Raw genomic sequence first — 56,043 nt, 5'->3', positions numbered from 1 at the left:
CTTGCGACGACGTGCTACCAGCAAACCGGCTGCCACCACCATCAGGCTCAGCAGGCCAGTCGCGAGGATTTCCACGCGGTGCGCTTCCTGGAACAGCATGATCGTCAGAGCCGCGACGATGAAGATGATCACCGCGTAGGTCAGGCCGGGGAACAGCCACATGCTGAAGACGATTTTCTCGCCGCGCGCCATGCGTTGTTTACGCATGCGCAGTTGCGAGAAAGCGATCACCAGGTACACCAGCAGTGCGATCGCGCCGGAGCTGGCCAGCAGGAATTCGAACACCGCCGCCGGGGCCACGTAGTTGGCGAAGGTGCACAGGAACGCTGCGCCAGTCGACAGCATCACCGCCCAGTAAGGCGTACCGCTTTTGTTGGTGCGGGTCGCCATGGCCGGTGCATCGCCACGCTTGCCGAGGGAGAAGAGCATGCGCGACGAGGTATACAGCGCCGAGTTCAGGCAGCTGGTCACCGCAACCAGAACCACAATGTCGACGATCATCTTGGCGTTAGGAATGCCCATGCGCTCAAGCACGGTCTGGTAGGAACCGAGGTTGGCCAGCGTAGGATCGTTCCAAGGCACCAAGGCCACAACGATGAAGATCGATACGAGGTAGAACAGGCCGATCCGCCAGATCACCGAATTGGTGGCCTTGGAGATCTGCTTGCCCGGGTTCTTCGATTCCGCGGCCGCGATGGTCACGATCTCGGTACCCATGAAGGAGAACATGGTAGTCAGGATTGCGCCCAATACCGCGCCCATGCCGTTAGGCAGGAAGCCGCCGCTGTCGAACAGGTGCGAAACGCCACTGACCTGGCTGTTCGGCAGGAAGCCGAAGATCGCCGCCAGACCGAGGATGATGAAGCCAATGATCGCCAGCACTTTGATCAGGGCAAACCAGAATTCGAATTCACCATAGTTCTTCACGCTGAACAGGTTGGTGATAGTCAGCAGCATGGTGATGATCAGCGCGAACGCCCAGATGCCAACATCAGGGAACCAGGCGTGCAGGATGGTTGCCGCGGCGTTGGCTTCCAGTGGAATCACCAAAACCCAGAACCACCAGTACAACCAGCCGATGGTGAAACCGGCCCAGTGCCCGATGGCACGGTCGGCGTAAGTCGAGAACGAACCGGTGTCCGGCGAGGCAACGGCCATTTCGCCGAGCATGCGCATCACCAACACCACCAGGGTACCGGCGGCGGCGTAAGCCAGCAGCACGGCAGGGCCGGCGGCAGCGATGGCGTGGCCGGAGCCAACGAACAGACCGGCGCCGATTACACCGGCGATCGACAACATGGTCACATGACGCGGTTTGAGCCCCTGTTCGAGGCCATTGGAGCTTGGGGTACTGCTCATCGAAACTACCTTTGCGAGGAAAGCGATTGCGTCCGGCCCGTCTGGAATTTTCTTTCTCGTAAAAAGAAACCAACGAGGCGTTCCGGATTCTGCACGCAATAAATGCGCCAAAATGTTTCAAACTCTTCTGGGCTGCGGTTTTGCGCGAGACCGGACAGTCATCGCAAGTCCTTGAGATTAATGGCTATTCGCCAGAGCGTTACCCTGCGACTCACTTTCAGGACGAATTCGCGCACCAGAAACACACTGAAAAAGTGTGGGATGCACAATAAAAGGGCGAATCAGGAACGATCGGCCGGATAGCGCTTCCAACACCCCGCCAAAGCTGGCAACATCGCGCCTTTTTTTACGCGACACCCGCGGGTTTGCACGATCAAACACCCGTTCGGTTGTTGATGGGGCGACAGTCTGCTGTGCCGATGCGACAACCTGCCACATGCCACCCGTTAACCGCTCGAAGCGCTGTTGGCTGCCATTGAAACGCTATGCTAGCTTGGCCGCCTCGCCAGGACGGCCATCCAACAGCTGGAGCGCAACATATATGAGGAACGCACATGGCTGAGGCCACGCCCGCGCTTGAAATCCGCAACTTGCACAAACGCTACGGACAGCTTGAGGTGCTTAAAGGCATCTCGCTGACCGCCCGCGACGGCGATGTGATCTCGATCCTCGGTTCCTCCGGTTCCGGCAAGTCCACGTTCCTGCGTTGCATCAACCTGCTGGAAAACCCGCACCAGGGCCAGATTCTCGTAGCCGGTGAAGAACTCAAGCTCAAGGCCGCCAAAAATGGCGAACTGGTTGCCGCCGATGGCAAGCAGATCAACCGCTTGCGCTCCGAGATTGGTTTTGTGTTTCAAAACTTTAATCTGTGGCCGCACATGAGCATCCTCGACAACATCATCGAGGCACCGCGCCGCGTGCTCGGCCAGAGCAAAGCCGAAGCCATCGAAGTCGCCGAAGCGCTGCTGGCCAAGGTCGGCATCGCCGACAAGCGCCACGCCTACCCGGCGCAATTGTCCGGTGGTCAACAACAGCGCGCGGCAATCGCCCGTACGCTGGCGATGCAACCGAAGGTTATCCTGTTCGACGAGCCCACCTCGGCGCTTGACCCGGAAATGGTTCAGGAAGTACTTAGTGTCATCCGCGCATTGGCCGAAGAAGGCCGCACCATGCTGCTCGTGACCCACGAAATGGGCTTCGCCCGTCAGGTCTCCAGCGAAGTGGTGTTCCTTCATCAGGGCCTGATAGAAGAGCAAGGATCGCCTCAGCAGGTGTTCGAAAACCCGCTTTCGGCGCGCTGCAAACAATTCATGTCCAGCAACCGCTAACGGAGCAACATGCATGCAGAATTTCAAGAAGGTCTTCCTGGCCGCCGCCGTCACCCTCGCGTTCAGCGCCGGGGCCATGGCTGAAACCCTGAAGATGGGCATCGAAGCGGCCTACCCGCCGTTCAACAACAAAGATGCCAGCGGCAACGTGGTCGGCTTCGACAAAGACATCGGCGACGCTCTGTGCGCGAAGATGAAAGTCGAGTGCACCGTAGTCACTTCCGACTGGGACGGCATCATCCCGGCCCTGAACGCGAAGAAGTTCGACTTCCTGATCTCCTCGCTGTCGATCACCGAAGAGCGCAAAGGCGCGGTCGACTTCACCGACCCGTACTACTCGAACAAGCTGCAGTTCATCGCCCCGAAAAACGTCGACTTCAAAACCGACAAGGACTCGCTGAAAGGCAAGACCATCGGTACTCAGCGCGCCACTCTGGCCGGTACCTGGCTGGAAGACACCTACGCCGATGACATCAAAGTCAGCCTCTACGACACCCAGGAAAACGCCTACCTCGACCTGACTTCCGGTCGTGTCGACGCGATCCTCGCCGACAAGTACGCCAACTATGACTGGCTGAAAAGCGACGCTGGCAAGAACTACGAGTTCAAAGGTGACCCGGTCGTAGAAAGCGACAAGATCGGCATCGCTGTGCGCAAAGGCGACCCCCTGCGTGAGAAGTTGAACGCTGCTCTGAAGGAAATCGTCGCCGACGGTACCTACAAGAAGATCAACGACAAGTACTTCCCGTTCAGCATCTACTGATCCTGACCTGTGGGACTGGCGCCGTGATGCAACGGCGCCGGCTCCCGACTTTGCCTGCCGCAATTTGAACAGAAACCCATGATTATCGACCTCTACGGATTCGGCCCGGCGCTCGCTGCCGGCGCGCTGATGACCGTCCAACTGGCCCTCACCGCCCTATGCCTGGGTCTGGTGCTCGGCCTGCTCGGCGCCTTGGCCAAGACTTCCCCGTACAAGCCGCTGCAATGGCTTGGCGGCACCTATTCGACCCTTGTGCGCGGCGTCCCGGAATTGCTCTGGGTGCTGTTGATCTACTTCGGTACGGTCAACCTGATGCGCGCCCTCGGTGAGTACTTCGGCAACCCCGACCTGCAACTCAACGCCTTCGCCGCCGGCGTAATTGCCCTCGGCCTGTGCTTCGGCGCCTACGCCACGGAAGTGTTTCGCGGCGCGATCCTCGCCATTCCCAAAGGCCACCGTGAGGCCGGCCAGGCCCTGGGCCTGTCGAAATGGCGGATCTTCACCCGGCTGATCATGCCGCAGATGTGGCGCATCGCCCTGCCCGGCCTGGGCAATCTGTTCATGATCCTGATGAAAGACACTGCGCTGGTCTCGGTGATCGGTCTGGAAGAAATCATGCGTCACGCGCAAATCGGCGTGACCGTGTCGAAACAACCGTTCACCTTCTATATGGTCGCCGCGATCATGTACCTGGGCCTTACGGTGCTGGCGATGACCGGCATGCACTTCCTGGAAAAACGCGCCGCTCGCGGCTTTGCGAGGAGCGCTTCATGAACTGGGAAGTGATCATCAAGTGGCTGCCGAAACTGGCGCAGGGCGCGACCCTGACCCTGGAGCTGGTGGCCATCGCCGTGATTGCCGGTCTGTTGTTGGCAATTCCGCTGGGCATCGCCCGCTCTTCGAAGCTGTGGTACGTGCGCTCGCTGCCTTACGCCTACATCTTCTTTTTCCGTGGCACGCCGTTGCTGGTTCAGCTGTTCCTGGTTTATTACGGACTGGCGCAGTTCGACGCGGTGCGTGAAAGCGCGTTGTGGCCGTACCTGCGCGATCCGTTCTGGTGCGCGACAGTGACCATGACGCTGCACACCGCTGCGTATATCGCCGAGATTTTGCGCGGGGCGATTCAAGCAATTCCGACGGGCGAAATCGAAGCGGCACGAGCCTTGGGCATGTCCAAGCCGAAAGCGATGTTCTACATCATCCTCCCGCGTGCCGCGCGCATCGGCCTTCCGGCCTACAGCAACGAAGTGATCCTGATGCTTAAGGCCAGCGCGCTGGCCAGCACCGTGACTTTGCTGGAACTGACCGGCATGGCGCGCACGATCATTGCCCGCACCTATCTGCCGGTGGAGATCTTCTTCGCGGCGGGCGTGTTCTATCTGTTGATGGCTTACGTGCTGGTACGCGGCTTCAAGCTGCTGGAGCGCTGGCTGCGCGTCGATGCCTGCCAAGGGCGTTGATACTTCCTACGTGCTGACGGGCGAGGACTTACTCGCCCGCTTCACGGCGCTGGATGCTTTTTTGATTGAGCATCAGGCACTGTGGAAACCTCGACCGTTCACTCATCTTTCGCTTGCTTGGGAAGCGTCCTACCCGGAACTGGCCTTGTGGCTACGCGGGCGGTCGCTGGAAGAGGCGGAAAACGCTCACAACCAACCTGCTGATCTTGTTGATGCGCCGGAGCCGTTTGCTACATTGGCGGCATTGTCGGCTGAACTGAGTGCTGTTGGTGAGTTGCCGGGGCATGCGCTGGAAGCTGCGGGGCATCGGTTGAATGTCGATGTGCCGGGACGCAAGTGGCGGCAGATCGAGGCATTTGCCAGTCGTTTGTCCTTTGCCTCGCAGCCGACGCATTGGCTGGATTGGTGTTCGGGCAAGGGGCATTTGGGTCGGCGCTTATTGGGCACGGGACAGCAACTGACTTGCGTTGAATACGACCCTCTGTTGGTCGCCAGCGGTCAGACCTTGAGTCAGCGTCATCACTTACATGCACTGCATGTCGAACAGGATGTGCTTGCGGCGGACGCCCCAGCCGTATTGAACGCCACCCATACACCCGTCGCTCTCCACGCCTGCGGGGATCTGCATGTACGTTTGATGCAACTGGCCAGCGCTGCAGGTTGCCAGCAAATGGCGATCGCGCCCTGCTGCTACAACCGCATCAGTCGCAGCGAATATCAGGCATTGTCCTGCGAAGGATCGGTATCGCTCCTACAGCTCTCGGTAGAAGATCTGGCGCTGCCGATGAGCGAAACCGTCACCGCCGGGGCACGCGTCCGACGCCAGCGTGACACCTCGATGGCCCGTCGTCTGGCCTTCGACCTGCTGCAACGGCAAGTGCGTGGCGTCGACGAATACCTGCCAACGCCCTCTCTGCCCAGCGCCTGGTTGGACAAAACCTTCGCCGATTACTGCCGCGATCTGGCAGCGCTGAAAGAGTTATCCACAATCGGCTCGCCAGATTGGTCCGCACTCGAAGCGGTCGGTTGGCAGCGGTTGGCCGAAGTTCGCAACCTCGAATTGCTTCGCGGATTGTTCCGACGGCCGCTGGAGCTTTGGCTGAATCTGGATCGGGCGCTTTTCCTTGAACAACAGGGCTACACCGTCCGCCTCGGCACCTTCTGCGACACCCCGCTGACTCCGCGTAATTTGCTGGTACTGGCCGAACGCGTTTAAAACATCACAGCCTGTGGATAACTCTGTTGATGGTTTTCCCATGGATCCAATATCTGCGCCTGTTTCGCTGCGTTAACAGCGCTGGTCATTTTTTGTTCACATAAATAAAAAACCTGTAAAACAGGGATTTGCGAACAAAATGAGAATGGGTTCACAAAACCTCGCCTGAGTATGACTTCGTGCCTCTCAGTTGTGCATAAGCTGCCAATCAAAACGACATAACCGCCGAATAATGGGCTCGCCGAGCGAATAATTTCGCCCTCGCGAAAGCCGAAACTCCACTGCCTGACCTGCAAAACAGCCCTATCGTGCGTAAGGCACAAATGCTGCGTTACGCATTGCGCAGGGCTTAATTTGCTGCGATGCAAAAATAGTCTGAATTCAGGGGTTTACAGGATCTTCCCAATCGCTATAATCGTCGCCCACACGCCGGTATAGCTCAGTTGGTAGAGCAACTGACTTGTAATCAGTAGGTCCCGGGTTCGACTCCTGGTGCCGGCACCATACAAAACGAAGCCCCTGCAGAAATGCAGGGGCTTTGTTGTTTCTGGGATGTTTATATTCCTGGCAGTTTTACCCTCGGTGAAAATAGCTTCTCCCCTCGCACTTCGCGCGATTAGCCACACTTCCTCTTACACACTTCGAAAGCGCGGACTTTGAACCAACGGTTCACATTTCCATCTTTATGCTAAATTATGAAATAGCAATAATTATGGTGTACACATAAAAAGGTGTAATCGTATGAGCAGCATTTTTCAGCGCCCAGAACTGGCCGAGTCAATGGCTAACCAGCTTCTCAATCCAGGTGTGCTCGACGAAGGTCTGCGCTCAGGTTTATTTCTATCTGGCCTGCGCCGCACAGGCAAAACGACGTTTCTGAGGAACGACCTTATCCCGGCCTTGGAAGAAGCAGGTGCTTTGGTCATCTACGTCGACTTATGGAGCGACACTCTGGCCAACCCGGCAACGCTTGTGCACAACGCCATCCGGGAAACCCTGAAAGATCTGCAAACGCCGGGCTCCTCTGCCTTGGAAACATTCAAGCGAGTCAGCAATGTTGAAATCGGCGCCGCTGGATTCAAGTTCGGCTTCAAACTCGACAGCATTGGCAACGTCGACGGCCCAACACTGGCGCAAGCACTCACCGAAGTCGTAGATCAAGCCAAGACTGATCTGGTGTTGATCATTGACGAGGTGCAGCACGCCATTTCCTCAGACGACGGCAATCAGCTGCTCCTGGCACTCAAAGCCGCTCGCGATGCAATCAACCCTCGTCCGAAAACGCCGGGATACTTTCTATTTATCGGAACAGGTTCGCACAGAGCGCAAGTCAGCGAACTACCCGCCAAACGCAACCACGCCTTTTCCGGAGCCACGTCAGCAGCCTATCCATTGCTGAAAGGCGATTACGTTGAATTCCTGCTCAACCGACTCGCAATGACCGTGAAGCAGGACAAATTACCGTCCCTCGAAGCTACAATCGAAGCGTTCGACACTTTGGGCAATCGACCTGAAGAAATGCTGAAGGCCCTACGCCAACTCTTACAGCAAGAGGGCGAGCCAGATGTGTTCCTACCGGTAATCGCCAGCACATTGCGCTCGGCAGCGGCGAGCATCGAGCTGGAAAAAGTCGAGCAACTGGGTAGCCTGGCTCAAGCCGTTTTCAACAAGATCGCCTCTACAGAAGGCGATGCTCGCGGAATTTTCTCCACTGACGCAGCGGCTGAGTATTCAAAGTCCGTCGGGCGAGAGGTGCGGGTCGAAGAGATTCAACCGGTGGTGATTGCGCTGGTTGCCGAGAACATCATCATGCGACGCGGGCACGGGATTTACGCGATTACGGATCAGTTTGTTCAAGAGATCTGGCTGGAAGAGCGGGCTTTGATTGAGGGGAGTTAGGCCGCGGGCTGATTTTGATTCAGTACGGCATTTCTGCCGTGCAGTTAACGCAATCATGTAAGTGAGCCAGTTCGGGGCGAACGTCACTCCTCCAAGATCAAGATGACGAACTATCCACAGACGTAGAAAAGATCGGGCAAGGCGCTGTCGCCGACAGCAACCCAGGTAGCAAGAACCTTTAAGGCTAAGCCACACAGTGATGATTCTCCCAAAGTGCGATTAGCGTCCGGCGGCTCGCACGGTCACAGCGATGTGATGAATGCCTACTTTTATCAGTGTGCCCACTGCGGCAACTCATCCCCTTTCATAGCTGCCCTGCCGCAACCTATCCGCTTGGTCATTTCCTTGCGCCAACGTGCCGTACCATACAAAACAAAGCCCCTGCAGAAATGCTGGGGCTTTGTTGTTTCTGGGGTGTTTATATTTTTTGCAGCGTTTCAGCTTCAATAGAAATAGCGCCTCCTTTCCTCGCACGTCGATCTACTCGCCGGACGTCCTTCCCTCAGAAAGCACCGCTCCCAAAGCTCGAATTTCCGTTTCTATGCCAAGTTATGAACTGGCAATAATTATGGCGTACCCATAAAAAGGTAAATAGGTTAAGCAACTTTTCTCAGTGTCCTTAACTGGCGGACTCAATGGAAATCAGGTTTCCCAATCCAATATCGCTTGGCGCTTCGACGCTCGGTTCTTCCGCCGCAGAAAACGGTACGTGGGTTACGCACGCTGCCTCACCGGCCTTCATCTGACGTACAGACTCCAGTAAATCCTGCTGGAATTGCTCCAGTTCATCGACCATCTCTGATCTCCTCGTTTTGTTGCTTAGAAAAGGCTAAGGACAAGTCATGACCGACAAAACGCACGGCGCGAAATCCTGAGAAATCTGCTGTAACGAGAAGCCAAGCAAAGCCACTACTGGCCACGATTGCGCGCCTGGTACTCCCCAAGCTACCTTCAAACCCGTCGCTGCCAATTCAGCGACCGGGCCTGAGAACCCGCGTAAGATGCAGGCGCACCAGCGCCCCAAATCACGATTGCCGGCGCTTTTTTGTGTTCGCATCCACGTGTAATGGCGGCTGTGCGTGGGAGACCTTCGGGTCTGCCGGGTTCCTGTATCTCCGGTTTCTCAGCCTGCGCATAGCTGCCACCTTTTCGCCTGAGAACGAAAATGACAGCTCTCATTTGATACAGGGAGTTAACAAATGAAAGCCATTGATCCGTCAGTAACCCCGGTCACTTCACGCCGCCCTTCTCGAACGGCAGGTGAAGCGAAATGACCACCTCTCAAGAACTGAAAACCCTCGGCCTCACCCACTTTTCCTTCCACTCCAATCAAGCAATGTTCCGCACCAACCGTGGTGTACCGGTAATCGCCGCCCTTTCCCACGCCTCACACTTGCTTCACATTTCACGACTGCTCACTGCAGACACTTCAGTCTCACGCGATCCAGATCTTCACGCTTATGCCTCGCAGTATTTGCAGGAGTTAAGCAAGGCGTTGATCGATGATGTAGTGAAAGTGATGGATGCGCCGCCGGACAAGCCGTTGATGTAATCAGCCACGTGAAGCCCTCGCCGATACGAGGGCTTTTTGCGTTTCAGACCTGACTGATCTCAAACACAAACGAAATCTTCTGCTGACTCGCACTCCACACATACCGCAAATGCTTGCCCTGCTTCGGAATCGATACCGCTGGAGGTCGAAATGCGGCGACGCATTCATGGCCCGGCAGGCGAACGCTGTTGTAGAGCAGTCCCCACGACTCGGTTTCGCGCAGTTGCCGGGCGAATAGCTGAGACGGTCCGTAAGCCTCAGGATCCGGATTGTGCAACTCGGGGAGATCGTGGCGGATATCGTGTAACGGTTTAACCACGCGATTGACGTAAGTGCGCATGGTCAACTCAAGATCCGCTTCCTGAGTCGCCACAAGAAATCGTTCCTGGTGATAACAGGTCTCGGCGATGGCAGCAGCCTGACTGCTCGCGGCGTAGTAAACGCCGAAGGTGCCGTCGCAGAAACGACTGCGTTTGCCGATATGAGTAAATGCAGCCATCACCGGAGTCGATCCGGGGCCGGAAAGTCGATCTTCGGGACGCACTCGGGCGAGAACCCCGGCCTGTTCGATCAGGCGATCGTTGGTCAGCGCTTCAATCGCGTAGGCAACTTCCAGGTCTTCGGGATCGAGCACGTCTTCGAACAACGCAATCGGCGGGAAGCTGCTGTTGACGATCCGGTAGGCTCGCGGCCACGGCACATCAACCAAATCGGGCATTTTCAACCGCGCACCCCGTCGAGGTAGCGGCGTACATCGGCGATATCGACCACTCGACCCGCCAGCATGTAATCCAGCGCCGTTTGGCCATTGAATGGCGCTGCCGTGTTCGGACTACTGACCCACGTGTAGGCACGCTCACGGCTGTTGCTGAAGATGATACTCAGCGCCTTGTGAATGCCCATCAGGTAGGAGATGCGCTCAAGGGTGTCGTTAGGCAGACGTATGTTCGGCAGGTGTTTGTATTTGTAAAACGTGGTGTTGCCGACGCCGCCCAGCAGTGTGCGTTGCTGCTCGGCGCTGCAGCCCCAGCGTTCCATGAGGTTGAAGAAGAACTTCAGCGCGACGCGACCGGCTTCGGGGGCGTCGAGTTGTTCGCGTGGGGTTACGGCCTGCGATGAGGTGGTCATGTGGCCGCCTCCTTGATTAGAAACCTGAATATGAGCCTAGTACAGATACGGATAAAAATTAATCTTTAATACATAAACGAATTAGAGTTTCGCCAGAAACCGTCGACAAAAACTCATCTCACGCACCAAAACCACGCACTTTTTTTGACCCCCATCACCCCCACGTCACCAAAAACCCCGATCCTGTGTCAGCCTCCAGCCATCGGCGAGGACATCAATTCGCTACTAAACCCGCGACAACTATGCTCAGGTGCAGGAATATAGCCAGCATTGGCGCCTGACCGGCAGTCTCGTAAACAACAATACCCAGCCCACTTCAGAGGGCATTACCCATGGATAGCAGAACCTTACGCAACCTCATGCGCATCGTGCAGACCGGCTCGTTGTCGGCCGCAGCCGAGCATTCGTGCCTGACTGTGCAGGCGTTGGCCGCGCAGTTGAACAAGGTCGAAGAGCAGTTCGGTTTCCGCTTGTTTCGACGTTCCAACAAAGGTCTGACGCTGACGCCGCAAGGCACCGAGCTGACGCCGTATATGGACAAAGTGCTGATTGCCACGCGACAGATGGAAGAGAAAGTCGAGGCATTGAAAGTGCCGGGGCAGCGCACGTTGAAGGTTGCGTTGAACAACACCTTGTCGCCTGATTTCAATCGGCGAATGATCGGACGCCTGATCGAGGTGTTTCCCGATTATCAGATGGAATTCAGCTACGCCGAGTCGATGGAAAATCTCAGCAAGCTGAAGAATGAAGACTTCGACCTGGCGGTGCTGATCGGTCCGCAGCGGCCGGGGCTGCCGAGCATTGTCTTGCCGGAGGTGCAGGTACAAGTCGTCGGTGCGCATTGCGGGCAGGAGAACGATCCGCTGACGTTGCTGGGCAACAAGTTTCAGGTTCGTCCTGCGGAAGATTGTCCGTATTCCCACAGCTTTTTGCGTTTTCTCGACGCCGGGCTGGGCAATCACGAGAACGGCCAGCGCATGGTCTATTCGTGCAGCGAGACCCTGACGCTGTCGCTGATCACGCAGATGGACGCGGTCGGCATGGTTTCGCGGGAGGCCGCGCAGAAGAACGGCCTGACGATTTTCCCCGGTTTCGAGGATTTCCTCGAAGTACGCCTGGCGGTGAACAATCCGGATTTGTCGAGCCAGGCGTTGAACGATGTCGTCGATCTGCCGCTACATGAACGAGCCGAGCGCAATGTACGCAGCCGTCCCAACCGCCACACTGAGAAAGAGGTTTTTGCTGAAATACGCACATAGCAACGTCGGAATCGCGGCATAGAATTCCGGGCGATCGAGCTGTATGTGCTGATCCTTGATCAACAAGGGTGTCAGGCTGATCGCAGCGACGATCGCCACCGGCAGGTACTCCAGCGCCCGCGCAACGAACGGCGGCCAGTGCTCGGTGTTGACTTGCAGTGGCAGCGCGCGTGGCAGGAAAGTCACCGCCATCATCAGCGCGACCACCAGAATCAGGAACGTTTGGTCAGGCATACACCCACTCCGCAGCCCACAAACGTGGCGATAAACACATTGAACGGCGAACTGCCGACCAGACTCAGCGCGCCCATGCACACCACGGCAGCGGCGGCGGCGATGAGTTTGTTGCGCGTATTGCACAGCGACACCAGCACGTAGAGCATCATCGCCGTCAGGGCGTAGTCGAGCTGATATTTGATCAGGTGCGCCGCGTACTGCGCGCAAACCGCGCCGAGCAAACCGCCGAGCACCCAAGAGGTGTGGCAGAACAGATTGAAGCCGATCAGATAACGCACGTTGACCGGTGCGCCAGTGCCGAGTTTAACGCTGTGGAACGCGAAGGATTCATCCGTCAGGCCACCGGCGTAAGCCCAGCGCTCCATCCGGCTCAAACCGAGTGCGCGCAGGGCCTTGGCCATATAAACCGACATCAACATATGCCGCGCGTTGATCAGGAACGTGGTCAGAACAATGGTGGTCAGCGAGGCGCCGCTGGAGATCAGCGCCAGCGCGGCGAATTGCGAAGCGCCGGCATACACGAACAGACACATCGCCACCGGCAGCCACATCGGCAGGCCGGCGTTGACGGCCATCAGTCCGAACACGAATGACACCGTGAAGTAGCCAGCAACTACCGGACTGGCTTCGGCAAACGTGCGCGACGGCTGATGGTTGACCATCAGCGGCGCACTGCCGGACGTTTCATTCATAGATCCCTCTCAAATGTCCGTTCGCCGTGGGGCTCGCAAAAACCCTGGGCAGTCCAAAAACGCTTGCCCGCGAGGTTAGCATCGTCGACGAACAGAAACATCCGCAACACACCGACACGTTTCATGTCCGACGACGCCGCTTCAACCAGTCGTTGACCGACGCCTTGGCTGCGATAGCGCGGGCTGACGGCCAAGTGGTTGATGGTGCCGCGACTGCCGAGCATGCCACCAAGCACCGCACCGACGATTTCGCCAGCAACGTCGAAGGCGAGATAGGCCGTGGTGGTTTTCTGGATCAGCACGCCGCGCAGGCACTTGGCGTCCTGCCATTCGCAGAAGGACACTTCGTCGAACTGGCGGAAGAAGCGCTCCATGCGCTGCGCATCCTTGGCCGTGGCGCGTCGCAGCACCACCGGCGTCGAGCACTCGACGCCGTCGATTGGGGTGATCTGATTAGCGAACAATGTCGAAAGCGGTCCCGGGCCGCGAGAAGGAAATCGCCAGAATCTGCCGATACGCCATGGCATGCGTGTGGGTGTTACGCGCCGGGGTCACGTAGTGGCGCATGTCGCGGTCGAGGAAGTAAGTGGTGTCGAGAATTTCCTGGTAGGTGGTCGACGCCAGTTGATGCTCGTGGATGTCGTACAGGCGACTCTCCGCACCCTCGACATTATTGCGGCCCCAGAAGTGCACACCGCTGAACGGATAACCGTCGCAGTGAATCCCTTCAGGGGTGATTTCCAGCTGTTTGCCGGGTTTGATCTCGATGCGGATCTGATGAATCTGGCACTGCCAGATTTCATCGTGCAGCTCTTCCGGCAGCACGCTTTTGTACACTTCGAAATCGGTGTCGATCAGGCTGCGCATCACCGGTGAAGTAATCACTTCATCGGAGAAGTCCTGGAAGTGCCGTACCAGGCCGCCAACATAAGCGTTGTTCTCTTTCGACTGCACGTAGGCGCGATGTTCGAGCTGCTTCAGCTCGCGAGTCTTGGGGTTGTACTCGAAGTCGCTGTAACGACGGTAACGCATGCCGGCTTCGGCCTGACCGTAGTAGCTGTCAGGCTCCATGTTTTCCCAACTTTTGGTCAGTCTGACGAAGTCGGCAAAATGACCGTAGAGATTGAAGTCACCACCCTGGACGTTGACATATTTGTCGCGCCGTAGCGATTCGCCCACTTCTCTGTTCAAAACGATCATTACCAAATTCTCCGCTGCGTTGAGCGGCCTAATCTATTAGGTGGAGAATTTGCGTCCATGAGAAAGAATTTCAGGCATTTAAAGCCCTGTTTGAAACGGAGTTTGCAGCGCCTCAAAAACAACTTTTACATGACAAAAACACGGGTTTTTCCGGTTTTCATCGAAAAGCCGTCGAAAAAAAACCCCGAACCAGTCGGGGTTTTTCTCATGTTTCTTACACTTGATCAGGCATCAGAAGATGTTGATCGGGTAGTCCACGAATACACGCAGTTCGTTACCGCTGACGTTGTACTCGCTGGATTTCTGCGAAACACGCAGGATCGAGCTGCGCAATTTCACGCTCAGGTCTTTGGCCGGGCCAGATTGAACGACGTATTTGAACTGGTTGAAGATCTCGCGCTCGGTGCCGCCTTCGCTGGTGGAAGTGGTGATGTTGTCGCCACGCACGTAAGCGAAGTTGTAGCTCAGACCCGGTACGCCGAAAGCGCCGAAGTCGAGGCCGTAGCCCAACTGCCAGCTGCGTTCGTCTTCAGCGTTGAAGTCGGACCAGTAGGAGTTGGCCAGGTAGATGGTGTTACCACCGTCGCCAACGCGATGTTGATCTTTCTGGTAACCACCGTAGGCGTAGCCGAGGTTGCTGTCGCCGGTGGAGCGCTGGTGGGCCACGGTGAACGAGTGTGGGCCAGTGGCGAACGTTGCAGCCAGACTCCAGATCTTGTTGTCGCGACCGGTCACGATGCTTTCGCCGGGAATGGTGTTTTCGCGAACGTACGAGCTGTCGAGCTTGGTGCGGTAACCGTTGAAGTCCAGGGTCAGCGACTGATCCTTGTTGAAGGGCAGCACGTAGTTGGCGTTCACGTATTGTTTCTTCAATACGTCTTCGACGTCGGAAGCGTACAACGCACCTTTGAAGTTCTCGGTGAACTGGTAGCTACCGCCCAACACGTTGATCGACTTCAGACCACCGCTGTCACGGCCTTCATCGCTCTTGCGCGATTCAGCGGTGAAACGACCGGCGTTCAGTTCCAGGCCTTTGATCTCTTTGGAAGTGATCAGGGTACCGGTGTAGCTTTCCGGCAGCAGGCGGGAGTTGTCGTAGTTCAGCACCGGCAGGGCCGGCATCTGGTCGCCGTAGGTCAACACGGTGTTGGAGAAGCGGAACTTAACTGCGGCACCGCCCTTCGCTATGTCATGGTTCGCGCGACCGTCATTTTCCTGCTTGAAGAAATCGATACCACCGGCGCCGCTGCGGCCCTTGCCGCCATCCAGACGCAGCGCGTACAGACCGAAAGCGTCGACACCGACACCCACGGTGCCTTGGGTGAAGCCGGACGAGAACGTACCGATGGCCGCTTGGCCCCACTCGGCTTTGTCTTTGTTGCCGTCTTTGTAATCACGATTGATGTAGGCATTGCGCAGCAGCACTTTGAGGCTGCTGTCCTCAACAAAACCCTTGGACTCGGCCTGGTCGTTAGCCATGGCCTGAGTGGCACTCAACATCCCCAGTGCGATCAGACTGATTCGCTTGTTCAACATTTTGTTTTCCTTATTACGGGTTGAAACGCGCTGTGTCGAACGGCGGAAACGGCGCTTTTGCACTCTTTTATTCACCCCGAAACAAAAAGGCCCGCCCACGATAACGTGATGGCGGGCCTGCTCCTTGTTTTGAGTCATGGCGGTTGGCCACAGGCGTTGGGCCGAATCGTAGCCGCGCCCTCAACAATGTGTCAATTTCAAGAATCGTCTTTAAATAGGTAAAAATCGTCTAAGAAACGTAAATTTTGCGCTGAGTCCTTGCTGGGAAATGCAAACAGCCAGTGAATCCAGCGCGTATCAGGCGCAACCATCGATAGAACAAAATGCAGAAGTTTTACCGGTTTCATCGAGGACGATTGCCTGTTGCAACCAATCGGCAAATGCCTGCGGTTTGCCCAGCCAGGGGCTGATGTCGATCAATTGGAATGTGCCGTTCTGCTCCAGAGCAATCGTTGGAAAACCCTGACCGCCCAATTGAGCCAAAAACTGGCGACTGGCTTTTATATGCCCCTCGCTATCAACGGACTCAAACGCAATGTGGAAATCTTCCTGCGCATAGCCCATCTGCATGGCCAATTCCAACAGCACGGCTGAATCGGCAATACGTCGCCCTTCCACATAGTGCGCCGTCTGCAACCGCCCCAGCATGCGCAAACCGCCTCGGTCGATGGCTTCGGCCGCCATGACCGCCGCAATCGGTGGCGTCGAATCGAACACCGCAGAGTGATCGCGCAGCAATCCGTCGAAATACGCCTCGCCGAAAGGCTGACCGGTGTACTCGGCAATGCGCCGGTCGTGGGGCATGACGTAATTACGCAGTTGCGAGGAAACCGGCTGGCGGTTGGCGCCACTCATCATGCCCCCGGCATGGGCGAGCACTGGCAGCACCTGTTGTGCGGCTTCAATCAGCGGCTTGGCGCCATAGCACCAACCGCACAACGGGTCGTAGACGTAATGCAGAATCATGGGGAAGCTCCAGCAAAACTGAGGAAATCGATGGCGGCAGATTAGTCCCTGCACTCATGGGGAAAAACGCTGGAAAGGCTTTCAGTCTGTTTCATGAATCGGTCGAATGGGCCGACCGGTCAGATTGTGTCGAACTAGACACAAATTGAAACAATCAGACAAGGGAACTTATAAGGAATAATTAACGGAAGTAAATGCAAAGCATTACCATTCGCGCGATCGAATTCTTCCACCCTTTCGGATGCGCTGTTCAATGCCTGCCCCGTTCCGTCTTACGCCCGTCACTCTTGGGCTTTCTGCTTTTCTGTCCAGCGGTTTTGCCTACTCCGCGACCGAGTTACCCGCCACCGCGATCAGCGCCGAAGCGCAAGCCGATGACCCACGGGTAAAGCTCAGCAGCACCGCGACCCGCACCTCGACACCCGTGCGCTATGTGCCGCAGGCGATCGATTCGATCAAGACCTCGAACGTCGCCAACTACGGCACCAATGACATCGCCGACGCCTTGAGCGGCATGCCCAACGTCAGCAGCAGCGCCGACACTCGCTTCGACAGCCTGCGCATTCGCGGCTTCGATGCCAGCAACGATTTCTATCTCGACGGCATCCGCGACGACAGCCAATACAAGCGCGACCTGCACAACATCGAACGCGTCGAAGTGCTCAAAGGCCCGGCCGCCGTGCTGTACGGCCGCGGCAGTCAGGGCGGGATCGTCAACCGCGTGAGCAAGATGCCCGAGTTCGGCCGCCGCTCGACCATCGAAGCTCAGGCTGGCAGCGAAGATTTGCGCAGTCTTTACGCCGACCTCAGCACCGACCCGAGCGAAAACATCAGCCTGCGCCTGAACATGGGCAACATGGATGAAAACAGTTTCCGTGACGGCGTCAGCGGCAATCGCCAGCTATTCGCGCCGTCGATGAGCTGGCAACTGACGCCGGATCTGAACTGGCTGGTGCAGTACGAATACAGCCGCTACAACCGCACCCCGGATCGCGGCATCCCTGGGGTCAACGGGCGTCCGGCCGATGTAGGTCGGGACACCACCTACGGCAACGATCACGACTTCATTGACGACAAGTCGCAATCGCTGCGCTCGAAACTCACCTACGAAATCAACGACAACTGGCAACTGCGCCAGACCCTCGGCGTGTTCAAGCTCGACAGCGATTTCGACAACACCTACCTCACCGGTTACACGCCGGCGACCAACAAGGTCACGCGCCAGCATTGGCAGCAGGATCTGACCACCCGCAACGTGTACAACAACCTCGAACTGGAAGGCGGATTCGATACCTTCGGCCTGGAACATCGTCTGCTCACTGGCGTCGAGATCGGCAGCCAGCGCCGCGATCCGATGCTGTACAACGCCGCCACTGGCAGAACGCCCGGCGCGCAGCCGGTGCCGTCGCTCGACTTGTACAACCCGAATCGCGATCTGCGCCACACCGGCAGCATGCAGGTCTCCAGCAGCAGCCACACCGAAGTCGAAAGCCGTGCGGTATATGTGCAAGATCAACTGCGCTTGAACGATCAATGGCAAGTGCTCGCCGGTCTGCGTTACGACACCTTCGATATCGAGTCGACCAACAAGCTGCGCAACATCTCGGAAGACCGCGACAGCCACAGCACCAGCCCGCGCGTCGGCCTGGTCTGGACGCCGCTGCAGAACCATTCGTTCTACGCCTCATGGTCCAAAACGTTTTCGCCAGTGGGCGGCGGCTTGATCGGCATCACCCCAGGCGCGGCCGGCAACACCAACGACCTCAGCCCCGAATTGACCAAGCAGAAAGAGATTGGCGTGAAGAGCGACTGGTTCGATGACCGCTTGAGCACCACGCTGGCGATCTATGACCTGGAACTCTATAACCGCCGTACTACCGACCCAAACGACCCGACTTTGACCGTGATGTCCGGTCTGCAGCGCTCGCGCGGGATTGAATTGACGGCCACTGGCAACATTGTCGGCAACTGGTACATGCGCGGTGGCGTCGGTATGCAGGACGCGAAGATCGAGAAGGACAACAACGGCCTGGAAGGCAAACGCATCAACAACGTCGCCAAGCACAACGGCAGCCTGTTCCTGACCTGGAAACCGGAAATGGGCTGGTACGGCGAAACCGGTCTGACCCTGGTGGGTCAACGCTATGCCGACAACGCCAACACCACCGTGTTGCCGGGTTATGGCCGTTGGGATGCGCTGGTCGGCTACCGCTTCAAGGATTGGGATTTGCGTACGGCGCTGAACAACATCACCGATCGTGAGTATTACGCGTCGGCGACCAGCCAGTATCAGATCCAGCCGGGTGCGCCACGTAGCGTCGTGATGACCGGCACCTATTCCTTCTGATTCAACGCAAAACCTGTAGGAGTGAGCCTGCTCGCGATAGCGGTGTGCCAGTGAATGTTGATGGCGACTGACGCACCGCTATCGCGAGCAGGCTCACTCCTACAATGGGTTTTGTGTCGTGCATAAAAAAGCGCCGCCATCCCGGCAGCGCTTTTACCAATCCCTGTTGTTCTTCTTATCCTTCCATCACAGCCCACAACGCGTCCAGTTCGGCCTCGCTGAACAGGTCAGCGGGGTAACGCTCGATCATCATCCGGCGCGGATCAGGTTGCCTGATCTGACGCGTTCCATTGGACTTCAACCAGTGCGCGACAATCTGGAGCGATTCGCCGTTAACGGCCATGGGATGCAACGTCCGCTCGCTGACTACGTTCACTTCGGCGTTCATTTTCAGCGCTCTCTCCCCGTTCGTGAGCGGCTACGTTATCCAAGGTTTATGACAGAACTGTTGAAGTTCTTCCCCCTCCCTAGTGCCCTTAGTCGGATACAAGACCTATGCCAAGGTTTCTGATTTGTCGACAAGCGGATACAAAGAAGCCCGCAGTCCAACCGGGCTGCGGGCTTCTTTACATGCATAGCGAGCTAATCATTGCTCGGCTGATTTGTTAATCAACTCAAGCTGTTACGACTCAACTCACTCTTTGTGCGGCGCGGGTTGCTGTTGGGTAAGGCAGTGGATATTGCCGCCACCCAGTAACAGTTCACGGCCCGGCACCAGCACCACTTCATGCTGCGGGAACAGCTTCTGCAGAATCTCTTTCGCCGGCGCGTCCATTGGATCGTCGAAGCTCGGCGCGATGATGCCGCCGTTGACGATCAGGAAGTTCACATAGGAACCAGCCAGACGCACCGATGGATTGCGTTCCTGGGTGCCGTCCACCGGATCGACACCGGCGCACTCTTCTTCGGTCGCGTACAGCGGCCCCGGAATCGGCATTTTGTGCACCGTGAATGGGCGCCCCTTGGCGTCGGTGCTGCTTTGCAGGACTTTCATCGCCGCCTGGCAGCGCGGGTAGTTCGGATCCTGCGGATCGTCGGTCCACGCCAGCAGCACTTCGCCCGGACGCACGTAGCAGCAGAAGTTATCCACATGGCCGTCGGTTTCGTCGTTGAACAAACCGTCCGGCAGCCAGATGATTTTATCCACAGACAGATTGGCGCTGAGCACCGCTTCAATCTCTTCGCGGCCCAGATGTGGATTGCGGTTGCGGTTGAGAAGGCACTCTTCAGTGGTGATCAGCGTGCCTTCGCCGTCGACGTGAATCGAACCGCCTTCTAGCACGAAACCTTCTGTGCGATAACGCGGGCTGCGCTCGATCTCGAGGATCTTGCCGCCGACCTGCGAATCACGATTCCACGGCGAGTACAGACCGCCGTCGAAACCGCCCCAGGCGTTGAAGTCCCAGTTCACACCGCGCACTTCGCCGCTGTTGTTGATGACGAAGGTCGGGCCGCTGTCGCGTACCCAGGCGTCATCGCTGGACATCTCGACCACGCGGATATTCGGCACGTCGAGGCGTGCGCGGGCGTTTTCATATTGGCCGGCGGACACGGCCACGGTTACCGGTTCAAAACGCGCGATGGCTTTGGCCACCGCGGCGTGTGCGGCTTGCGCCGGTTTGCCGCCCAGACGCCAGTTGTCCGGGCGCTCGGGCCAGATCATCCAGGTCTGCGTTTGCGGCGCCCACTCGGCCGGCATGTAAAAGCCGTCGGCGCGCGGGGTACTTTTCAAGGTGGTCATCGGGATCAGGACTCCAGGGAACCGTCGAGGGTTTTCAACGCGCCGTACAGGTTCGGACGGCGGTCACGGAATGAACCCCACGCGCTGCGAATGTGTTCGAGCTCGTCGAGGTTGAAAGTGTGCACAAGAATACCTTCTTCGGTTTTATTCAGCTCCTGCACTTTTTCGCCAAACTGGTTGGCGATGAACGAAGAGCCGTAGAACGTGATGTCGTAGCCGTCCTGTTCTTCGTTGCCGATGCGGTTACTGGCGATCAACGGCATCAGGTTGGCGCCGGCATGACCCTGCTGCACGCGCTGCCAGTGATCGCACGACGAGATGGTTTTGTCGTGCGGCTCGCTGCCGATTGCGGTTGGATAAAAGAGTATTTCAGCGCCTTGCAAGGCCATGCTGCGTGCAGCTTCCGGGAACCACTGATCCCAGCAGATGCCCACGCCGATCTTCGCGTAACGGGTGTTCCACACTTTGAAACCGGTGTCGCCCGGGTTGAAGTAGTACTTCTCGTGGTAACCCGGGCCGTCCGGGATGTGGCTTTTACGATAAATCCCGAGGTTGCTGCCGTCGGCGTCGATGATCGCGATGCTGTTGAAACGCGCACGGCCGGCCAATTCGTAGAAGCTGATCGGCAGCACCACTTGCAGCTCTTTGGCGATTTTCTGGAAATGTTTGATCGCGACGTTTTCTTCCACCGTCGTCGCCAGTTGCAGGTAGTCCGGGTTTGGCTTCTGGCAGAAGTACGGCGCCTCGAACAGCTCCTGAATCAGGATGATCTGCGCGCCTTTGGCGGCGGCTTCGCGCACCAGTCTTTCAGCGATTTCGAGGTTGGCTTGCAGATCCCAGGAACAGGCCATCTGAGTGGCGGCAACGGTAACGATACGGCTCATGAATCATCTCCGGGCAAGTGCTTTGACGGCCGACAATTCGACCGAAAAGAAAAACGCGCGCACCGAACATGAGATCGCCATGCCGGAGCAATGGCGACTTTATAGCCGATAAATATCGGCTTTAGAAGCTTGTTAAATGCCTTTCGTCTAAATAAATTCAATAAATACCGATACAAATCGAATTAGAAACCAAAAACAAATGTGGGAGCGAGCCTGCTCGCGAAGGCGATTGATCAATCAACACAGTTGTTGAATGAGAAACCGCTTTCGCGAGCAGGCTCGCTCCCACAGGAGGTCAGCGTGAGGGCTTACAGGCCTTCGCTGAGGACCCGATCAAGCATGTCGACAAAGAAATCCACACTCTGACGCGACGTCACCATCGGTGGCTTGATCTTGAGAATGTTCAGATCATCGCCGGTCGGCTGCATGAAAATCCCCAACTCGCGCAGGCGATCGCACAGCAACGCAGTTTCTTCGGTCGCCGCCTCCAGCGTCTCGTGGTTGCGGATCAACTCAAGCCCCAGATAAAACCCGGAGCCGTGCACCGCGCCCACCAGCGGATGTTTATCGATCAACGCTTCGAGTCGCACCTTGAAGTGGCCACCGACCACCTGCGCGTTCTCCCAGAGTTTTTCTTCTTCCATCACATCGAGCACCGCCATGCCGATCTGGCAACTGACCGGACTACCGCCCGCCGACGAAAAGAAATAACCCTCGGCCTCCAGCGCCTCGGCAATTTCCCGCCGCGTGATGACCGCACCCAGCGGCTGACCATTGCCCATGCCCTTGGCCATGCAGATGATGTCCGGCACCACGCCCTGCTCTTCAAAGCCCCAGAAGCAATGACCCATGCGCCCGTACCCGACCTGCACTTCGTCGGCGATGCACACGCCGCCCTGCGCGCGCACCAACCCGTACACCTGTTTCAAATATCCCGGCGGCAGCGAGATACCGCCGGCATTGCCATACACCGGCTCGCAGATAAACCCGGCCAATTGGCGCTTCTGCTCGGCGAGTTTTTCCAGGTGGTGCTCAACGCTGCGCACATAATCCGGCGCTGAATCGAGACCGCGGAATTCACCGCGATACGTGTTTGGCGCCGGTACCGGATGCACCCAGTCCGGGCGGCTTTCCAAGGCTTTCGGGTTGTCGGCGATTGACGTCGATACCGCATCGGCACCGACCGTCCAGCCGTGATAGGCCTCAAGCACGCTGATCATGTCGCGCCCGCCGCTATAGGCCCACGCCAGACGAATCGCCAGGTCATTGGCCTCGCTGCCGCTGTTGACCAGAAACACTCGATTCATGCCTTCCGGCGCCAATTTCAGCAAGCGCTCGGAAAACTCCGCCACCGCCGCATAGTTGAATCGCGAGTTGGTGTTGAGCAACGACCACTGGCGAGCCGCGACCGCTGCCATGCGCGGGTGACCGTGACCGAGCACTGCCACGTTGTTGAGCATGTCCAGATAGGAACGGCCCTGCATGTCGATCAGGTGATTGCGCCAGCCACGTTCGATGCGCGGCGGGTCGACGTAGTAGTGCTTTTGCGTGCGAGCGAAACTGGCGTCGCGGCGTTCGAGCAGGGTTTTCGCGTCCAGCTCCGGCTCGGCATCGCAGGCCAGTCCTAACAACGCCGCTGGCGACGGGCACAGGGCCTGCCACGCCGCTGCAAGCGCAGGGGTGCAAAACAACGGCGCATTGAGTTGCGCGCCACGGCACAACTGCACCCGCAACGGGCCGCTGACCGCGCCCAGCACCTGACCTTTGACCAGCGCCGCGCCACTGTGCAGCGACGGTGTTACGCCCCACAGGCGCACGCTGAGTTGCGGGCCATCCAGTTGCAGCACACCGTCTGCGGCTTGATGTACGACGCCAGCGAATGGCGCCTCCACGGTGCTGCCATCGGGCACGCGCAATTCCACGTGCAGCGGGAAGGTATCCGGTTCAACGGCACTGTCGGGACGAGTGCGCGACAAACGGTACTGACCGTAACGGCTTGCCGCCAAACCATGGGCAGCTGCCGCTTCGTTCAACAGGTGCTGATCGATGCCTTCCTGCTCCCAGTTGCCGGCCTCGAAATGCGGGCTGAGGACACCGAGATCGATCAGGGCAAATTCACGCCCGACCAGACCGGGCAGCAAGGGCGCAAAACCTTCGCCGTCGATCGCCGGCAAGCTGTGACCGACGGCCGTGAGGATCGCCGCTTCCATCAGCGCCTGCGGCACCGAAGTGGCCACGCGGAAGATTTCCCACTCATGGGTGAGGTTGTCGCGGCTGTAAATATTCGTCGGGTCGATGCTGACCTGTTGCTCACCACTGAGCACCAGCACCGCCGCACGCGCGACGATCAATGGCCACAGCGCTTGCAACTCTTCGTGTTGCAACGGGTTGACCGCGTGGTAAGCCTGAACCGCCGGCAGGATGACGAACGGATCACCACCGGCGTGATGCAGCAACGCCGCACAAGTCACCGACAGATCGCTGATGCGCCAGGTGCGTACCAGATCGCCAAAGTCGATCACGCCCTGCAATTGCCAGTGCCGCTGGGCATCGCGCGCCCAGACAGCGTTGTCATCGGTGATGTCCATGTGGATCGCCTGCACCGGCAGTTTGCCCTGCAACGGTTGCAAGCGGCGCTCGGCCGTTCTGCCGCATCGGCAATCAATGCGCGTTGCTGCTCATCCTTGATCACCGGCAGCAGATGGCTGATCAGTGCGCTGGCGTGGCGCGCATCCCACTGTAACGTGCGCTCAAGGCCCGGATGGTCGAACCCGGCCAGCGCCAGATCCATCTCACCGCAGAGCCGGCCGAACCCCGCCACCACATCACGACCCAAGTGATCGAGATGCGTCAGCGGCTGGCCCTCGATGTAATCCAGCAGCCGCACATGAACCGCTTCGCCGCCGACTTCCAGCGACAGCAGATCCTCGCCATTATTGGCCGCGATCACCCGCGGCACCGTCACCGCAGAATGCTCGGCCAGGTATTTGAGACCGGCGTGTTGGGCTTGCAGCTCCACCAGGGCGTAATCGCCACGGCAGATTTTCAGCACAAACCGCCCGCGCGGGCTGTCGACGCGAAAATTCAGATCCTGCTGACTGCCAAGGGCCTGCAACGTGCCGCTGAGTCCGTAATGCTCCGCCAACCATTGCAGGGCCTGCTCCGCAGGAACCTGCGGGCAGGGCAAACTGGCGCGATGAATCAACGTGGCGAGCGGCATGAAACGACCCCTGAAATTTTATTAGGCGCCTATATCGCCATTGGTTCGCAGGATCCGCAACCCCCAACCGCGTAAAGGTATCGGGGCTATTTCTCTTCCGGCACTCGCACCCTTGGACACTTTGCGCAAGAATGTCGGCCATTCACACCTGCCTATGGAAATCCTCATGAATGTAATCACCACCGACCTGCCCGGTGTCCTGATCATCGAACCGAAGGTGTTTGGTGACGAGCGCGGTTTTTTCTACGAGAGCTTCAATGCCAAAGCGTTCCAGGACGCCACCGGTCTGGACACGCAATTCGTCCAGGACAACCACTCGCGTTCGCAAAAAGGCGTGTTGCGTGGCCTGCATTACCAACTGCAAAACACCCAGGGCAAACTGGTCCGCGTGACCGTTGGCGAAGTATTGGATGTGGCCGTGGATATTCGCCGCAGCTCGCCGCACTTCGGCAAATCCGTAGCGGTACGTCTTTCTGCCGACAATCATCGCCAACTGTGGGTACCGGAAGGTTTCGCCCATGGTTTCGTGGTGCTGAGCGAGTTCGCTGAATTCCTCTACAAGACCACCAACTACTACGACCCATCGTCCGAGCGCAGCATTCGCTGGGATGATCCCGCTCTGGGCATCGACTGGCAGCTGGACGAAGCGCCGAAGCTGTCCGCCAAGGATCAAGCCGCAGCGCTGCTCAAGGACGCTGACGTCTTCGCCTGAGCCGGGTCTGTACGAAAACTCGCCGAGCGGCGATCAGGCAAGGCAAAAACAGGCGAGGAAGCGGAGTTTAGGCCCCTAAATGAGCATTCCGAGCCTGTTTTTAACGCAGCACGATCGACGCGCAGGCAGTTTTCGTACAGAGCCGAGGCATAATGCGCCTGACATCTCAGGCGCATCCGGCTCATGAAACCAACCCTTCCCCGCAGACCTCGTTGGCGCAGCCTCGCCCTGCTGGCCCTGTGTCTGGCGCCGCTGTTGTGGCCGCTGGAACATCTGGCCGAGCGCTATTACCGCAGCGAACTGGCCGGCCAGAACCGTCAGACCCTCGACCTGTACGTCGCCAACCTGTTGGGCACCCTGCACCGCTACGAAGTGTTACCACAGATTCTCGGCGACCTGCCGGCCCTGCGCTCGGTCCTCGGCGCACCGGACGACGGCGTCACCCAAGGCAATGCCAACCGTCTGCTGAAGAACATCGCTGCGCAGACCGGCGCCGAAGTCATGTACCTGATGGACACCAGCGGCCAGACGCTGGCAGCGTCGAATTGGGACAAGCACGACAGTTTTGTCGGTCGCAACTTCTCCTTCCGCCCGTATTTCAGTGAAGCCATGGCCGGACGCCTCGGGCGCTTTTTCGGTCTCGGCACCACCTCGGCCAAGCGCGGTTACTTCTTCGCCGCCGCCGTGCGCAATGGCGAAAAAATCATCGGCGTGCTGGTGATCAAGGTCGACCTCGACCATACCGAAAGCCTGTGGGGCAAAACCCCGGAACAACTGCTGGTGACCGACCACAACGGCGTGGTCATCCTCACCTCGCGTCCGGAATGGCGCTTTCGCTCGACCCGTAACTTGAGCGACGGCGAACGCTCAGCGATCACCGCCATCCAGCCTTACCCTACCCGTGAGCCACGTCCATTGAACCTCAGCCCCAGCGCGTGGCTGATCCAGACCCACGACATCGCCGAAACCGGCTGGAGCGTGAGCATCCTCGCGCCGCGCACGCTGATCGACCGTCCGGTGCGCACCGTGGTTGCGATCGGCGGCGCCACACTGCTGGTGGTGATGTTGTTGCTCGGTCTGATGATGCAGCGCCGCCGCCACTATCTCGAACGCATTGCCTTTGAAGCCAAGGCACGCCGAGAACTGGAAGGCCGCGTGGCGGAACGCACCAGCGACCTCGAAGGCCTCAACCGGCGTTTGAAGGAAGAGGTGCTGGAGCGTGAGCAGGCTCAGCAGGAGCTGGTGCGCGCCCAGGATGATTTGGTTCAGGCCGGCAAGCTGTCGGCGCTGGGGACGATGTCCGCAAGCATCAGCCACGAACTCAATCAGCCGCTGGCAGCGATCCGCAGCTACGCGGAAAACGCCGAGGTGTTGCTCGATCATCAGCGCACCGACGATGCGCGCGGCAACCTCAAACTGATCAGCGAACTGACCGGACGCATGGCCTCGATCATCGCCCATCTGCGCGCCTTTGCCCGCCGTGATCGCCACGCGCCGGAAAGCGTTGCCCTGCAACCGGCGCTCGACGATGCCTTGGCACTGCTGGCCAAACGGCGCCGGAGCATGGAAGTCGAGCTGATCCGCGATCTGCCGGCCGCCACCCTGTGGGTCGAGGCCGGGGAAACGCGTCTGCGCCAAGTGCTCGGTAACCTGCTCGCCAACGCTCTCGATGCCCTTACCGAAAAAGGCCCGCCGCGCAAATTGTGGTTGAGTGCCGAATCCACCACCGAGGGCGTCAATCTGTACATTCGCGACAACGGCCCGGGCTTCTGCATGGAAGCCCTCGGCCGCGCCAGTGAGCCTTTCTACACGACCAAGACCCGCACTCAGGGTCTGGGGCTGGGTCTGGCCATTTGTGAAACGCTGATGCGCGCCTTCGGCGGTGAACTGTCGTTCGCCAACCACAAGCAAGGTGGCGCCTTGATTACCCTGCGGCTGCGCGCCGGTGCGCCCGGGGTCAGCCTGCAACCGTCCGAGGATCGAAGTGCATGACCATCGACAATCGCATTCAGGTGGTGTTGATCGACGACGATCCGCACCTGCGTCAGGCCCTTGGTCAGACACTGGATCTGGCAGGGCTGAAAATTCTGCCGCTGTCCGAAGCCAAAGGCCTGGCCGCACAGCTTGAGCGTGACTGGCCGGGTGTGGTGGTCAGCGACATTCGCATGCCGGGCATGGATGGCCTCGAATTGTTAAGCGAATTGCACGCGCAGGATCCCGAACTGCCGGTGCTGCTGATCACCGGCCACGGCGACGTGCCGCTGGCGGTGCAGGCCATGCGCGCCGGCGCTTATGACTTTCTCGAAAAACCTTTCGCCAGCGATGCGCTGCTCGACAGCGTGCGTCGCGCGCTGGCCCTGCGCCGACTGGTGCTGGACAACCGCAGCCTGCGCCTGGCCCTGAGCGACCGCAATGAACTGAGTGCGCGGCTGGTCGGCCATTCGACGCCCATGTTGCGTTTGCGCGAGCAGATCGGTGCGCTGGCCGCGACCAAGGCGGACGTGCTGATCCTCGGCGAAACCGGCGCCGGCAAAGAAGTGGTCGCCCGTGCGCTGCACGATTTATCCAGCCGCCGTAACGGCCCGTTCGTGGCGATCAACGCCGGCGCACTGGCCGAGTCGGTGGTGGAAAGCGAACTGTTCGGCCACGAACCGGGCGCGTTCACCGGCGCGCAAAAACGCCGCATCGGCAAATTCGAATTCGCCAATGGCGGCACGCTGTTTCTTGATGAAATCGAAAGCATGAGCATGGACGTGCAGGTGAAGTTGCTGCGCATGCTGCAGGAGCGCGTGGTCGAGCGTCTGGGTGGCAATCAACTGATCCCGCTGGACATCCGCGTGATCGCCGCGACCAAGGAAGACCTGCGCCAGGCCGCCGATCAGGGGCGCTTCCGCGCCGACTTGTATTACCGCCTCAACGTTGCGCCGCTGCGCATTCCGCCGCTGCGCGAACGCGGCGAAGATGCGCTGGTGCTGTTCCAGCATTACGCCGATGAAGCCAGCGCCCGCCACGGCCTGCCGCCTCACGAACTGCAACCGGCACAACGCGCCTTGCTGCTGCGTCACACCTGGCCGGGCAACGTACGAGAACTGCAGAATGCTGCCGAACGCTTCGCCTTGGGTCTGGAACTGGCGTTGGATAACGCTGGCGCCGAAGGTGGGGGTAACACCACAGTCGAAGTCATCAACGGCGGCCTCAGCGAGCAAGTGGAAAACTTCGAAAAATCCTTGATCGCGGCCGAACTGGCGCGCTCCCACAGTTCGGTGCGCAGCCTCGCCGAAGCCCTGGGCATTCCGCGCAAGACCCTGCATGACAAGTTGCGCAAGCATGGCCTCAACTTCGGCGACAGCAATCCTGGGGACGAGAACGAATGAGCACCGACAGTCACTATCTGGAGTCCGTGCTCCATCACGATATTCCACTGACCCGCGACATGGGCCTCAAAGTGCTCGACTGGCGCGAGCAGCAATTGAGTCTGCATTTACCGCTGGATCCGAACGTCAATCACAAGAGCACCATGTTCGGCGGCAGTCTTTACTGCGGCGCGGTGCTGGCCGGTTGGGGCTGGTTGCATTTGCGTCTGAAAGAAGAAGGAATCACCGACGGGCACATTGTGATTCAGGAGGGACAGATCCGTTATCCACTGCCCGTGACCGGCGATGCCGTAGCAATTTGCCCGGCGCCCGATGCGAAGGTGTGGAAGAAGTTTCTGGCGATGTATCAGCGTTATGGGCGGGCGCGGTTGGTGCTCGATACGCGGATTGTCAATCAGGGCAGCAACGAGGACGCCGTGACATTTACCGGCCAGTACGTTTTGCACCGCTGAAGATCAAAAGCCCCTCACCCTAGCCCTCTCCCCGAGAGAGAGGGGACTGATTGGGGGATGCTTCAGACGTACACCGACCTGATGGCGCTTTGCTGAATCCATAATCGACCTCATCTTTCAGGTCGATGTATGACGCAAGACAACTCGGTCGGCTCCCTCTCCTGGGGGAGAGGGCTGGGGTGAGGGGATGCCGGATCAGCCGACTTAACCGCGAGCCAACTCCAACAATCGCGAACGCCAGGCTGCCCTCGCCGGCAGCGCCAAAAAGAACTCATTGCGCAGCGATTCCCGCGCCGGATAACTGAACGCTTCCCCGCGCAGATCCAACACTTCACCGCCCGCACCTTCCAGCACACCCTGCGCCGCCGCCGTGTCCCATTGCGAAGTCGGCGCCAGTCGCGGATAGCAATCCGCCGCGCCTTCAGCCAGCAGGCAAAATTTCAGCGAGCTGCCAATATTCGCCAATTGCAACTCGCCCAGGCTCGCACTCAGCCCGGCCAGCAGACGCTCCTGCTCGGGACTCGAATGGCGACGGCTGGCGACCACGGTAAACGCCTCACCCGGCCCCGGCACATCGCGTACCTGAATCGCATCCGGCGTGCCGCCCTTGTCGCAGCGCCATGCGCCAAGCCCGGCACCGCCAACGTAGAAACGACCATTGGTCGGCATCGACACCACGCCAAACACCACTCGACCGTCTTCGATCAACGCGATGTTGACGGTGAACTCTTCACTGCCGCTGATGAATTCCTTGGTGCCATCCAGCGGATCGACCAACCACCAGCGCTGCCAGCCGGCGCGTACGCTCTGGGGAATGTTGGCGTCCTCTTCCGATAACACTGGAATGCTCGCATCCAGCGCCGTCAGACCGGCGACAATCAGGTGATGCGCGGCCAGATCCGCCGCCGTCACGGGCGAGTCATCGGACTTGGCCGTGACTTCAACGCCGGAGCGCCAGAACGGCAAAGTCACCTCGCCAGCCTGCAATGCCAGCTCAACGACCGGCGCCATCAACGGGTGGGGAAAATTCATCGACGCTTCACTCATGCTGGGAAGAATCCGCGCTGGGTCAGCAGATCGCGGGTCAAATACAGGGCGGCCAGGGCGCGACCTTCGGAAAATTGCGGATTGAGCGCCAGCGACGACAGTTCGCGCAGGTTCACTTTATCGACACGCATCGGCTCGGGCTCGTCGCCTTCCAGCCGCTCTTCGTACAAATCGGTAGCCAGAACGACCTGGATCTTCTGGCTCATGTAACCGGGCGACAGCGACAGCTCGGTCAGATGCTCCAGTTGTCGCGCGCCAAAACCAGCTTCTTCCTTGAGTTCGCGCTCGGCGGCTGCCAATACGTCTTCGCCCGGTTCGATCAAACCTTTAGGCAAGGACAGTTCGTACTCATCGGTACCGCCGCAGTATTCCTCGACCAGCACTGCGTGTTCAGCATCCAGCATCGCCACAATCATTACCGCGCCGTAGCCCGCACCTTTGCCGACCAGACGCTCGTAAGTGCGTTCCACGCCGTTGGAAAAGCGCAGCTTGAGTTCTTCGACGCAAAACAGACGACTGGTGGCGACGATCTCGCGGGCAAGTACGGTGGGTTTCTGGCGCATGCAAAGCTCCTTGGCGTGAACGCGCTACTATAACGCGGCTTTCCCGATTGTTTATGTCGGATATCTTTCTACCGCTCGAGACGTTGCCATGCCTTCATTACCGTGGTCCGACATCGATACCGTTCTGCTCGACATGGACGGCACGCTGCTGGATCTGCACTTCGACAATCACTTCTGGCTGGAACACCTGCCGCAGCGCTACGCCGAACTGCACGGGGTCAGCCGGGCCATGGCCGAGATGGAATTGCAGCCGATGTTCGAACGCCACGCCGGCCAGCTGCAGTGGTATTGCCTGGATTTCTGGAGTGCCGAGCTGAAGTTGTCGGTGCGGGAATTGAAGCTCGAAACCGCGCATCTGATTGCCTTGCGGCCGGATGCCGATACCTTTCTGGAAGCAATCAAACGTGCCGGTAAACGGGTGATCATGATCACCAATGCACACCGCGACTCACTGTCGCTGAAGCTTGAGCGGATTGAGCTGGCGCCGTATTTCGAACGGCTGATCAGCTCGCATGATTACGGGTTTCCCAAGGAGAACCCGCAGTTCTGGGATGCCTTGCAGGCGGATATCGGTTTTGATCCGGCGCGCAGTCTGTTTATCGACGATACCTTGCCGATTCTGCGCAGTGCGCGGGATTTTGGTGTGGCGCATTTGTTGGCGGTGAAAGAGCCGGACAGCCGCAAGGGGCCGAAGGACACGGCTGAGTTTGCGGCGGTTGAGGATTACCGGGATTTGATTGCAGGGCTTTGATTCCGAGTTGCCCCATTCGCAAGCAGGCTCGCTCCCACATTTGGAATGCGATCCAATGTGGGAGCGAGCCTGCTCCGGGCGGCGTTCCGACGAAAGCGTTTTATCGGTTACTCAGGAATACGCAGCGTCTGCCCCGGATAGATTTTGTTCACATCCTTGAGCATCGGTTTGTTGGCATCGAAAATTTTCTGATACTTGTTGGCATCCCCGTACACACGCAGAGAAATCGCGCTAAGGGTGTCACCCGACTTGACCACGACAAATTGTGCGGCAGTGACAACCGGCCCGCTCACGGTGATCTGATCATCCACGCTGCCAACCCCGGCAATATTGCCCACCGCCAGCAGAATCTTCTCTTTCTCTTCCTGACTCGCAACCTCACCGGTGACGGTCACTTTGTCGCCATCCACCGTCGCCTGAACATTCGGATTGCCCAGACCGACCTTGCTGATGTGTTCCTTCAACTGCTCACTGGCATTGGCGTTGCCCGGGGTCAGCAGATCGATCAGCTTCTCACCGGCTTCTTTCACAAAGCTCAAAAGACTCATAGCGCACACTCCTTGATTTGGGTTCCAGACGTCCAAGCCTAGACCACGACGGACAAACCCGGTTCCAAGCCGACCAATGACCCTGCCACCGCGCAAGCGGTAGAATCGCCCACCCCCGCCAGCGCCTGGAGCGAAGATGGACATCAAGCAGCTGAAATTCCTCATCGCCCTCGACGAAACCCGCCACTTCGGCCAGGCCGCCGCGCGTTGTCATATCACCCAGCCTACCCTGTCGATGCGCCTGCGCAGCCTTGAAGAAGAGCTCGACCTGCCACTGGTCAACCGGGGCCAGCGTTTCGAAGGCTTCACCGCGCCGGGCGAGCGGGTGCTGGCGTGGGCACGTTCGGTGATGGCGGCCTATGACGGCTTGCACGCCGAAGCGGCAGCGTGTCGCGGCAATCTGATCGGCACGCTGCGGCTGGGCGTGGTGCCGCTGTCGAGTTTCGATCCGCTGCCGTTGATGCAACGCCTGCACAGCGCCCACCCGAATTTGCGTTTTGAAATGTCGGCGCTGAGTTCCGAGCAAATTCTTGAGCATTTGGCGAACAACCGCATCGATCTCGGCGTGTCTTATCTTGATCGACTGGATAACGAGCGCTTCGAATCCCTGGCCTTCAGTGAAACGCGCATGGGCCTGCTGTACGACCAGCGCACCTTTACCTTCGGTGAAGCCCCGCTGAGCTGGGAATCACTGATCGAATTGCCGCTGGGCATGCTCACCAGCGGCATGCACTTTCGCCAGTCCATCGACCACAACTTCCACAGCCGTGGCCTGACCCCGCAACCCTTGCTGCAAACCGACGCCGTGCATCAATTGTTACAAGCCGTGCACGGTGGGTTCTGCTGCGCGATCATGCCGCTCGACGGTGGTCTGGAAAAACTCACCGACCACCTGCGCCTGCAACCCATCGAAAACGCCCAGACCCTCGCCCCGCTGGGCCTGATCATGCGTCGCGGAGCGCCACGCTCGGCGCTGGCGGAGGCCTGTTTCGCGCTGTATCGAGAATCACCAACAGCCTCTTGATCGACGGCATCTATCGATAGATCGACACTAGCGATTAGACGCGACAACTTGCCGCGCCTAGTCTTAACGTTGATCAAACCGTCGGTGATGCCATGAACGCCAAGCGCCCAGCCTGCGCGGCGCCTGCAATTGAAACGCCCGCGCCTGCCGCCAGCCAGACCTACAGTTACAGCGATTTGCCCCGCGAGGAATCGGCCAGCACTGCGCTCGCCGAGGAAGTCGCGTTGGCGATCGCCTACAACGGCATCAGTCAGGCGGTGATGCTGGTGACACCGACCGACCTTGAAGACTTCATCGTCGGCTTCAGCCTCGGCAGCGGCATCATCGAGGACGCGACCGACATCTATGACTTGCAACTGACCGGCGCTGGATCTGCGCAATACGCGCAAGTGACCATCGCCAACCGTGCGTTCTGGAACCTCAAGCAACAGCGTCGGCAAATGGCTGGCACCAGCGGTTGCGGGTTGTGCGGTGTGGAAGCGGTGGAGCAAGCGCTGCCAGATCTCAAAGTCCTGGCCGGCGCAGCGTTACCACCGATCGAATGGCTCGACGGTTTGCGCCAGCGCATCGGCGCGTTTCAGCCTTTGGGTCAGCATTGCGGCGCCGTGCACGCGGCCGTGTTCATGAATGCCAGCGGCGAATTGCTGCTCGGCCGCGAAGACATCGGCCGGCACAACGCCCTCGACAAGCTGATCGGCGGACTGATCCGGCAAAAGATATCCACAGAAGGCGGCCTGGCGATTGTCACCAGCCGTTGCAGCCTCGAATTGATCCAGAAAGTCTTGCGCGCCGGCATCCAGACTTTAGTCAGCCTGTCCGCGCCCACGGGCCTTGCCGTGCAATGGGCCCGTCGACACAACCTCAATCTCATCCACCTGCCGCAGAAAAGTGCGCCGCGGGTGTATAGCCCCGCGATGGAGAATCAAGCGTGAGCCAACATCATCAAGCCGACCAGAAACCTGTCCCGCGCTACAAGCCTTACAAAGGCGCTGCCGGCGGCTGGGGTGCCCTGATCAGTGTGGCCCAGGCCTGGTTGACCAGCGACAACGCCCTGAAAAACCTGCGCATGATGCTCAAGACCAACCAGAACGGCGGCTTCGACTGCCCCGGTTGCGCGTGGGGCGATTCGCCGGAAAGCGGCATGGTCAAGTTCTGCGAGAACGGCGCGAAAGCGGTGAACTGGGAAGCCACCAAGCGCCGCGTCGATGCCAAGTTCTTCGCCAAACACAGCGTCACTTCGTTGCTGGAGCAGAGCGATTACTGGCTGGAATATCAGGGTCGTCTGACCGAGCCGATGGTCTACGACGCCGAAACCGATCGCTACAAACCGATCAGTTGGGACGACGCCTACACGCTGATCGCCAAGCACCTGCAAAGCCTGCCGAGCCCGGATCTGGCCGAGTTCTACACCTCGGGTCGCGCCAGCAACGAGGCGGCGTACCTGTATCAACTGTTCGTGCGCGCTTACGGCACCAACAACTTCCCTGACTGCTCGAACATGTGCCACGAGGCCAGCGGTGTGGCGTTGGCGCAAAGCGTTGGCGTCGGTAAAGGCACCGTGACCTTCGACGATTTCGAACACGCCGACGCGATTTTCGTCTGGGGCCAGAACCCGGGTACCAACCACCCACGCATGCTCGAACCCCTGCGTGAAGCGGTGAAGCGCGGTGCACAAGTGGTGTGCATCAACCCGTTGAAGGAACGCGGTCTGGAACGTTTCCAGCATCCGCAACACCCGATCGAAATGCTCACCAACGGTGACAAGCCGACCAACACCGCCTATTTCCGCCCGGCCCTCGGTGGCGACATGGCGCTGCTGCGCGGCATGGCCAAGTTCCTTCTGCAATGGGAGCGCGATGCGCAGAAGGCTGGCGAACCTGCCGTGTTCGATCACGACTTCCTCAATGCCCACAGCGCCAACGTGCTGGAGTATCTCGGCGTGGTCGATGACACACCGTGGGAACAGATCGTCGAGCAATCCGGCCTGACTCTTGTCGAGATCGAGCAAGCCGCGCGCATGTACGCCAAAGGCAAGAACGTGATCATGTGCTGGGCGATGGGCATCACCCAGCATCGCCACTCGGTGCCGACCATCCAGGAAATCGCCAACCTGATGCTGCTGCGCGGCAACATCGGCAAACCGGGCGCAGGCCTGTGCCCGGTGCGCGGCCACAGTAACGTGCAGGGCGACCGCACGATGGGCATCAACGAGCGTCCGCCGGTGGCGTTCCTTGATTCGCTGGAACGACGCTTCCAGTTCAAGGTGCCGCGCCACAACGGCCACAACGTGGTCGAGGCGATCCATGCGATGGCCGAAGGTCGCGCCAAAGTCTTCATCGGTCTGGGCGGCAACTTCGCCCAAGCCACGCCGGATAGCCCGCGTACCTTCGCCGCGCTAAGCAATTGCGACCTGACCGTGCAGATCAGCACCAAACTCAACCGCAGCCACCTCGCTCACGGTAAAGACGCGCTGATCCTGCCGTGCCTCGGTCGTACCGACATCGACATCCAGACCGAAGGCCCGCAAGCGGTCACCGTGGAAGATTCGTTCAGCATGGTTCACGCCTCCAACGGTCAGTTGCAGCCGCTGTCGAACCAGATGCGCTCCGAGCCGTCGATCATCGCCGGTATCGCTGCCGCCACGCTGGGCAGCAAACCGGTGGACTGGAACTGGCTGGTGGCCGATTACGGGCGCATCCGCGAACTGATCGCCGACACCATTCCCAACTTCAAAGAGTTCAACGAGAAGATCAAGAACCCGGGCGGTTTCTACCTCGGTAACAGCGCTGGCGCGCGCAAGTGGAACACGCCATCGGGCCGGGCCAATTTCCGCGCGAACATGCTGCCGAAAGATCTTGTGCACGAGCGCACCCGCGCGACCGGACAACTGCCGGACCTGATCCTGCAATCGATGCGCTCCCACGATCAGTACAACACGACGATTTATGGTCTCGACGACCGTTATCGCGGGGTCAAGGGCCAGCGTGATGTGCTGTTCGCCAATGAGGCGGACATCATTCGTCTGGGCTTCCGTCCGGGGCAGAAGGCTGACATTGTTTCGCTGTGGGATGATGGCCGCGAGCGTCGGGTAAAGGGCTTCACGCTGCTGGCATTTGATATTCCGGCGGGACAAGCGGCAGCTTATTACCCGGAAGTGAATCCGCTGGTGCCGCTGGAAAGCACCGGGGATGGCAGCCATACACCGACGTCGAAGTTCATTGCGATTCGGCTGGAAGCGGCGAGTGAGACTGGGTTGATCATGGCCAAGTCCGCGTAACGCGATGTCAGAACCGGCCTCTTCGCGAGCAAGCTCGCTCCCCCACATTGGAATGCATTTCAAATGTGGGAGCGAGCCTGCTCGCGAAGGCGTTGGTTCAGACAATACCTTTCTAAGCTCAAACGCTTTCAACCGCCCACAAAAAAGGCCGCTTTTTCACAAAAGCGGCCTGTCCGAAGTAGCTAAAGACCGGCGAAAATCGGTTAAGTTCCGCTGATAAAACAGCAACTTGCAAAATTGTATACAAGTCGTGTTATTCGTCGGATTTCGATTGTCACGCTTGTTACACAGCCTCAGGATCGGCGCCGTCATCCCTTTGAGGCTCATCTATGAAGTTCTCCTCGATTCTCTTGTTGTCCCTTGGCCTGGTCAGTGGTTTGGCGTCTGCAGGCGGCACCACCGAAGCAGGTGTGGGCGGCGCATTGGGCGGGGTTCTTGGCTCGGTCGTCGGTCAGTCTTTAGGCGGCAATACAGGTTCCACCATCGGCGCAGCCCTGGGCGGCGCGGGTGGTAGTGCGGTCGGCGCCGACAAGCGCAGCCGTGGCGAAGCCGCCATCGGTGGTGCGTTGGGCGCGGCCGGCGGTAACGTGGTTGGCCGCAGCATGGGCGGCACCACCGGCAGCCTGATCGGCTCCGCAGCAGGTGGCGGCGCCGGTGGCGCGCTGGGCAACTACATGGGTAACAAAAGCGATGACGACGATCGTCATTACGACCGCGGTCGTGACCGTGACCGTGGTTATTACCGCGACCGTCACCCGGGCCGCGGCCACGCTTATGGCCACCGCAAACATCACAAGTATTATCGCGACTGAGGCCTCAAACACCTCGCTGGCCGGTAAAGCAAAATCGCAGCCCAAGGGCTGCGATTTTTTTTGCCATTTACACCACCAGGTATTCCAAGGCCTGCCGCAGTTCGGCAGGAATCGGCACCGGCTGATTACTCGCCCGATCGACGAATACGTGCACGAAGCGCCCGGCCGCACACGCCTCGCTTTCACCGACCTTGAACACCGCCAATTCGTACTGCACCGAGCTGTTGCCCAACTTGCCGACCCGCAGACCGATCTCGATCAGATCCGGAAAGGCGATCGAGGCAAAGTAATCACACGCCGAACTGACCACAAACCCCACCACCTCACCGTCATGGATATCCAGACCACCGACCTGAATCAGGTAGGTGTTCACCGCCGTGTCGAAGAAGCTGTAGTAGGTGACATTGTTGACGTGACCGTAGGCGTCGTTGTCGTGCCAGCGTGTGGTGATGGGCTGGAAGTGGGGGTAGTCGGTGCGCTGAGGGGTGGACATGGTTGGGCTGATTCTCTTGTGTTTTCAGTGAGGCCGCTTGCCCTCACCCTAGCCCTCTCCCGGAGGTAGAGGGGACTGACCGAGGTGTTCTCTCGAAATACACCGACCTGATCCTTCGAGTCGAACTCAGATGCTGAAACCCAAGCAGATCGGCTCCCTTCCCCCTCTCCCCCCTGGGGGAGAGGGCTGGGGTGAGGGGGAACGATTTTGGCCGCGACATTACACTTGAGCAAACCCCTTATCCTGCGCCACCAACTCACCAATCAACCGCGCCGGCTTCCACTGATCACCCTGTCGCGTCTCCAGCGCCAGCAAGCGTTGATGAATATCCGCCAGCCCTTGCTGATCCGCCCAGGCCATCGGCCCGCCCTTGTCCGCCGGGAAGCCGTAGCCGTTCAGATACACCAGATCGATGTCGTGCGCCGACTCGGCAATGCCTTCCTGCAAAATCTTCGCGCCTTCATTGACCAACGCCAGCAAACTGCGCTCCAGAATCTCTTCCGGACCGATCTCGCGGCGCTGGAAGCCCAGCCCTTCGCTGACCTGCAGGACCAGCGCATCAACCTCAGGATCGTGCTCAGCCTGACGACTGCCCGGCTCGTAATGGTAATAGCCATTGCCGGACTTCTGCCCGAACCGGCCCAGCTCGCACAAGCGGTTGTCCACCTGCACCTCTGGCGCATCCTGGCCCTTGCCGGCCAATTCGCGTGCACGCCATTCCAGATCGATGCCGACCACGTCGTACATGCGAAACGGCCCCATGGCAAAACCAAAACCTTGCAGCGCCGCGTCGACCTGCTGTGGATAAGCACCCTCAAGCAACATCTTGCGCGCCTCCAGCACATACGGATGCAACATGCGATTGCCGATAAATCCGTGGCAATTGCCCGACACCACACTGACCTTGCCCATGCGTTTGCCCAGCGCCAGTGCGGCCTCCAGCACCGCCGCGGAAGTCTGCGCGCCGCGCACGATTTCCAACAGTTTCATGATGTGCGCCGGGCTGAAGAAATGCAGTCCCAGCACTTGCTCCGGACGCCTTGTCGCGGCAGCAATCGCATCGATGTCCAGCGCCGAGGTATTACTCGCCAACAATGCCTCTGGCTTGAGCAAGCCATCCAGCTCACGAAAGATCTTCTGCTTCAGCTCAAGATTTTCGTACACCGCTTCGATTACCAGATCGACATTGCGAATTGCCGCGTAATCCGCCGCCGCACTGACCCGCGCCAGACGCGCATCCGCCTCGGCCTGATCAATCCGGCCCTGCCGCACGTTGTGTGCATATGTCTCGGCCACGGTGGCGAGTGCCTGTTCAAGCATCTGTGGATTGTTATCCACCCACTGCACGCTCACGCCGGCATTGGCCAGGCACATGACAATGCCCCGCCCCATGGTGCCCGCGCCGATCACCGCAGCCTGCTGAATATCGAAGGATGTCTGGCTCATGTTGTTCTCTTGTTGGCGATCCAAAGACAGACCTCAACCATAGTCAGCCAACGACGGTTTTTGAAGTTTATTACCGTGATGATCGACATTCAGCGGATGGATAAAGCCCTGCTTTTGTGGGCTCTTGCTCAACCGAGCAAATGATCATCAGCCCAGCTGCGGACTTCGGCGTAGGGATATTCCTCCAACGCAGCAAACCCGGGAATAGCGCGCGCCTTGAGCTTGGTGAACAACGGCACGCTGATCCCGCACAGGAACCGCGTCACCCGCTCCGCCGACGGAATCACCCCGGTGTGCTGCTCATGCCTGTGGATAAAATCACCACACAGCGCCGCGAAGTTTTTATCCACAAGCGCTGGCAACTCCGGTGGTGCCGGCAACCGTGCAACCTGGCCATGACACACCGAGCAATGCCCGCATTGCTCAGGCGCATTGTGATCACCGAAATACTCGGCCAAGCGATAGCCCAGGCAACGCTCGCTGGCGAAGACTTCAAGCATCGCGTGGATGCGCGCCACTTCGGCCTGCTCGTGCCGGGTGAAATAGTCATGCAGCTCAGCGCTCAGGGCATCGCTGTCAAAGTCGCTATTCAGAAGGCTGTAGACCTCGGTCATCTGCTTGCTTTCCAGTTCGACCCAGCCCTTTTCCTGAAAGTAATCCAGCGCCTTCACCACTCGATTGCGCTCGGCGGAATACTGCGAGTACATCGCCTCGAAATTCACCGTGGCCCAAGTGCGCGCACGAGGCGAGGTCTGAATGATCGCGCCGACAAAATCCCTGCGCTCACCTTCGAAGCGCTCGAGCAGCACTTCGGGTTCCAGCAGGTATTTGAAACGGTATTCGGCGTAATAGGCGTAGCGCGGCGCGATCAAGCCGCGCAGTTCCAGTTGTACCAGCAAGGTCTTCAGCGGCAATGCGCGAATATTGCTCTGATCCGCCAGCGGCCCGAGCAGAAACTCCCACTGCCCTTCCGGCACCGAGGCCTTCAGTTCGTCGAGTACATAGCGAATGCCATCACGCTCCGGCGTATCGCCATAGACGAAGTTTTCCAGCACATTGAGGCTGTCGCGATTGGCCAATACCAGGCAGTCCGACGGCTGCCCGTCACGGCCGGCGCGGCCGATTTCCTGACTGTAGTTTTCGATGGATTTGGGCAGATCGAAGTGCACGACATTGCGGATGTCACTCTTGTCGATGCCCATGCCGAACGCGATGGTCGCAACGATGCAATTGGACTGCCCGACCATAAAGCGTTTCTGGATCGCTTCGCGTTTGTCGTGGGCTAAACCGGCGTGATACGCCTCGGCCTGAATGCCGTTGCGCTCAAGGTGTTCAGCGATGTGCTCAGCAGTTTTCTGCAAGGTCACGTAGACGATACTCGGCTGCCCCGCACGCTCGGTCATCCACTCGACCAGACGCCGGCGCTTGTCTTGGCCACGTACCGGTTCCACCAGCAGATTGAGATTGGGCCGGTAGAAACCGGTGGTCACCACATCGTCAGCGGCGATAGCGAACTTGGCCTGCATGTCAGCGATGACTTTCGGCGTTGCCGTCGCCGTCAGCAGCAAGGTCTGCGGGATGTTGAACTGGCGTTGGTAGTCCGGCAGCTTGAGGTAATCGGGGCGGAAATTGTGGCCCCACTCCGAGATGCAATGCGCCTCGTCCACCACCAGCAGCGAGATCGGCACCTGCTGCAGAAAGTTGCGGAAACGCTCGTTCTTCAAGCGCTCCACCGAGATCATCAAAATCTTCAATTCACCCGAACGGGCGCGGGCCATCACGTCATTGGCGGCATCGCGGCTCTGCGCCGAATCGATGCTGCCAGCCGAAATACCGTGTCGCTGCAAGAAGGCCAACTGATCCTGCATCAGCGCCAGCAACGGCGAGACTACCAACGTCAGGTGCGGCAGCATCAGCGCCGGCAATTGATAGCAAATCGACTTGCCGGAACCGGTGGGAAAAATCGCCGCCGCCGAACGCCCGGCCAGCACCGCACTGATCGCGGCTTCTTGCCCGGGTCGAAACTGTGGAAAACCAAAAACCTGTTCCAGGGTGTTGTGCATTCGCTGTCACTCCGTTGACTGCTGCCATGCCAACAGCCTAGCGGGCGATCGCAGCGAGTCGAGAAAAGGTCGGGGCCAAATCGATTCGGAATGATACAGCGATTACTTGAACACCACGGTCCCTGTGGGAGCGAGCCTGCTCGCGAAGAGGCCACTCAGAACAATACAAAATCCTGAAGTTCAGGGGCGCAACACCGCCACCCGCAACTGCTCATTCAGCATCTGCTCATGCACGCCCTGACTCTTGCTCGCCCACAACGCATGGGCCGGGCTGATGTCGCCGGTGAATGCCGCCGCCAACTGACGCAGATCAGCGACGCTGCGCACACGCGGACAGAACAGTTGCTCATCACAGTTCTGACTGGCGTTGCGATAGGTGCTCAGCAATCCCTCCCAGAGGCCGTCGCGCACGTGGCGAATCGACTTCAACTGCACGTGGGGCACACCGAGTCGCTGCTCAAGCCCCTCTTCATCCAGCGCTTCGCTGGCCAACAGCGCTTTGGCGAACATCAACACTTCACCGCGCGACGCCGTGTCCACGCTCGCCTGGCTGATGAGTGCCTCCGGCCAATCGGTGCGATCGAGGCGATCCAGCACCCACGCATTGCCAACGTCCGAGGCCATGGCCAAACGGCAAGTGCCCAGCCCGAGCAATAAAATTGCGGCCATTCGTAGCCAGTGCATACCTAATTCCCTTTAAGCGCGTGTCAGACGTTTGGAAACGCCCTACAGATTCTGGCGCGCACGATACAGCGGTTTACCGCGAATCGCCTGACAATCACGTAGGAATTATTACGCCTAAGGGTTTTGGCCTGAAAAAGCTGCGAAAACACGTAGGGCATTTCCTCAAAACACGGAAAAACCCCTACGAATACTGTCCATTGCGGCTGTCTTGTCCCACAGAGAAACGCCCTTCTATAGTGGCCGGCGCAGCTGCAAACCCGCTGCCGGCCCGCCACAGCGCCTTCGAACAGGACACGCCTCACCATGATCAACCGCTATCGCCCACTCAAGACCTGCTACAGCGAAAACCCGGTACTGCTTATCGACAGCCACTCCAGCCAGACCGACCTGATCAATGCCGCCGATCAGCGTTTACGCGCGGCCGGTGATTTGCTGGAAACGCTCTACTGCTTATGTTTCAAACAGGCTGACGTGAAGGATATTCCCAACATCGTCAACGCCCTTTATTTACTGGTACAGGACAGTTGCGACTTGCTTGAAGTTGCCAAACAAAAACCACCACAAACAACATATAACTAAAATTTGCTACAAACTCGGAAACACCAGAACTCTTTATTTATATATGAAACTCACACTAACTTGTTTGCTCTTACAACTAAACGAGAGCAACACCATGACAGTTTTAACCATATTTTTTTGCGGTACGGGTTCCAACAAGTTCGATACCGCCCATGAAAACTTCTGGGACGGCGAACTGGTTTCCACGCTGGCTTCCAATCATACCGGCCGCGAGTTCGCCGAATGGATCGTCGTCGACGGACCCGGCAGCGGTAACCTGCAAGCTGACGACCTGTTCACCAAGACCAAGGAGTACGGTCTGTCCGGCACACTGTTCGGCAAAGGCTGGGAAGAAAACGTGGCGCATGCCGTCAATGTCATCAAGGGCAAATGCGATTGGCAGCGCGAGCAACTGACCGAGACTGAATACAACCGCCTCAAAGCCGCTGGCATTCCTATTGAAGACGTAAAAGTCGAGGGTTCGTGGTTCTGGCGCAAATATAACTACGGTGATCGCAGCGTGACCCAACAGAAATTACAGGAGCAGATCATCAAGACATTTCGCAAGGATGGCGTTATTCCCACTCAGGTCAATCTGGTGGGCTGGAGCCGAGGGGGTGTAAGTTGCCATATGCTGGCCAATGCGATGCTCAATGATCGCGAACTGAATAATATCCCGGTGAATATATTTGCCCTTGATCCGGTACCAGGAATCGGCAACTTCCAGGATGCGCGCGTCAAACTTGGCGCCAACGTCAAAGAATATGTCGCCTTCTATGCCCGCGATGAACGCTCCAAAGGTTTCAGTTGTGTCATTCCGCAAACCGCCACCGGCACTAAAACCTGCGTCTACCCGATGGCCGGCCGCCACGCGACCATGGCCGGCAACGCCACAGCTGACGGTGGCGTACCCACCAACAGCGGCGACCTGAAAGCGCTGGTCGAACCTGGCCGCATCGTCCGCCACCTCGCCGAAACCTGCCTCAAGCGCTGGGGCGTACAACTGAACAAAACCCTGAATCTGAGCGAAACAGATCTGCTGCGCCTGACGGGCGCCATCGTCGCCGACGAAGCGCGCTACAAGCGGATGCACAGCATTTCCTACACCTACTTCACCGAACTGGATAAAGGTGAGCGCTATGTTTCGTTGGGCAGCAAAGGCTTGCCGTTCTCGGCGGTAAAGGGTTCGATCTACGCGCCGGCAACGGGGCTGACGACGAGCCTGTTAAACGTTGCGGAGTATCGGATTATTGGTTGATGGCGCTGGGGGTGTGAGCGGACGAAAAAACCTACAGCAATAGCCTATCCGCTATTCGTCCCGTTCCTACAAGCTCAGACTCCCTTGCCGCCTATCGCAGCTTGGTAAGTCAAATCTATAGTCGTGACTGTCGCTGCCAAATCAGCGACTCAGGCTTGGTCACCTGATGGAACACACAAACACGTCCGTTGTATGCTGCCGACACTTCAAATGTCTGCATGCTTCATGGTGACTGTGTTCGGGACGCTTTCGAGCGTGCCGGATTGTGTGTTCCTCCGGTTGACCAACCTGAACACAGTTCGCCTCCCATCGCTTGGTCACGGTGGGGATGACACTTCACGACATCTGGAATACACATTATGAAAGCATGGAACCCGCTTACCCCTGATCGCTACCGCCCACTCGAATCCAACCTCACCGATACCAAGCCTCTACTCATCGACACAGCCGCCAATCCACAAGACATCCTCGAATGCGCCGTCCAGCGCCTGCGCGCCTCCGCCGATCTGCTACGCACCCTCTACTGCCTCAGCTTCAAACAAGCCGACGTCGAAGACATCCCCCACATCACCCACGCCCTCTATCTGCTGACGCAGGATGGCTGTGACCTGCTGCAGGTTGCGCAGCAGCGAATGCTCAATTGGAAGGATCCAGCCTGAAAACAATCTCAGGCAGGTGTGTTTCCGACGAGAATCGCCTGCCTCACCAACGAACGTAATTTTGGACACTCGGTGTCTACTGCCAGGAGTTGAATTTTGCAAACTACTATTGATTGCGTACGATGGACGCCACTGTTCAGCCAAGAGTTTGCCTCCATGACCACTGAAACCATTGATCACAGCACTCTCAGTCGCCTGATTGAAAACGGCTCTGTAAGAAGCACAAGTATCGTCGCCAAGTCTGGTGGCTGGGCGATCCAAATTCAGCATGGCAATGAAGAATATCTGCTAACAGCGCAACGGAGTGGCCAGGTGCGCCTGTTCAAAAGGCTTGAAACACTGGTGACCTATTTGAGAGGACTGGGTATCAACCAGTTCGATGTTGACGCTTCCAGCTATGACCCATCGCAAATGAAAACATACGCTCGTCCTGATCGCGCCGAAGCAATGAAACAAGCGCATGAGGCAGCCGCATATGACGAATGGTTCAAACGACAGGTACAGATCAGTATTGACGATCCAAGACCTAGTATTAGCGATGAAGAAACCCGCCGAATATTTGCCGCCAAGCGTGATGCCCTGCGTAAACGAGTGCGCTAATGAAGTTGATTTGGCGTCCGGAGACGCATATTGACCGAGAGCGGATTATGGATCGTATTAGTCAGGACAACCCTGAAGCAGCGGCTGACCTCGATGAAATATTTGAATCAAAAGGGGAGCTCGCCCGACAGCGTCCAACCCTGTACAAAAAGGGCAGAGTTGAAGGAACACGGGAAATCGTCGCAACCCCCAGTTACGTCATCGTTTACACGATCAAAGACGAATGTGTGGAAGTATTGAGAGTGATGCATGCCAGGCAAAAATGGCCGTGATTACGTCAGACAGTTGAGTGATGGGGCGCTCAGAAGGTTGAATGACCCAAGGGTAAACGTAACTCCTTGCCCCCCGGTCAACTGTAATTATTCCGTTGTTATCACCCCAAAAGCGAAGGAATTTTAGCTTTATGGCCAGGAGAACCTCGCCGCTACTTCCGAAGGTTGCACGACTCTTGAACGATCTTGGTGAGCGCCTGAAACTGGCCCGTCTTAGACGCAGACTCACTGCAAAACTAGTCGCTGAAAGGGCTGGAATGTCAGTCATGACATTACGCTCACTGGAAGCAGGTAGTGCAGGCGTCACAATGGGAGCGTACTTGTCAGTGATGCACGTACTAGGTCTCGAGCAAGATCTGAATCTTCTGGGTTCCACGGATGAACTCGGTTACCGACTGCAGGACTCAAGGCTTCTTTCCTCCAAGACTTCACTCGGCAAAAAATCAGCGAGTGAACCGAGTCTCGATATTCCAAAGCCAAGAAAACTACCGACTTCACACACGAGCGTTATCGAAGCCGCATATGTGAGTGAAGACAAACTCAAGAACTTCCCAATGAATACTCACTCGCTGTCTGAATTGCTGACGCGAAAGCCCTCGCAGGGCACATAGCAAGAAAAACGCCCACAAAAAAGCCGCCCCGAAGGGCGGCTTTTTCATTCACAACAAACCAATCTTACAACTTCGGCCCTGCAGCCTTGATCGCGTCGCTCACTTCGAACTTCTTGAAGTTCTCGATGAACAGACCGGCCAGTGCTTTCGCGGCCTCGTCGTACGCAGCCTTGTCAGCCCAGGTGTTGCGTGGGTTGAGCAGGTTGGTTTCAACGCCCGGTACGGCCAGTGGCACGTCGAGGTTGATGGTGTCGAGGTGTTCGGTGGCTGCACCGATCAGCGCGCCGCTCTGGATCGCTGCGATCACCGCGCGAGTGGTCGGGATGTTGAAGCGTTTGCCGACGCCGTAACCGCCGCCGGTCCAGCCGGTGTTGACCAGGTAGACCTTGGAGCCGAAACCGCGGATGCGCTTGATCAGCAGCTCAGCGTACTCGCCAGCCGGACGCGGGAAGAACGGTGCGCCGAAGCAGGTGGAGAAGGTCGACTTGATGCCGCTGCCGGAACCCATTTCAGTCGAGCCCACCAAAGCGGTGTAGCCGGACAGGAAGTGGTAGGCCGCTTGTTCTTCGTTGAGGATCGACACTGGCGGCAGGACGCCGGTCAGGTCGCAGGTCAGGAAGATCACCGCGTTTGGCTCGCCACCGAGGTTGTGCTCGGAACGCTTGGCAACGTGCTCCAGCGGGTACGCGGCGCGGCTGTTCTGGGTCAGGCTGACATCGGCATAGTCGGCGTGCTTGGCGTCGTCGATGACGACGTTCTCCAGCACAGCACCGTGCTTGATGGCTTTCCAGATAACCGGCTCGTTCTTCTCGGAGAGGTCGATGCACTTGGCATAGCAACCGCCTTCGATGTTGAACACCACGCCTTCGCCCCAGCCGTGTTCGTCGTCACCGATCAGGTAACGGCTTTCGTCAGCCGACAGGGTGGTTTTACCGGTGCCCGACAGACCGAAGAACAGGGTCACGTCGCCTTCTTCGCCGATGTTGGCAGCGCAGTGCATTGGCAGCACGTCAGCGGCCGGCAGCAGGAAGTTCTGCACGGAGAACATGGCTTTCTTCATCTCACCGGCGTAACGCATGCCAGCGATCAGCACTTTCTTCTGTGCGAAGTTGAGAATCACGCAACCGTCGGAGTTGGTGCCGTCACGCTCAGGCACGCACTCGAAGTTGGCCACGTTGAGCACTTGCCACTCTTCACGACCGGCCGGGTTGTACTGGGCCGGGTTGATGAACAGGCAACGACCGAACAGATTCTGCCAGGCAGTCTGGGTGGTCATTTTCACGGCCAGGTAGTGATCTTCCGCCGCGCCTACATGCACGTGGGACACAAAGTGCTCTTGCGCGTTGTTGAACGCCTCAACGCGAGCCCACAGCGCGTCGAACTTGTCGGCCGGGAACTTGCGGTTGATCGGGCCCCAGGCGATAGCAGCCTGGGTGGAAGGCTCTTCAACGATGAAACGGTCAACAGGCGAACGACCGGTGCGGTGACCAGTGCGAACAACCAGAGCGCCGGTATCGGCAAGCTCGCCCTCACCGCGGTTCAGGGCTTCTTTTACCAGATCATCAACACTCAGATCGGTGTACACGGCGTTATTGGCTTGCGTCATGAGGTTCCCCGTCGGCCAGTGGCCGAGTGTGCTCCAAACGTTTTGTAGTAGAAAGTCGTGCACTACTACCGCGAAAAAAGTGGGCCGGATTATGCCAGAAAAGCCCAAAAAGAGTAGGGTCCTCCCGTCGTAACGGCGAAATTCCGTCGTTACGCAGTGAATTTACCTGCGCTGAACCGTTTTAGTGCCGGGTATCTGACGGCGTGTCGACGCCTGCGCCAGCGAACAATTGAGCAACATCCGTGGCATCGAACAGGTAGCGCTCGTTACAGAACTGGCAATCAACCTCGATGTTGCCACCGTGTTCGACCACCAATTGCTGCGCATCTTCCAGACCGAGACTGACCAACGCATTGCCGGAGCGTTCCCGCGAGCAGCTGCAACGAAAGCGCAGTTTCTGCACATCGAACAGACGAACCTGCTCTTCATGGTAGAGGCGATGCAGGACGGTTTCGTTGTCCAGGCTGAGCAATTCATCGGCGGTCAGGGTGGTGGCCAGCGCGGTGATGTGCTGCCAGCTGGCGGCGCGATCTTCTTCGTCTTTCAGACGGTCAGCCGGCAATTGCTGCAGCAGCAGGCCACGGGCGCGACGGCCGTCGGCAAACAGCTTGAAGCGAGTGCCGACCTGTTGCGACATGACGAAATAGTTGGTGAAGCAGTCGGAGAGGGTTTCGCCGTCGAGGTCGACGATGCCCTGATAACGCTGGCCAACAGTCGGGTCGACAGTCAGGGCCAGAACGCCATTCGGCATCAGGTCAGCGAGGGTCGCGTCCGGCATGATCTGCTCGGCGTCGTAACGCGCCAGGCCACGGATGTCGCGCTCGCTGGAGCACTCGATCATCAGCATCGGGATCGGGCCTTCCGAACGTGCCTGCAGAATCAGCAAACCATCGAACTTCAGGGTGCCCACCAGCAACGAGGCCGCCGCCATCAATTCGCCGAGCAGTTGCGCTACCGGCTCCGGGTACGGGTGCTTGGCAAGGACTTCGGCGTAGCTGCGCTCAAGCGCAACCAGTTCGCCGCGCGTATCGCTGTCATCGAAGATGAAACGTTGGGTGAAATCGGTATCCGCTAGCTCGGTCATAATTTTGGGTATCTGAATGTGGTGACAAAATGGTTACAAGACGTGAAAATTTGCGCTTCTTGGCACTCTTTTTGGTGCCGACTGCTCTGCCATGGGAGGCATTTTATGAACAATCCGGGTTTGTTCCAATCTAGGTGGAACCTCGGCCGGCTGGTTCTTTGCAACGTAGTGCCGTTGGCGCTACTGGCTTTCTGGTTATGGCCTACGGGCAACGCGCTGTGTGTGATTTTCGACGAGTGGCTGTTCCGCTCGCTCAATGCACCGCTGGCCAGCAACCCGATATGGCTCCACATCTGGGCAATTGCAAGTCTGCGTCCGTTCGACATCGTCGTCGGCCTGATTCTGTTGACGCTGCTGATCAAGGGCGACTGGGTGTTCAAGGCCATTGACGTGCGTCGCGCGTTTTTCGGTTTTTTCTCGATCCTGCTGTTGATGGTGGTGATCCGCGCGCTGTTTTCCAAGTTCGCCGACCATATGGACTGGCAGCACAGCAGCCCGTCGATGGTGCTGGAAGGCGCGGTGCATATCAGCGATTACTTCCCGCACCTGGAGAAAACCTGGGAGCTGAAGGATCGCTCGGGCCAGAGTTTCCCGGGTGACCACGCTTCGGTGTTGCTGATCTGGGCATTGTTCATGGGGGTGTTCAGCCGCACGGTCGGGCAGTTTTTGACGATCTGGGGCCTGGCGCTGTTGTTCATGCTGCCGCGCCTGGTCGCCGGCGCGCATTGGGGTCAGGACGATTACATCGGCGGTGTGCTGCTGGCGGTGTGGGCGTTGGGTTGGGGTTACTACACGCCGTTTGCCTACCATGCGTCGAACTTTTGGCTGAAAGTGACAGCGCCGATCTTTGCGCTGCTGGGCAAGTTGCCGCTGGTTTCGCGGATGAGTGTGGTGCGTAGCGCCTGATTCCGAGCTGTCTTCGGCGAGGGCTGCGCCCTCGATTCGCGAGCAGGCTCGCTCCCACATTGGAATGCAATCTCCCGTGGGAGCGAGCCTGCTCGCGAAGAGGCCAGCACCAACAACGCCAAAACGCCTCGCTTACTCGTCGTTACTGCCGCCACGAAACTTGAACAAATCCCGCCGCTGTTTTTTGCTCGGTTTGCCATCCGTGGTAACGCCCAGCGCCCCTGCCTTGCGCATTGCCGCAGCCGCTTCACGCTTGGCAATACTTGCCTCGGTCTCCGCATACAACGCCTGCGCCTCCGGTGCGCCGCGTCGCACAATCGACAACACCTCAACCTTCACCGTGCGCACTTCAAACCCGGTACGAATCTCGAACTCATCGCCGATGCGTGGCTCTTTGCCAGGCTTGCAGCGCTCTCCGCGACAATGCACCTTGCCGCTTTCGATCGCTGCTTTGGCGAGGGCACGGGTTTTGTAAAAACGCGCAGCCCACAGCCACTTGTCGAGACGAACCTTGTCGTCCTCTTCCTGTTTTTGCGCCATGTGAATTCCTCGTTCAGCCAGTAGTCGGAACTGTACTACCGTTTCTGTCGGGCGCAAGAACTCAGCCCTCCAGATAGACTGTGATCTTGGCCGGTGCATCGGCATGGAGTGATCGAGTGACTAAATTTCCATCTTCATTAATCTCGCCCAAGGCCGGTTGCCAGGGCTGCCAGCAAAGCGAGCCGCTGGGCTTCGATTTTGCCTTCGCCTACCAACCCATCGTCGATCTGCGCGACCAGTCGGTTTTCGCCCACGAAGCGTTGGTTCGAGGTGTGGCCGGTGAAGGCGCACTCACTGTGCTGGATCAGGTTACAGAAGATAACCGCTACCGTTTCGACCAGCTCTGCCGGACCCGCGCCATCGAAGGCGCGGCCAATCTAAATATGCAGACACACTTGTCGATCAACTTCATGCCCAACGCGGTCTATCGTCCAGAGCTGTGTATTCGCAGTACGCTCGAGGCGGCAAAAAAACATCGTTTCCCTATCGACCGGCTGATTTTCGAAACCCTGGAAAGCGAGCACGTAGATAACTATCGCCATTTGACCAATATTCTGCGTGAATACCGCGAATTCGGCTTCAAGACCGCCATCGACGATTTCGGTGCCGGTTATTCGGGGCTCAATCTGCTGGCTGATTTCCAACCGGACCTGATCAAACTCGACATGGCGCTGATCCGCGATGTCGATCAAGACCGTGTCCGTCAGGCGATCGTCCGGGGGATTGTCACAATCTGTGCGGAGTTGGACGTTACAGTCATTGCCGAAGGCATTGAGAGCGCCGGTGAACGGGATTTCCTGGCGGACTGTGGAATATTTCTGATGCAGGGCTTCTGGTTCGCCAAACCTGCATTCAAAGCGTTGGCCCAGGTTTCACCTGAGGCCTGGGCGCGTTAATCGTTGGTTTTTTCTATTGAAGACATTTGACCATTTGACCGTTGTCGGTCTGCGCGAGTGGGTGGCGCTCCCTGATCTGGGAGTCGCGGGCCTGCGAGCGAAAATCGACACCGGCGCCAGCACCTCCAGCCTGCATGCCACCGACATCGAGCCGTTCGAACGCGACGGCGAGAAATGGGTGCGTTTCACCGCGCACCTGGGCACGGTGGTGCAGTTGCGTCACCGCCGCTGCGAAGCGCCACTGGTGACGCGCAAAACCATCAAAAGCTCCAACGGCCATGCCCAGGAGCGCTATGTGATCAGCACCACTCTGGCTTTGGGTGATCGGGTCTGGCCGATCGAGTTCACCCTCGCCTGCCGCAAATCCATGCGCTATCGCCTGTTGCTCGGTTCCAAAGCCCTGATCGATGGCCAACTGGTCGTCAATCCGGGCATCAAGTATGTACAAGACAAGCCGGTGTTCCCGGTATCTACCTCCTCCACAGGTGTTGCATGAAGATCGCTGTGCTGTCGCGGAACCCGCGTCTGTATTCCACCCGCCGTCTGGTCGAAGCCGGAACCGAGCGCGGGCACGAAATGGTAGTGATCGACACCTTGCGCGCCTACATGAACATCGCCAGCCACAAGCCGCAGATCCACTATCGCGGCAAACCGCTGGAAGGCTTTGACGCGGTGATTCCACGGATCGGTGCGTCGGTGACGTTCTACGGCTGCGCGGTGTTGCGCCAGTTCGAAATGATGGGGGTATTCCCGCTCAACGAATCGGTGGCCATCGCCCGTTCGCGGGACAAGTTACGCTCGCTGCAACTGCTGTCGCGGCGCGGCATCGGTCTGCCGGTGACCGGGTTTGCCCACTCGCCGGATGACATTCCCGATTTGATCGACATGGTCAACGGCGCGCCGCTGGTGATCAAGGTACTGGAAGGCACCCAGGGCATCGGCGTGGTGCTGTGCGAAACCGCCACGGCGGCGGAGTCGGTGATCGAGGCGTTCATGGGCCTGAAGCAGAACATCATGGTTCAGGAATACATCAAGGAAGCGGGCGGCGCGGATATTCGCTGCTTCGTGGTCGGTGACAAAGTCATCGCGGCGATGAAGCGCCAGGCCAAACCGGGTGAGTTCCGTTCAAATCTGCATCGCGGCGGCAGCGCCAGCCTGATCAAGATCACCCCAGAGGAACGCATGACCGCGTTGCGCGCGGCGAAGGTCATGGGCCTGGCGGTGGCGGGCGTGGATATCCTGCGCTCCAATCACGGGCCGCTGGTGATGGAAGTGAATTCGTCGCCGGGGCTGGAAGGGATCGAGACCACCACGGGGAAGAATGTGGCGGGGATCATCATTGAGCATCTTGAGAAGAATGGCGGACCGAATATGACTCGGACCAAAGGCAAGGGCTAAAGCTAAGAGCTAGAGCTAAGAGCAACAGCCCCTCACCCTAACCCTCTCCCATAGGGAGAGGGGACTGATTGGGGGATATTGGAAAACTCCGCCGACATGATCGATTTTTACCGAATCCATAATCGACTCGGACTTTCAGGTCGATGTATGACGCCAGACACCTCGGTCAGCTCCCTCTCCCTCCGGGAGAGGGCTGGGGTGAGGGGCTCTTGATCTACACAGCATCTCGCGGCAGCATCAACCCCAGCGGCAACCTCACCCGCGCCTCCAGCCCTCCCCCGGACCGGTTACGCAGTTCAACATTGCCGCCATGCATCGAAGCAATCCGCTTCACAATCGCCAAACCCAACCCTGTGCCCTTGCCGCCGCGGGCACGATCGCCCCGGGTAAACGGGTTGAAGATCGCCTCCAGCTCCGAAGGATCGATCCCCGCCCCTCGGTCCATCACGCTCAGCACCACATACGGCGCACTGACGTCACCGGACACATAAGCCGCGACTTCAACGTGACCGCCAGCATGGTTCAAGGCGTTGCCGATCAGGTTGTTCAGCAAGCGTTTCATCGATACCCGACGCAGCGGAAACGGCTGGATCGGCTCCAGACGCAAACGCACTTTCTCTTCATTCTGGTTGTACGGCGCCGCGACCTCGCGCACCAGGTCAGTCAGATCCACCTCTTCCACCGACTCGTCACGACCGTCGCGGATGAACGCGAGGAACTGGTCGAGAATCGCGTCCATGTCTTCGATGTCGCGGACCATGTCATCGGTCAAGTCATTGCGATCGCCCATCAGCTCCAGCGAAAGCCGCAAGCGGGTCAAAGGTGTGCGCAGGTCGTGGGACACGCCGGCCAACATCAACTCGCGCTCGCGTCCGGCCTGCTCGACGTCTTCAGCCATCTGGTTGAAGGCGCGATACACCTCGGTCATTTCACTGGGCGTGTCACTGATCGGCAGACGCACACTGCGACCCTGACCGAGCTGCCGGGCGGCGTAGACCAAGCGTTTCAATGGCTGGTTGAGCTGGCTGACGAAAATCCATGCCGACGCCGTCGACAACAAGCCAATGGCGAGGAACCAGCCGAGCACGTTCCAGATTTTCTGGCCGCGCAACGGATGCGGATACAGCGGCACTTTCAGCCAGCCGTCACCGAGGCTCGGCGCGCGGACCCACAACGCCGGCGGCGAGTGCATGCGTAAGCGTACTTCGGTGTCGGCGCCCAACTCCGCCTGCATCTGCCGCTGATAGATTTCGCTGTACGGCCAGTGCTGCTCGCCTTCCGGCACACCGGCGCCCACGACCCGAATCAGGGTGGCGGCATCAGCGATCTTCGCGCGGTTTTCTTCATCGGCGGCCCAATAGGCACGCAGCGTCAGGGCGACGCCGTGGCTGTATTGGCGGTCCACCAGCACGTCCTCGTTCATCAACAGATAAACCAGGGTCAGCGCCTTGGAAAACAGCACGACGATAAGCACCAGCCAGAGGGTGCGGGAGAAAAAACTTTGGGGGAACCAGACGGGGGTTTTCATCTATAACCGCTACACACTTGCAGGAGCGAGCAATGCTCGCATATTGCGGATTGCGAGTCTGCGGGCATGGCTGTTCAACCAAAACCTGCAGACCCGCTCCTACAAATCACCGATCACTTGGTGGCGGCACCATCGGGTACGAATACGTAACCCACGCCCCAGACAGTCTGGATATAACGCGGCTTCGATGGATCAGGCTCGATCATGCGGCGCAGACGGGAGATCTGCACGTCGATGGAACGCTCAAGGGCATCCCACTCGCGGCCACGGGCGAGGTTCATCAGTTTGTCGCGGGTCAGCGGCTGACGCGCGTTCATCACCAGAGCCTTGAGTACCGCGAACTCACCGGTGGTGAGCATGTGCACTTCGTCGCCGCGTTTCAGTTCGCGGGTGGCCAGCGACAACACGTAATCACCGAAGGTGACGTTTTCGTCTTCACTACCCGGCGCGCCCGGTACCGGAGCGGCCTGACGACGCAGGACGGCTTTGACGCGGGCCATCAGCTCGTCCGGGTTGAACGGCTTGGCCAGATAATCGTCGGCGCCCAGTTCCAGCCCCTTGATGCGGCTCAACTCATCGCCCTTGGCGGTGAGCATGATGATCGGAATCTGATTGTTTGCGCCACGCAGGCGGCGGCAAGCGGTCAGACCGTCTTCGCCGGGCAGCATCAGGTCGAGGACGACCAGATTGAAAACTTCACGCGACAGCAGACGATCCATCTGTTCGGTGTTCGGTACGGTGCGGGCACGGTAGCCCTTGCTGACGAAAAAACGTTCCAGCAGGCTGCTCAGCCCCGGATCGTCGTCAACGATGAGAATTTTTTCGCCTTCAGCAGTTTGTGCAGTGCTGCTCATTGGATGCTCCTTTTAGCTCGGCGCGCATTATGGCGTAGCTGCCGTTATACGCACCGTGTGCATTGTTAGCAGATTTTTCCTTCACTGCCAGAAAACCGGGGTTTATGCCTACAGACTGCGACGCCCCCGAATGACAGAACGCTGGTTATAATGCGCGGCGTTTTGTGCCAGGCAACGTCTGAATCGTTACCGCAGGTGGCAGGCTTTTTTTCCTGTCCTGCGCAGTAATTGTTCGATTTCACGGGTCAATGGGCTGCCTTTTGACCCAGGCAGCGGCAATTTTCTAGCCGCTCAACCAGACTCCGGGCCTTTATTTCCGTGCCTGCGAGCCTGATTTCACAATATGTCAGGTGGTTTTATGGACAGCATCAACAGCCGCATTGCCGAGGAACTCGGCGTACGCCCACAACAGGTCGAAGCGGCCGTCGCGCTACTCGATGAAGGCTCTACCGTTCCCTTCATCGCCCGTTACCGGAAAGAAGTCACCGGCAGCCTTGATGACACCCAGTTGCGTCATCTGGAAGAGCGTCTGCGCTACCTGCGAGAACTCGACGAACGGCGCATCAGCATCCTCGCCAGCATCGAAGAGCAAGGCAAACTCACCCCTGCCCTCGAGCGCGACATCAAACTCGCCGACACCAAGACCCGCCTCGAAGACTTGTACCTGCCGTACAAGCAGAAGCGCCGCACCAAGGGCCAGATCGCCCTGGAAGCCGGCCTCGGCGACCTGGCCGATGGCTTGTTCAACGACCCGAACCTGGCCCCGGAAACCGAAGCTGCGCGCTTCGTCGACGCCGAAAAAGGCGTGGCCGATGTGAAGGCAGCGCTGGAAGGCGCCAAGTACATCCTCATGGAGCGCTTCGCCGAAGACGCCAGCCTGCTGGAAAAACTGCGTAACTACCTCAAGCAGGAAGCCACCCTCAGTGCCCGCGTCATCGCCGGCAAGGAAGAGGAAGGCGCCAAGTTCCGCGATTACTTCGAACACGACGAACCGCTGAAAAGCATGCCGTCGCACCGCGCGCTGGCGATTTTCCGTGGCCGCAACGAAGGCATCCTCAGCTCCGCGCTGAAAGTCGGCGACGAGCTGCCGGGCACCATGCACCCGTGCGAAGGCATGATCGGCCAGCAATTCAACATCCAGAACCAGAACCGCCCGGCCGACAAATGGCTCGGCGAAGTGGTGCGCTGGACGTGGAAGGTCAAGCTCTACACGCACCTGGAAACCGACCTGCTCGGCGAA

The 56,043-nt window shown here is 58.5% G+C and carries 54 protein-coding genes, 1 tRNA gene and 1 pseudogene (2 of these 56 only partly in view); 30 read left to right on the top strand and 26 right to left on the bottom strand.

Annotated elements, in window-relative coordinates; genetic code table 11:
* Positions 1-1,359 carry the 5' portion of a GABA permease gene (gene gabP, locus VY732_RS01490; protein WP_077570293.1) on the bottom strand. The gene continues 33 nt to the left of window position 1, outside the view, so the window shows 1,359 of its 1,392 coding nt (coding positions 1-1,359); the start codon lies at positions 1,357-1,359; the stop codon falls past the left edge of the window.
* Between the two features lie 554 nt (positions 1,360-1,913).
* On the opposite strand from gabP, the gene VY732_RS01485 reads away from it, so the two are divergent.
* From VY732_RS01485 to VY732_RS01455, 7 genes are all read left to right on the top strand, one after another.
* Positions 1,914-2,687 (top strand): ABC transporter ATP-binding protein, encoded by a 774-nt coding sequence (locus VY732_RS01485; RefSeq protein WP_007909167.1) that lies wholly within the window; start codon positions 1,914-1,916, stop codon positions 2,685-2,687.
* A gap of 13 nt (positions 2,688-2,700) precedes the next feature.
* Positions 2,701-3,450, top strand: a complete 750-nt coding sequence (locus tag VY732_RS01480; RefSeq protein ID WP_034153033.1) for an ABC transporter substrate-binding protein — start codon at positions 2,701-2,703, stop codon at positions 3,448-3,450.
* Between the two features lie 78 nt (positions 3,451-3,528).
* On the top strand, positions 3,529-4,224 hold the full coding sequence (locus VY732_RS01475; RefSeq protein WP_077570291.1) for an ABC transporter permease: 696 nt from the start codon (positions 3,529-3,531) through the stop codon (positions 4,222-4,224).
* Positions 4,221-4,910 carry an ABC transporter permease gene (locus tag VY732_RS01470; RefSeq protein WP_137218346.1) on the top strand — a complete coding sequence of 230 codons (690 nt, stop codon included), beginning with the start codon at positions 4,221-4,223 and terminating at the stop codon, positions 4,908-4,910. Before VY732_RS01475 ends, VY732_RS01470 begins: the two co-directional genes overlap by 4 nt.
* Complete coding sequence (locus tag VY732_RS01465; protein ID WP_331693555.1) at positions 4,891-6,126, top strand: methyltransferase; 1,236 nt, start codon at positions 4,891-4,893, stop codon at positions 6,124-6,126. The genes VY732_RS01470 and VY732_RS01465 overlap by 20 nt, the downstream gene beginning before the upstream one ends.
* A gap of 428 nt (positions 6,127-6,554) precedes the next feature.
* Positions 6,555-6,630 (top strand) — tRNA-Thr (locus VY732_RS01460).
* Positions 6,631-6,867: 237 nt separating this feature from the next.
* Positions 6,868-8,025 (top strand): AAA family ATPase, encoded by a 1,158-nt coding sequence (locus VY732_RS01455; RefSeq protein ID WP_331693554.1) that lies wholly within the window; start codon positions 6,868-6,870, stop codon positions 8,023-8,025.
* Positions 8,026-8,644: 619 nt separating this feature from the next.
* Here VY732_RS01455 and VY732_RS29870 read toward each other — a convergent pair.
* Positions 8,645-8,821 (bottom strand): hypothetical protein, encoded by a 177-nt coding sequence (locus VY732_RS29870; RefSeq protein WP_419789276.1) that lies wholly within the window; start codon positions 8,819-8,821, stop codon positions 8,645-8,647.
* 474 nt (positions 8,822-9,295) lie between these two features.
* Here VY732_RS29870 and VY732_RS01445 point away from each other — a divergent pair, with 474 nt between their 5' ends.
* The gene (locus VY732_RS01445; protein ID WP_116029289.1) at positions 9,296-9,577 is read left to right on the top strand and encodes a DUF3077 domain-containing protein; all 282 of its coding nucleotides are present in this window, start codon (positions 9,296-9,298) and stop codon (positions 9,575-9,577) included.
* A 43-nt stretch (positions 9,578-9,620) separates the two neighbouring features.
* On the opposite strand, the gene VY732_RS01440 is transcribed toward VY732_RS01445, so the two are convergent.
* Both VY732_RS01440 and VY732_RS01435 read right to left on the bottom strand, forming a co-directional pair.
* Entirely contained in the window at positions 9,621-10,295 is a 675-nt protein-coding gene (locus tag VY732_RS01440) for an RES family NAD+ phosphorylase (protein ID WP_331693552.1), read from the bottom strand.
* A 2-nt stretch (positions 10,296-10,297) separates the two neighbouring features.
* Positions 10,298-10,705 carry an MbcA/ParS/Xre antitoxin family protein gene (locus VY732_RS01435; protein WP_123592950.1) on the bottom strand — a complete coding sequence of 136 codons (408 nt, stop codon included), beginning with the start codon at positions 10,703-10,705 and terminating at the stop codon, positions 10,298-10,300.
* A gap of 332 nt (positions 10,706-11,037) precedes the next feature.
* On the opposite strand from VY732_RS01435, the gene VY732_RS01430 reads away from it, so the two are divergent.
* The gene (locus tag VY732_RS01430; protein WP_137218341.1) at positions 11,038-11,964 is read left to right on the top strand and encodes a LysR family transcriptional regulator; all 927 of its coding nucleotides are present in this window, start codon (positions 11,038-11,040) and stop codon (positions 11,962-11,964) included.
* Here VY732_RS01430 and VY732_RS01425 read toward each other — a convergent pair.
* The 6 genes from VY732_RS01425 to VY732_RS01400 all read right to left on the bottom strand — a co-directional run bounded on the left by VY732_RS01425 (position 11,881) and on the right by VY732_RS01400 (position 16,595).
* Positions 11,881-12,198: an AzlD domain-containing protein gene (locus VY732_RS01425; RefSeq protein WP_007952614.1), complete on the bottom strand. Its 318-nt coding sequence runs from the start codon at positions 12,196-12,198 to the stop codon at positions 11,881-11,883. The genes VY732_RS01430 and VY732_RS01425 overlap by 84 nt on opposite strands.
* A complete protein-coding gene (locus VY732_RS01420; protein ID WP_194935420.1) occupies positions 12,177-12,893 on the bottom strand; it encodes an AzlC family ABC transporter permease in 717 nt (238 codons plus the stop codon). The genes VY732_RS01425 and VY732_RS01420 overlap by 22 nt, the downstream gene beginning before the upstream one ends.
* Complete coding sequence (locus VY732_RS01415; protein WP_008080517.1) at positions 12,890-13,267, bottom strand: GNAT family N-acetyltransferase; 378 nt, start codon at positions 13,265-13,267, stop codon at positions 12,890-12,892. Before VY732_RS01415 ends, VY732_RS01420 begins: the two co-directional genes overlap by 4 nt.
* A gap of 79 nt (positions 13,268-13,346) precedes the next feature.
* A complete protein-coding gene (locus tag VY732_RS01410) occupies positions 13,347-14,093 on the bottom strand; it encodes a 2OG-Fe dioxygenase family protein (RefSeq protein ID WP_034151909.1) in 747 nt (248 codons plus the stop codon).
* A 231-nt stretch (positions 14,094-14,324) separates the two neighbouring features.
* Complete coding sequence (locus VY732_RS01405) at positions 14,325-15,629, bottom strand: OprD family porin (RefSeq protein WP_077570275.1); 1,305 nt, start codon at positions 15,627-15,629, stop codon at positions 14,325-14,327.
* Positions 15,630-15,926: 297 nt separating this feature from the next.
* A complete protein-coding gene (locus VY732_RS01400; RefSeq protein ID WP_077570273.1) occupies positions 15,927-16,595 on the bottom strand; it encodes a DsbA family protein in 669 nt (222 codons plus the stop codon).
* A gap of 253 nt (positions 16,596-16,848) precedes the next feature.
* Here VY732_RS01400 and VY732_RS01395 point away from each other — a divergent pair, with 253 nt between their 5' ends.
* Positions 16,849-18,942, top strand: coding sequence for a TonB-dependent receptor (locus tag VY732_RS01395; RefSeq protein WP_331693547.1), 2,094 nt, complete (start codon positions 16,849-16,851; stop codon positions 18,940-18,942).
* Between the two features lie 175 nt (positions 18,943-19,117).
* Here VY732_RS01395 and VY732_RS01390 read toward each other — a convergent pair whose 3' ends face one another.
* From VY732_RS01390 to VY732_RS01375, 4 genes and pseudogenes are all read right to left on the bottom strand, one after another.
* A complete protein-coding gene (locus VY732_RS01390; protein ID WP_016986304.1) occupies positions 19,118-19,330 on the bottom strand; it encodes a hypothetical protein in 213 nt (70 codons plus the stop codon).
* 246 nt (positions 19,331-19,576) lie between these two features.
* Positions 19,577-20,683, bottom strand: coding sequence for an agmatine deiminase (aguA, locus tag VY732_RS01385; protein ID WP_331693546.1), 1,107 nt, complete (start codon positions 20,681-20,683; stop codon positions 19,577-19,579).
* A 5-nt stretch (positions 20,684-20,688) separates the two neighbouring features.
* Positions 20,689-21,567, bottom strand: a complete 879-nt coding sequence (gene aguB, locus VY732_RS01380) for an N-carbamoylputrescine amidase (protein WP_116029296.1) — start codon at positions 21,565-21,567, stop codon at positions 20,689-20,691.
* Positions 21,568-21,875: 308 nt separating this feature from the next.
* A pseudogene (locus VY732_RS01375) lies at positions 21,876-24,787 on the bottom strand (aminotransferase).
* Between the two features lie 166 nt (positions 24,788-24,953).
* Between VY732_RS01375 and rfbC the strand changes: the two are divergent.
* The 4 genes from rfbC to VY732_RS01355 all read left to right on the top strand — a co-directional run bounded on the left by rfbC (position 24,954) and on the right by VY732_RS01355 (position 29,325).
* Positions 24,954-25,499, top strand: coding sequence for a dTDP-4-dehydrorhamnose 3,5-epimerase (gene rfbC / locus VY732_RS01370; protein WP_077570264.1), 546 nt, complete (start codon positions 24,954-24,956; stop codon positions 25,497-25,499).
* A gap of 183 nt (positions 25,500-25,682) precedes the next feature.
* Complete coding sequence (locus VY732_RS01365) at positions 25,683-27,491, top strand: sensor histidine kinase (protein WP_077570262.1); 1,809 nt, start codon at positions 25,683-25,685, stop codon at positions 27,489-27,491.
* The gene (locus VY732_RS01360; RefSeq protein WP_116029299.1) at positions 27,488-28,873 is read left to right on the top strand and encodes a sigma-54-dependent transcriptional regulator; all 1,386 of its coding nucleotides are present in this window, start codon (positions 27,488-27,490) and stop codon (positions 28,871-28,873) included. The genes VY732_RS01365 and VY732_RS01360 overlap by 4 nt, the downstream gene beginning before the upstream one ends.
* Positions 28,870-29,325: a YiiD C-terminal domain-containing protein gene (locus VY732_RS01355; protein ID WP_077570258.1), complete on the top strand. Its 456-nt coding sequence runs from the start codon at positions 28,870-28,872 to the stop codon at positions 29,323-29,325. Before VY732_RS01360 ends, VY732_RS01355 begins: the two co-directional genes overlap by 4 nt.
* A 204-nt stretch (positions 29,326-29,529) precedes the next feature.
* Here VY732_RS01355 and cysQ read toward each other — a convergent pair whose 3' ends face one another.
* Positions 29,530-30,357 carry a 3'(2'),5'-bisphosphate nucleotidase CysQ gene (gene cysQ / locus VY732_RS01350; RefSeq protein WP_331695834.1) on the bottom strand — a complete coding sequence of 276 codons (828 nt, stop codon included), beginning with the start codon at positions 30,355-30,357 and terminating at the stop codon, positions 29,530-29,532.
* 11 nt (positions 30,358-30,368) lie between these two features.
* Positions 30,369-30,935 carry an ADP compounds hydrolase NudE gene (gene nudE, locus VY732_RS01345; RefSeq protein WP_077570256.1) on the bottom strand — a complete coding sequence of 189 codons (567 nt, stop codon included), beginning with the start codon at positions 30,933-30,935 and terminating at the stop codon, positions 30,369-30,371.
* An 88-nt stretch (positions 30,936-31,023) separates the two neighbouring features.
* Between nudE and yrfG the strand changes: the two genes are divergently transcribed.
* A complete protein-coding gene (yrfG, locus tag VY732_RS01340) occupies positions 31,024-31,686 on the top strand; it encodes a GMP/IMP nucleotidase (protein ID WP_331693542.1) in 663 nt (220 codons plus the stop codon).
* A gap of 107 nt (positions 31,687-31,793) precedes the next feature.
* Here yrfG and lysM read toward each other — a convergent pair whose 3' ends face one another.
* Positions 31,794-32,234 (bottom strand): peptidoglycan-binding protein LysM, encoded by a 441-nt coding sequence (gene lysM / locus VY732_RS01335; protein WP_016986405.1) that lies wholly within the window; start codon positions 32,232-32,234, stop codon positions 31,794-31,796.
* A 136-nt stretch (positions 32,235-32,370) separates the two neighbouring features.
* Here lysM and VY732_RS01330 point away from each other — a divergent pair, with 136 nt between their 5' ends.
* The 4 genes from VY732_RS01330 (at position 32,371) to VY732_RS01315 (ending at position 37,347) form a co-directional block, all read left to right on the top strand.
* A complete protein-coding gene (locus tag VY732_RS01330) occupies positions 32,371-33,258 on the top strand; it encodes a LysR family transcriptional regulator (protein ID WP_331693540.1) in 888 nt (295 codons plus the stop codon).
* A gap of 92 nt (positions 33,259-33,350) precedes the next feature.
* Entirely contained in the window at positions 33,351-34,190 is an 840-nt protein-coding gene (gene fdhD, locus VY732_RS01325; RefSeq protein WP_077570250.1) for a formate dehydrogenase accessory sulfurtransferase FdhD, read from the top strand.
* A complete protein-coding gene (locus tag VY732_RS01320; protein ID WP_077570248.1) occupies positions 34,187-36,535 on the top strand; it encodes an FdhF/YdeP family oxidoreductase in 2,349 nt (782 codons plus the stop codon). Before fdhD ends, VY732_RS01320 begins: the two co-directional genes overlap by 4 nt.
* A 329-nt stretch (positions 36,536-36,864) precedes the next feature.
* On the top strand, positions 36,865-37,347 hold the full coding sequence (locus tag VY732_RS01315) for a glycine zipper domain-containing protein (RefSeq protein WP_137218331.1): 483 nt from the start codon (positions 36,865-36,867) through the stop codon (positions 37,345-37,347).
* A gap of 67 nt (positions 37,348-37,414) precedes the next feature.
* Here the strand turns inward: VY732_RS01315 and VY732_RS01310 are convergent, their stop codons facing one another.
* The 4 genes from VY732_RS01310 to VY732_RS01295 form a co-directional block, all read right to left on the bottom strand.
* Positions 37,415-37,840 carry an acyl-CoA thioesterase gene (locus VY732_RS01310; protein WP_093429993.1) on the bottom strand — a complete coding sequence of 142 codons (426 nt, stop codon included), beginning with the start codon at positions 37,838-37,840 and terminating at the stop codon, positions 37,415-37,417.
* A gap of 219 nt (positions 37,841-38,059) precedes the next feature.
* Positions 38,060-39,286: a 3-hydroxyacyl-CoA dehydrogenase gene (locus VY732_RS01305; RefSeq protein ID WP_331693536.1), complete on the bottom strand. Its 1,227-nt coding sequence runs from the start codon at positions 39,284-39,286 to the stop codon at positions 38,060-38,062.
* A 128-nt stretch (positions 39,287-39,414) separates the two neighbouring features.
* Positions 39,415-41,349, bottom strand: a complete 1,935-nt coding sequence (locus tag VY732_RS01300) for a RecQ family ATP-dependent DNA helicase (protein ID WP_331693533.1) — start codon at positions 41,347-41,349, stop codon at positions 39,415-39,417.
* 180 nt (positions 41,350-41,529) lie between these two features.
* Positions 41,530-42,033 carry a polysaccharide deacetylase gene (locus tag VY732_RS01295; protein ID WP_116029305.1) on the bottom strand — a complete coding sequence of 168 codons (504 nt, stop codon included), beginning with the start codon at positions 42,031-42,033 and terminating at the stop codon, positions 41,530-41,532.
* Between the two features lie 303 nt (positions 42,034-42,336).
* On the opposite strand from VY732_RS01295, the gene VY732_RS01290 reads away from it, so the two are divergent.
* From VY732_RS01290 to VY732_RS01265, 6 genes are all read left to right on the top strand, one after another.
* Positions 42,337-42,612, top strand: a complete 276-nt coding sequence (locus VY732_RS01290) for a hypothetical protein (RefSeq protein ID WP_122599488.1) — start codon at positions 42,337-42,339, stop codon at positions 42,610-42,612.
* Between the two features lie 94 nt (positions 42,613-42,706).
* Complete coding sequence (locus VY732_RS01285) at positions 42,707-43,849, top strand: hypothetical protein (protein ID WP_331693530.1); 1,143 nt, start codon at positions 42,707-42,709, stop codon at positions 43,847-43,849.
* A 359-nt stretch (positions 43,850-44,208) separates the two neighbouring features.
* Positions 44,209-44,508: a hypothetical protein gene (locus VY732_RS01280; RefSeq protein ID WP_331693528.1), complete on the top strand. Its 300-nt coding sequence runs from the start codon at positions 44,209-44,211 to the stop codon at positions 44,506-44,508.
* A gap of 156 nt (positions 44,509-44,664) precedes the next feature.
* Positions 44,665-45,108, top strand: a complete 444-nt coding sequence (locus tag VY732_RS01275) for an antitoxin PaaA2 family protein (protein WP_331693526.1) — start codon at positions 44,665-44,667, stop codon at positions 45,106-45,108.
* On the top strand, positions 45,108-45,380 hold the full coding sequence (locus VY732_RS01270) for a type II toxin-antitoxin system RelE/ParE family toxin (RefSeq protein WP_093429986.1): 273 nt from the start codon (positions 45,108-45,110) through the stop codon (positions 45,378-45,380). Before VY732_RS01275 ends, VY732_RS01270 begins: the two co-directional genes overlap by 1 nt.
* Before the next feature lie 131 nt (positions 45,381-45,511).
* Positions 45,512-45,991, top strand: coding sequence for a helix-turn-helix domain-containing protein (locus VY732_RS01265; RefSeq protein WP_442968557.1), 480 nt, complete (start codon positions 45,512-45,514; stop codon positions 45,989-45,991).
* Between the two features lie 64 nt (positions 45,992-46,055).
* Here the strand turns inward: VY732_RS01265 and VY732_RS01260 are convergent, their stop codons facing one another.
* Both VY732_RS01260 and hslO read right to left on the bottom strand, forming a co-directional pair.
* Complete coding sequence (locus tag VY732_RS01260; RefSeq protein WP_007917942.1) at positions 46,056-47,597, bottom strand: phosphoenolpyruvate carboxykinase; 1,542 nt, start codon at positions 47,595-47,597, stop codon at positions 46,056-46,058.
* A 181-nt stretch (positions 47,598-47,778) separates the two neighbouring features.
* Positions 47,779-48,681 carry an Hsp33 family molecular chaperone HslO gene (gene hslO, locus VY732_RS01255; RefSeq protein WP_077570226.1) on the bottom strand — a complete coding sequence of 301 codons (903 nt, stop codon included), beginning with the start codon at positions 48,679-48,681 and terminating at the stop codon, positions 47,779-47,781.
* 105 nt (positions 48,682-48,786) lie between these two features.
* Here hslO and VY732_RS01250 point away from each other — a divergent pair, with 105 nt between their 5' ends.
* Entirely contained in the window at positions 48,787-49,587 is an 801-nt protein-coding gene (locus tag VY732_RS01250; protein WP_137218325.1) for a phosphatase PAP2 family protein, read from the top strand.
* A 132-nt stretch (positions 49,588-49,719) separates the two neighbouring features.
* Here the strand turns inward: VY732_RS01250 and VY732_RS01245 are convergent, their stop codons facing one another.
* Positions 49,720-50,127, bottom strand: coding sequence for an RNA-binding S4 domain-containing protein (locus VY732_RS01245; RefSeq protein WP_331693519.1), 408 nt, complete (start codon positions 50,125-50,127; stop codon positions 49,720-49,722).
* A 116-nt stretch (positions 50,128-50,243) separates the two neighbouring features.
* On the opposite strand from VY732_RS01245, the gene rimA reads away from it, so the two are divergent.
* The 3 genes from rimA to rimK are packed head-to-tail and all read left to right on the top strand — an operon-like array spanning position 50,244 to position 52,421.
* Entirely contained in the window at positions 50,244-51,023 is a 780-nt protein-coding gene (rimA, locus tag VY732_RS01240) for a S6 modification regulatory phosphodiesterase RimA (RefSeq protein ID WP_331695833.1), read from the top strand.
* A gap of 16 nt (positions 51,024-51,039) precedes the next feature.
* Positions 51,040-51,519 carry a retropepsin-like aspartic endopeptidase RimB gene (gene rimB / locus VY732_RS01235; protein WP_042557136.1) on the top strand — a complete coding sequence of 160 codons (480 nt, stop codon included), beginning with the start codon at positions 51,040-51,042 and terminating at the stop codon, positions 51,517-51,519.
* Positions 51,516-52,421 (top strand): 30S ribosomal protein S6--L-glutamate ligase, encoded by a 906-nt coding sequence (gene rimK / locus VY732_RS01230; protein ID WP_007949201.1) that lies wholly within the window; start codon positions 51,516-51,518, stop codon positions 52,419-52,421. Before rimB ends, rimK begins: the two co-directional genes overlap by 4 nt.
* Before the next feature lie 214 nt (positions 52,422-52,635).
* Here the strand turns inward: rimK and VY732_RS01225 are convergent, their stop codons facing one another.
* A complete protein-coding gene (locus VY732_RS01225; protein WP_007917930.1) occupies positions 52,636-53,949 on the bottom strand; it encodes an ATP-binding protein in 1,314 nt (437 codons plus the stop codon).
* 113 nt (positions 53,950-54,062) lie between these two features.
* Positions 54,063-54,803, bottom strand: coding sequence for an osmolarity response regulator transcription factor OmpR (ompR, locus tag VY732_RS01220; protein WP_064388985.1), 741 nt, complete (start codon positions 54,801-54,803; stop codon positions 54,063-54,065).
* Positions 54,804-55,161: 358 nt separating this feature from the next.
* On the opposite strand from ompR, the gene VY732_RS01215 reads away from it, so the two are divergent.
* Positions 55,162-56,043, top strand: the beginning of a protein-coding gene (locus tag VY732_RS01215; RefSeq protein ID WP_016986272.1) for a Tex family protein. Its footprint extends 1,443 nt past the window's final position; 882 of the gene's 2,325 nt are visible here — the first part of the coding sequence; its start codon is at positions 55,162-55,164; its stop codon lies beyond the right edge, outside the window.

Source organism: Pseudomonas sp. ZY71 (genome assembly GCF_036542145.1).
GTDB classification, from domain to species: domain Bacteria; phylum Pseudomonadota; class Gammaproteobacteria; order Pseudomonadales; family Pseudomonadaceae; genus Aquipseudomonas; species Aquipseudomonas koreensis_A.
The sequence above is the reverse complement of the archived record's forward strand: the minus strand, read 5'-3'. Positions and strand labels throughout refer to the sequence as shown.

What these genes read in the sequence shown, in the direction of transcription:
- VY732_RS01425 (WP_007952614.1), bottom strand. Translation starts at nt 12,198, where the DNA reads ATGCCTGACCAAACGTTCCTGATTCTGGTGGTCGCGCTGATGATGGCG.
- cysQ (WP_331695834.1), bottom strand. Translation starts at nt 30,357, where the DNA reads ATGAATTTTCCCCACCCGTTGATGGCGCCGGTCGTTGAGCTGGCATTG.
- VY732_RS29870 (WP_419789276.1), bottom strand. Translation starts at nt 8,821, where the DNA reads ATGGTCGATGAACTGGAGCAATTCCAGCAGGATTTACTGGAGTCTGTA.
- VY732_RS01480 (WP_034153033.1), top strand. Translation starts at nt 2,701, where the DNA reads ATGCAGAATTTCAAGAAGGTCTTCCTGGCCGCCGCCGTCACCCTCGCG.
- VY732_RS01405 (WP_077570275.1), bottom strand. Translation starts at nt 15,629, where the DNA reads ATGTTGAACAAGCGAATCAGTCTGATCGCACTGGGGATGTTGAGTGCC.
- VY732_RS01305 (WP_331693536.1), bottom strand. Translation starts at nt 39,286, where the DNA reads ATGAGCCAGACATCCTTCGATATTCAGCAGGCTGCGGTGATCGGCGCG.
- VY732_RS01280 (WP_331693528.1), top strand. Translation starts at nt 44,209, where the DNA reads ATGAAAGCATGGAACCCGCTTACCCCTGATCGCTACCGCCCACTCGAA.
- rimK (WP_007949201.1), top strand. Translation starts at nt 51,516, where the DNA reads ATGAAGATCGCTGTGCTGTCGCGGAACCCGCGTCTGTATTCCACCCGC.
- VY732_RS01435 (WP_123592950.1), bottom strand. Translation starts at nt 10,705, where the DNA reads ATGACCACCTCATCGCAGGCCGTAACCCCACGCGAACAACTCGACGCC.
- VY732_RS01465 (WP_331693555.1), top strand. Translation starts at nt 4,891, where the DNA reads ATGCCTGCCAAGGGCGTTGATACTTCCTACGTGCTGACGGGCGAGGAC.
- VY732_RS01275 (WP_331693526.1), top strand. Translation starts at nt 44,665, where the DNA reads ATGACCACTGAAACCATTGATCACAGCACTCTCAGTCGCCTGATTGAA.
- aguA (WP_331693546.1), bottom strand. Translation starts at nt 20,683, where the DNA reads ATGACCACCTTGAAAAGTACCCCGCGCGCCGACGGCTTTTACATGCCG.
- VY732_RS01390 (WP_016986304.1), bottom strand. Translation starts at nt 19,330, where the DNA reads ATGAACGCCGAAGTGAACGTAGTCAGCGAGCGGACGTTGCATCCCATG.
- VY732_RS01410 (WP_034151909.1), bottom strand. Translation starts at nt 14,093, where the DNA reads ATGATCGTTTTGAACAGAGAAGTGGGCGAATCGCTACGGCGCGACAAA.
- ompR (WP_064388985.1), bottom strand. Translation starts at nt 54,803, where the DNA reads ATGAGCAGCACTGCACAAACTGCTGAAGGCGAAAAAATTCTCATCGTT.
- rfbC (WP_077570264.1), top strand. Translation starts at nt 24,954, where the DNA reads ATGAATGTAATCACCACCGACCTGCCCGGTGTCCTGATCATCGAACCG.
- VY732_RS01270 (WP_093429986.1), top strand. Translation starts at nt 45,108, where the DNA reads ATGAAGTTGATTTGGCGTCCGGAGACGCATATTGACCGAGAGCGGATT.
- VY732_RS01420 (WP_194935420.1), bottom strand. Translation starts at nt 12,893, where the DNA reads ATGAATGAAACGTCCGGCAGTGCGCCGCTGATGGTCAACCATCAGCCG.
- VY732_RS01355 (WP_077570258.1), top strand. Translation starts at nt 28,870, where the DNA reads ATGAGCACCGACAGTCACTATCTGGAGTCCGTGCTCCATCACGATATT.
- VY732_RS01395 (WP_331693547.1), top strand. Translation starts at nt 16,849, where the DNA reads ATGCCTGCCCCGTTCCGTCTTACGCCCGTCACTCTTGGGCTTTCTGCT.
- VY732_RS01330 (WP_331693540.1), top strand. Translation starts at nt 32,371, where the DNA reads ATGGACATCAAGCAGCTGAAATTCCTCATCGCCCTCGACGAAACCCGC.
- VY732_RS01485 (WP_007909167.1), top strand. Translation starts at nt 1,914, where the DNA reads ATGGCTGAGGCCACGCCCGCGCTTGAAATCCGCAACTTGCACAAACGC.
- VY732_RS01400 (WP_077570273.1), bottom strand. Translation starts at nt 16,595, where the DNA reads ATGATTCTGCATTACGTCTACGACCCGTTGTGCGGTTGGTGCTATGGC.
- fdhD (WP_077570250.1), top strand. Translation starts at nt 33,351, where the DNA reads ATGAACGCCAAGCGCCCAGCCTGCGCGGCGCCTGCAATTGAAACGCCC.
- VY732_RS01470 (WP_137218346.1), top strand. Translation starts at nt 4,221, where the DNA reads ATGAACTGGGAAGTGATCATCAAGTGGCTGCCGAAACTGGCGCAGGGC.
- VY732_RS01360 (WP_116029299.1), top strand. Translation starts at nt 27,488, where the DNA reads ATGACCATCGACAATCGCATTCAGGTGGTGTTGATCGACGACGATCCG.
- VY732_RS01265 (WP_442968557.1), top strand. Translation starts at nt 45,512, where the DNA reads ATGGCCAGGAGAACCTCGCCGCTACTTCCGAAGGTTGCACGACTCTTG.
- VY732_RS01260 (WP_007917942.1), bottom strand. Translation starts at nt 47,597, where the DNA reads ATGACGCAAGCCAATAACGCCGTGTACACCGATCTGAGTGTTGATGAT.
- VY732_RS01310 (WP_093429993.1), bottom strand. Translation starts at nt 37,840, where the DNA reads ATGTCCACCCCTCAGCGCACCGACTACCCCCACTTCCAGCCCATCACC.
- VY732_RS01300 (WP_331693533.1), bottom strand. Translation starts at nt 41,349, where the DNA reads ATGCACAACACCCTGGAACAGGTTTTTGGTTTTCCACAGTTTCGACCC.
- aguB (WP_116029296.1), bottom strand. Translation starts at nt 21,567, where the DNA reads ATGAGCCGTATCGTTACCGTTGCCGCCACTCAGATGGCCTGTTCCTGG.
- VY732_RS01250 (WP_137218325.1), top strand. Translation starts at nt 48,787, where the DNA reads ATGAACAATCCGGGTTTGTTCCAATCTAGGTGGAACCTCGGCCGGCTG.
- VY732_RS01455 (WP_331693554.1), top strand. Translation starts at nt 6,868, where the DNA reads ATGAGCAGCATTTTTCAGCGCCCAGAACTGGCCGAGTCAATGGCTAAC.
- VY732_RS01365 (WP_077570262.1), top strand. Translation starts at nt 25,683, where the DNA reads ATGAAACCAACCCTTCCCCGCAGACCTCGTTGGCGCAGCCTCGCCCTG.
- yrfG (WP_331693542.1), top strand. Translation starts at nt 31,024, where the DNA reads ATGCCTTCATTACCGTGGTCCGACATCGATACCGTTCTGCTCGACATG.
- VY732_RS01445 (WP_116029289.1), top strand. Translation starts at nt 9,296, where the DNA reads ATGACCACCTCTCAAGAACTGAAAACCCTCGGCCTCACCCACTTTTCC.
- VY732_RS01225 (WP_007917930.1), bottom strand. Translation starts at nt 53,949, where the DNA reads ATGAAAACCCCCGTCTGGTTCCCCCAAAGTTTTTTCTCCCGCACCCTC.
- VY732_RS01245 (WP_331693519.1), bottom strand. Translation starts at nt 50,127, where the DNA reads ATGGCGCAAAAACAGGAAGAGGACGACAAGGTTCGTCTCGACAAGTGG.
- hslO (WP_077570226.1), bottom strand. Translation starts at nt 48,681, where the DNA reads ATGACCGAGCTAGCGGATACCGATTTCACCCAACGTTTCATCTTCGAT.
- VY732_RS01440 (WP_331693552.1), bottom strand. Translation starts at nt 10,295, where the DNA reads ATGCCCGATTTGGTTGATGTGCCGTGGCCGCGAGCCTACCGGATCGTC.
- VY732_RS01285 (WP_331693530.1), top strand. Translation starts at nt 42,707, where the DNA reads ATGACAGTTTTAACCATATTTTTTTGCGGTACGGGTTCCAACAAGTTC.
- VY732_RS01290 (WP_122599488.1), top strand. Translation starts at nt 42,337, where the DNA reads ATGATCAACCGCTATCGCCCACTCAAGACCTGCTACAGCGAAAACCCG.
- VY732_RS01415 (WP_008080517.1), bottom strand. Translation starts at nt 13,267, where the DNA reads ATGGAGCGCTTCTTCCGCCAGTTCGACGAAGTGTCCTTCTGCGAATGG.
- VY732_RS01475 (WP_077570291.1), top strand. Translation starts at nt 3,529, where the DNA reads ATGATTATCGACCTCTACGGATTCGGCCCGGCGCTCGCTGCCGGCGCG.
- VY732_RS01295 (WP_116029305.1), bottom strand. Translation starts at nt 42,033, where the DNA reads ATGCACTGGCTACGAATGGCCGCAATTTTATTGCTCGGGCTGGGCACT.
- nudE (WP_077570256.1), bottom strand. Translation starts at nt 30,935, where the DNA reads ATGCGCCAGAAACCCACCGTACTTGCCCGCGAGATCGTCGCCACCAGT.
- VY732_RS01430 (WP_137218341.1), top strand. Translation starts at nt 11,038, where the DNA reads ATGGATAGCAGAACCTTACGCAACCTCATGCGCATCGTGCAGACCGGC.
- VY732_RS01315 (WP_137218331.1), top strand. Translation starts at nt 36,865, where the DNA reads ATGAAGTTCTCCTCGATTCTCTTGTTGTCCCTTGGCCTGGTCAGTGGT.
- lysM (WP_016986405.1), bottom strand. Translation starts at nt 32,234, where the DNA reads ATGAGTCTTTTGAGCTTTGTGAAAGAAGCCGGTGAGAAGCTGATCGAT.